This window comes from Mesorhizobium sp. WSM4819 (assembly GCF_055811215.1).
The window spans coordinates 1-56577 of record NZ_JBVVQO010000012.1 but is presented as its reverse complement, the minus strand read 5'-3'; the positions used below and the strand labels follow the sequence as shown (position 1 = coordinate 56577).

Annotated in this window: 52 protein-coding genes and 1 riboswitch (1 of these 53 only partly in view); of the genes, 19 read left to right on the top strand and 33 right to left on the bottom strand. The window is 63.6% G+C overall.

Features of this window, described 5'->3' with window-relative positions; translation table 11 throughout:
• The 4 genes in view from AC0L18_RS13465 to bcoG are tightly spaced (at most 28 nt apart) and all read right to left on the bottom strand, a layout consistent with a single transcriptional unit that may run on beyond the window.
• Window positions 1-981, bottom strand: the 5' portion of a protein-coding gene (locus tag AC0L18_RS13465; protein ID WP_473492697.1) for an acyl-CoA dehydrogenase family protein. The gene continues 183 nt to the left of window position 1, outside the view; only the first 981 of its 1164 coding nucleotides appear in the window; its start codon is at window positions 979-981; its stop codon lies off the left edge, out of view.
• Between the two features lie 4 nt (window positions 982-985).
• Complete coding sequence (locus tag AC0L18_RS13460) at window positions 986-2059, bottom strand: 3-hydroxyacyl-CoA dehydrogenase NAD-binding domain-containing protein (protein ID WP_473492695.1); 1074 nt, start codon at window positions 2057-2059, stop codon at window positions 986-988.
• Window positions 2056-2685: an HD domain-containing protein gene (locus AC0L18_RS13455; protein ID WP_473492694.1), complete on the bottom strand. Its 630-nt coding sequence runs from the start codon at window positions 2683-2685 to the stop codon at window positions 2056-2058. The genes AC0L18_RS13460 and AC0L18_RS13455 overlap by 4 nt, the downstream gene beginning before the upstream one ends.
• Window positions 2686-2713: 28 nt before the next feature.
• Window positions 2714-3625, bottom strand: a complete 912-nt coding sequence (gene bcoG / locus AC0L18_RS13450; RefSeq protein ID WP_473492693.1) for a 3-dehydrocarnitine:acetyl-CoA trimethylamine transferase BcoG — start codon at window positions 3623-3625, stop codon at window positions 2714-2716.
• A 111-nt stretch (window positions 3626-3736) separates the two neighbouring features.
• Here bcoG and AC0L18_RS13445 point away from each other — a divergent pair, with 111 nt between their 5' ends.
• A complete protein-coding gene (locus AC0L18_RS13445) occupies window positions 3737-4717 on the top strand; it encodes a GlxA family transcriptional regulator (protein WP_473492691.1) in 981 nt (326 codons plus the stop codon).
• Window positions 4718-4723: 6 nt separating this feature from the next.
• Here AC0L18_RS13445 and AC0L18_RS13440 read toward each other — a convergent pair whose 3' ends face one another.
• Together AC0L18_RS13440 and xylA are read right to left on the bottom strand one after the other, a co-directional pair.
• Window positions 4724-4930 (bottom strand): hypothetical protein, encoded by a 207-nt coding sequence (locus AC0L18_RS13440; RefSeq protein WP_023796867.1) that lies wholly within the window; start codon window positions 4928-4930, stop codon window positions 4724-4726.
• A gap of 186 nt (window positions 4931-5116) precedes the next feature.
• A complete protein-coding gene (xylA, locus tag AC0L18_RS13435; protein ID WP_128244556.1) occupies window positions 5117-6442 on the bottom strand; it encodes a xylose isomerase in 1326 nt (441 codons plus the stop codon).
• A gap of 113 nt (window positions 6443-6555) precedes the next feature.
• Here xylA and AC0L18_RS13430 point away from each other — a divergent pair, with 113 nt between their 5' ends.
• Window positions 6556-6918, top strand: a complete 363-nt coding sequence (locus tag AC0L18_RS13430) for a nuclear transport factor 2 family protein (RefSeq protein ID WP_473492689.1) — start codon at window positions 6556-6558, stop codon at window positions 6916-6918.
• A 35-nt stretch (window positions 6919-6953) separates the two neighbouring features.
• On the opposite strand, the gene xylB is transcribed toward AC0L18_RS13430, so the two are convergent.
• The 3 genes from xylB to AC0L18_RS13415 form a co-directional block, all read right to left on the bottom strand.
• A complete protein-coding gene (xylB, locus tag AC0L18_RS13425) occupies window positions 6954-8408 on the bottom strand; it encodes a xylulokinase (protein WP_473492688.1) in 1455 nt (484 codons plus the stop codon).
• 82 nt (window positions 8409-8490) lie between these two features.
• Complete coding sequence (locus AC0L18_RS13420) at window positions 8491-9813, bottom strand: tetratricopeptide repeat protein (protein WP_473492686.1); 1323 nt, start codon at window positions 9811-9813, stop codon at window positions 8491-8493.
• 9 nt (window positions 9814-9822) lie between these two features.
• Window positions 9823-10446 (bottom strand): LysE family translocator, encoded by a 624-nt coding sequence (locus AC0L18_RS13415; protein ID WP_023796862.1) that lies wholly within the window; start codon window positions 10444-10446, stop codon window positions 9823-9825.
• A 187-nt stretch (window positions 10447-10633) separates the two neighbouring features.
• Here AC0L18_RS13415 and AC0L18_RS13410 point away from each other — a divergent pair, with 187 nt between their 5' ends.
• The 5 genes from AC0L18_RS13410 (at window position 10634) to AC0L18_RS13390 (ending at window position 14889) form a co-directional block, all read left to right on the top strand.
• Window positions 10634-11401: a L,D-transpeptidase gene (locus AC0L18_RS13410; RefSeq protein WP_287051527.1), complete on the top strand. Its 768-nt coding sequence runs from the start codon at window positions 10634-10636 to the stop codon at window positions 11399-11401.
• Window positions 11402-11520: 119 nt separating this feature from the next.
• Complete coding sequence (locus tag AC0L18_RS13405; protein WP_473492685.1) at window positions 11521-12687, top strand: diphosphate--fructose-6-phosphate 1-phosphotransferase; 1167 nt, start codon at window positions 11521-11523, stop codon at window positions 12685-12687.
• 32 nt (window positions 12688-12719) lie between these two features.
• Complete coding sequence (locus AC0L18_RS13400) at window positions 12720-13439, top strand: MBL fold metallo-hydrolase (RefSeq protein WP_473492684.1); 720 nt, start codon at window positions 12720-12722, stop codon at window positions 13437-13439.
• Between the two features lie 95 nt (window positions 13440-13534).
• On the top strand, window positions 13535-14146 hold the full coding sequence (locus tag AC0L18_RS13395; protein ID WP_128170384.1) for a molybdopterin-dependent oxidoreductase: 612 nt from the start codon (window positions 13535-13537) through the stop codon (window positions 14144-14146).
• Window positions 14143-14889, top strand: coding sequence for an FAD-binding oxidoreductase (locus AC0L18_RS13390; RefSeq protein ID WP_473492682.1), 747 nt, complete (start codon window positions 14143-14145; stop codon window positions 14887-14889). Before AC0L18_RS13395 ends, AC0L18_RS13390 begins: the two co-directional genes overlap by 4 nt.
• A gap of 9 nt (window positions 14890-14898) precedes the next feature.
• Here the strand turns inward: AC0L18_RS13390 and AC0L18_RS13385 are convergent, their stop codons facing one another.
• Together AC0L18_RS13385 and AC0L18_RS13380 are read right to left on the bottom strand one after the other, a co-directional pair.
• A complete protein-coding gene (locus AC0L18_RS13385; RefSeq protein ID WP_473492681.1) occupies window positions 14899-16014 on the bottom strand; it encodes an FAD-binding oxidoreductase in 1116 nt (371 codons plus the stop codon).
• A gap of 23 nt (window positions 16015-16037) precedes the next feature.
• The gene (locus tag AC0L18_RS13380) at window positions 16038-17285 is read right to left on the bottom strand and encodes an aromatic ring-hydroxylating oxygenase subunit alpha (RefSeq protein ID WP_473492679.1); all 1248 of its coding nucleotides are present in this window, start codon (window positions 17283-17285) and stop codon (window positions 16038-16040) included.
• Between the two features lie 113 nt (window positions 17286-17398).
• A riboswitch (cobalamin riboswitch) is annotated at window positions 17399-17601 on the bottom strand.
• 507 nt (window positions 17602-18108) lie between these two features.
• Here AC0L18_RS13380 and AC0L18_RS13375 point away from each other — a divergent pair.
• The 3 genes from AC0L18_RS13375 (at window position 18109) to AC0L18_RS13365 (ending at window position 18918) form a co-directional block, all read left to right on the top strand.
• Window positions 18109-18315 carry a DUF680 domain-containing protein gene (locus AC0L18_RS13375; RefSeq protein ID WP_473492677.1) on the top strand — a complete coding sequence of 69 codons (207 nt, stop codon included), beginning with the start codon at window positions 18109-18111 and terminating at the stop codon, window positions 18313-18315.
• Window positions 18316-18382: 67 nt separating this feature from the next.
• On the top strand, window positions 18383-18607 hold the full coding sequence (locus AC0L18_RS13370; RefSeq protein WP_023796853.1) for a DUF680 domain-containing protein: 225 nt from the start codon (window positions 18383-18385) through the stop codon (window positions 18605-18607).
• A gap of 74 nt (window positions 18608-18681) precedes the next feature.
• A complete protein-coding gene (locus AC0L18_RS13365) occupies window positions 18682-18918 on the top strand; it encodes a DUF680 domain-containing protein (RefSeq protein ID WP_023796852.1) in 237 nt (78 codons plus the stop codon).
• A gap of 189 nt (window positions 18919-19107) precedes the next feature.
• Here the strand turns inward: AC0L18_RS13365 and AC0L18_RS13360 are convergent, their stop codons facing one another.
• From AC0L18_RS13360 to AC0L18_RS13340, 5 genes are all read right to left on the bottom strand, one after another.
• Window positions 19108-20220, bottom strand: a complete 1113-nt coding sequence (locus AC0L18_RS13360; protein ID WP_473492676.1) for an ABC transporter ATP-binding protein — start codon at window positions 20218-20220, stop codon at window positions 19108-19110.
• 25 nt (window positions 20221-20245) lie between these two features.
• Window positions 20246-21910 (bottom strand): beta-galactosidase BglA, encoded by a 1665-nt coding sequence (gene bglA, locus AC0L18_RS13355; RefSeq protein ID WP_473492675.1) that lies wholly within the window; start codon window positions 21908-21910, stop codon window positions 20246-20248.
• A 4-nt stretch (window positions 21911-21914) separates the two neighbouring features.
• Window positions 21915-23069, bottom strand: coding sequence for a carbohydrate ABC transporter permease (locus AC0L18_RS13350; protein ID WP_027151438.1), 1155 nt, complete (start codon window positions 23067-23069; stop codon window positions 21915-21917).
• Window position 23070: 1 nt separating this feature from the next.
• Window positions 23071-24084 carry a carbohydrate ABC transporter permease gene (locus AC0L18_RS13345; RefSeq protein WP_473492674.1) on the bottom strand — a complete coding sequence of 338 codons (1014 nt, stop codon included), beginning with the start codon at window positions 24082-24084 and terminating at the stop codon, window positions 23071-23073.
• Between the two features lie 230 nt (window positions 24085-24314).
• Window positions 24315-25670: an ABC transporter substrate-binding protein gene (locus AC0L18_RS13340; protein ID WP_473492672.1), complete on the bottom strand. Its 1356-nt coding sequence runs from the start codon at window positions 25668-25670 to the stop codon at window positions 24315-24317.
• A 361-nt stretch (window positions 25671-26031) separates the two neighbouring features.
• Here AC0L18_RS13340 and AC0L18_RS13335 point away from each other — a divergent pair, with 361 nt between their 5' ends.
• The gene (locus AC0L18_RS13335; RefSeq protein ID WP_473492671.1) at window positions 26032-27054 is read left to right on the top strand and encodes a substrate-binding domain-containing protein; all 1023 of its coding nucleotides are present in this window, start codon (window positions 26032-26034) and stop codon (window positions 27052-27054) included.
• Between the two features lie 116 nt (window positions 27055-27170).
• On the opposite strand, the gene AC0L18_RS13330 is transcribed toward AC0L18_RS13335, so the two are convergent.
• From AC0L18_RS13330 to puuE, 13 genes are all read right to left on the bottom strand, one after another.
• Window positions 27171-28649: a S8 family serine peptidase gene (locus tag AC0L18_RS13330; RefSeq protein WP_473492670.1), complete on the bottom strand. Its 1479-nt coding sequence runs from the start codon at window positions 28647-28649 to the stop codon at window positions 27171-27173.
• Entirely contained in the window at window positions 28639-29304 is a 666-nt protein-coding gene (locus tag AC0L18_RS13325) for an anti-sigma factor (protein ID WP_473492668.1), read from the bottom strand. Before AC0L18_RS13325 ends, AC0L18_RS13330 begins: the two co-directional genes overlap by 11 nt.
• Entirely contained in the window at window positions 29301-29867 is a 567-nt protein-coding gene (locus tag AC0L18_RS13320) for a sigma-70 family RNA polymerase sigma factor (RefSeq protein WP_027151444.1), read from the bottom strand. Before AC0L18_RS13320 ends, AC0L18_RS13325 begins: the two co-directional genes overlap by 4 nt.
• Before the next feature lie 325 nt (window positions 29868-30192).
• Complete coding sequence (locus AC0L18_RS13315; RefSeq protein WP_473492666.1) at window positions 30193-31032, bottom strand: alkaline phosphatase family protein; 840 nt, start codon at window positions 31030-31032, stop codon at window positions 30193-30195.
• An 8-nt stretch (window positions 31033-31040) separates the two neighbouring features.
• Window positions 31041-32693 carry an ABC transporter ATP-binding protein gene (locus AC0L18_RS13310; RefSeq protein ID WP_473492665.1) on the bottom strand — a complete coding sequence of 551 codons (1653 nt, stop codon included), beginning with the start codon at window positions 32691-32693 and terminating at the stop codon, window positions 31041-31043.
• Window positions 32693-33517 (bottom strand): ABC transporter permease, encoded by an 825-nt coding sequence (locus AC0L18_RS13305; protein WP_473492663.1) that lies wholly within the window; start codon window positions 33515-33517, stop codon window positions 32693-32695. Before AC0L18_RS13305 ends, AC0L18_RS13310 begins: the two co-directional genes overlap by 1 nt.
• A 10-nt stretch (window positions 33518-33527) precedes the next feature.
• The gene (locus AC0L18_RS13300) at window positions 33528-34487 is read right to left on the bottom strand and encodes an ABC transporter permease (protein WP_473492662.1); all 960 of its coding nucleotides are present in this window, start codon (window positions 34485-34487) and stop codon (window positions 33528-33530) included.
• A 16-nt stretch (window positions 34488-34503) separates the two neighbouring features.
• Entirely contained in the window at window positions 34504-36090 is a 1587-nt protein-coding gene (locus AC0L18_RS13295; protein WP_473492661.1) for an ABC transporter substrate-binding protein, read from the bottom strand.
• A 156-nt stretch (window positions 36091-36246) separates the two neighbouring features.
• Window positions 36247-38232, bottom strand: coding sequence for a CocE/NonD family hydrolase (locus AC0L18_RS13290; RefSeq protein WP_473492659.1), 1986 nt, complete (start codon window positions 38230-38232; stop codon window positions 36247-36249).
• A gap of 84 nt (window positions 38233-38316) precedes the next feature.
• Window positions 38317-38910 carry a nucleoside deaminase gene (locus tag AC0L18_RS13285; RefSeq protein WP_473492657.1) on the bottom strand — a complete coding sequence of 198 codons (594 nt, stop codon included), beginning with the start codon at window positions 38908-38910 and terminating at the stop codon, window positions 38317-38319.
• A complete protein-coding gene (locus AC0L18_RS13280; protein ID WP_473492655.1) occupies window positions 38910-39413 on the bottom strand; it encodes an ureidoglycolate lyase in 504 nt (167 codons plus the stop codon). Before AC0L18_RS13280 ends, AC0L18_RS13285 begins: the two co-directional genes overlap by 1 nt.
• Window positions 39410-40258 (bottom strand): bifunctional allantoicase/(S)-ureidoglycine aminohydrolase, encoded by an 849-nt coding sequence (locus AC0L18_RS13275; RefSeq protein WP_473492654.1) that lies wholly within the window; start codon window positions 40256-40258, stop codon window positions 39410-39412. The genes AC0L18_RS13280 and AC0L18_RS13275 overlap by 4 nt, the downstream gene beginning before the upstream one ends.
• A gap of 44 nt (window positions 40259-40302) precedes the next feature.
• A complete protein-coding gene (gene puuE / locus AC0L18_RS13270; RefSeq protein WP_473492653.1) occupies window positions 40303-41736 on the bottom strand; it encodes an allantoinase PuuE in 1434 nt (477 codons plus the stop codon).
• A 193-nt stretch (window positions 41737-41929) separates the two neighbouring features.
• Here puuE and uraH point away from each other — a divergent pair, with 193 nt between their 5' ends.
• From uraH to xdhC, 4 genes are all read left to right on the top strand, one after another.
• The gene (gene uraH, locus AC0L18_RS13265; protein WP_236377917.1) at window positions 41930-42304 is read left to right on the top strand and encodes a hydroxyisourate hydrolase; all 375 of its coding nucleotides are present in this window, start codon (window positions 41930-41932) and stop codon (window positions 42302-42304) included.
• A 3-nt stretch (window positions 42305-42307) separates the two neighbouring features.
• A complete protein-coding gene (gene xdhA / locus AC0L18_RS13260) occupies window positions 42308-43789 on the top strand; it encodes a xanthine dehydrogenase small subunit (protein WP_473492651.1) in 1482 nt (493 codons plus the stop codon).
• Window positions 43789-46137, top strand: a complete 2349-nt coding sequence (gene xdhB, locus AC0L18_RS13255; RefSeq protein WP_473492650.1) for a xanthine dehydrogenase molybdopterin binding subunit — start codon at window positions 43789-43791, stop codon at window positions 46135-46137. The genes xdhA and xdhB overlap by 1 nt, the downstream gene beginning before the upstream one ends.
• 77 nt (window positions 46138-46214) lie before the next feature.
• A complete protein-coding gene (gene xdhC, locus AC0L18_RS13250; RefSeq protein ID WP_473492649.1) occupies window positions 46215-47210 on the top strand; it encodes a xanthine dehydrogenase accessory protein XdhC in 996 nt (331 codons plus the stop codon).
• A 21-nt stretch (window positions 47211-47231) separates the two neighbouring features.
• On the opposite strand, the gene AC0L18_RS13245 is transcribed toward xdhC, so the two are convergent.
• On the bottom strand, window positions 47232-48152 hold the full coding sequence (locus tag AC0L18_RS13245; protein ID WP_023796825.1) for a LysR family transcriptional regulator: 921 nt from the start codon (window positions 48150-48152) through the stop codon (window positions 47232-47234).
• Window positions 48153-48394: 242 nt separating this feature from the next.
• Here AC0L18_RS13245 and AC0L18_RS13240 point away from each other — a divergent pair, with 242 nt between their 5' ends.
• From AC0L18_RS13240 to AC0L18_RS13225, 4 genes are all read left to right on the top strand, one after another.
• Window positions 48395-49612, top strand: a complete 1218-nt coding sequence (locus AC0L18_RS13240; RefSeq protein ID WP_473492648.1) for a urate hydroxylase PuuD — start codon at window positions 48395-48397, stop codon at window positions 49610-49612.
• Between the two features lie 2 nt (window positions 49613-49614).
• The gene (gene guaD, locus AC0L18_RS13235) at window positions 49615-50928 is read left to right on the top strand and encodes a guanine deaminase (RefSeq protein ID WP_473492647.1); all 1314 of its coding nucleotides are present in this window, start codon (window positions 49615-49617) and stop codon (window positions 50926-50928) included.
• A 74-nt stretch (window positions 50929-51002) separates the two neighbouring features.
• On the top strand, window positions 51003-51506 hold the full coding sequence (locus tag AC0L18_RS13230) for a heme-degrading domain-containing protein (RefSeq protein ID WP_077374984.1): 504 nt from the start codon (window positions 51003-51005) through the stop codon (window positions 51504-51506).
• Window positions 51503-52768 (top strand): glycerate kinase type-2 family protein, encoded by a 1266-nt coding sequence (locus AC0L18_RS13225; protein ID WP_473492646.1) that lies wholly within the window; start codon window positions 51503-51505, stop codon window positions 52766-52768. Before AC0L18_RS13230 ends, AC0L18_RS13225 begins: the two co-directional genes overlap by 4 nt.
• A 3-nt stretch (window positions 52769-52771) precedes the next feature.
• Here the strand turns inward: AC0L18_RS13225 and AC0L18_RS13220 are convergent, their stop codons facing one another.
• The 3 genes from AC0L18_RS13220 to AC0L18_RS13210 all read right to left on the bottom strand — a co-directional run bounded on the left by AC0L18_RS13220 (window position 52772) and on the right by AC0L18_RS13210 (window position 56398).
• Window positions 52772-53494 (bottom strand): UdgX family uracil-DNA binding protein, encoded by a 723-nt coding sequence (locus AC0L18_RS13220; RefSeq protein WP_473492783.1) that lies wholly within the window; start codon window positions 53492-53494, stop codon window positions 52772-52774.
• 86 nt (window positions 53495-53580) lie between these two features.
• Window positions 53581-55002 carry a glutamine synthetase family protein gene (locus tag AC0L18_RS13215; RefSeq protein WP_473492644.1) on the bottom strand — a complete coding sequence of 474 codons (1422 nt, stop codon included), beginning with the start codon at window positions 55000-55002 and terminating at the stop codon, window positions 53581-53583.
• A 13-nt stretch (window positions 55003-55015) separates the two neighbouring features.
• Window positions 55016-56398: an aspartate aminotransferase family protein gene (locus tag AC0L18_RS13210; protein ID WP_473492643.1), complete on the bottom strand. Its 1383-nt coding sequence runs from the start codon at window positions 56396-56398 to the stop codon at window positions 55016-55018.
• Between the last annotated feature and the right edge of the window lie 179 nt (window positions 56399-56577).

Here is a 56577-nt window from a genome sequence, read left to right as displayed (position 1 = left end):
GGCCTTCAGCTTGGCCATGGCCATGTCCTGATCGGTGACGGTGCCCTGATCGTACTTCCAGCCGGCTTCGAACACCATCAGGTCGGCCGCTTTCAGTTCTGTCGCCATATCGGCAAGCTTGAATGAAACGCCCTGGAACTTGCCGATCTGCTGGCCGAACTGCTGGCGCTGCGCGGCGTATTCGATCGCATGGCCAAGCGCCCGCTCGGCCCGGCCGAGACAGGTCGCGCCGACCTGCAGGCGGGTCGCGCCAAGCCATGAATTGGCGACGTCGAAACCCTTGTGGACTTCGCCCAGAACCTGGGCTCCGGGCAGCCGGCAATCGTCGAATTCGAGGATGGCGTTGGTGTAACCGCGATGCGAGACGTTGCGGTAGCCGTCACGCACCGTAAAACCCTTGGTGCCCTTGTCGACGAAGAAGGCCGTGATCTTCTTGCGTTTTCCACGCGGCGTCTCCTCTTCGCCCGAAGCCATGAAGACGATGGCGAAATCGGCGAGGTCGGCATGGCTGATGAAATGCTTTGTGCCGTTCAGCACCCAGCCGTCGCCGTCCTGAACCGCGGTCGCCTTCATGCCGCGCAGATCGGAGCCGGCACCCGGCTCGGTCATCGCCAGGCAATCCCACTTCTCGCCGCGAATGCAGGGATAGAGATATTTTTCGCGCTGCTCCGGCGTGCCGGCCAAGAGGATGTTGGATGGCCGCGCCACGCAGGTCCAGTGCAGTGCGTAATTGGCGCGGCCGAGCTCCTTCTCGTAAAGCAGCCAGGTCACCGTATCGAGGCCGGCGCCACCGACCTCCGCAGGCATGTTGGCGGCATAGAGCCCGGCTTCGATCGCCTTGGCCTTGATCTCATCGATCAGCTCGCGGCGCAGCACGCCGGTGCGTTCCACCTCGCGCTCATGCGGGTAAAGCTCGTTCTCGACGAAGGCGCGCGTCGTCTCGACGATCAGTTTCTGTTCCTCGGAGAAGCCAAAATCCATGGTCTCAGCCTTTCTTCTTTTTCTTCGGCTTTTCGGCCTTGGCCTTCTCGGCCGCCTTGGAGGCGGTGGGCTTCTTCGCCGCAAGCTTGGCGAGCTGCTTGGTATAGTCCTTGTGCAAGGCGCCGGCGCCCCAGCCCCTGCCTTTGTTCTGCTTCGAGAGCGCATCCATGATGGCGACCAGGTTGTCGTCGCGGATCTTTTCGAGCTCGCGGATCGACAGGCCATCCGCCTGATCGTCCGACTGCGTGGCGATCAGGTCGACCAGTTCGTCGTTGAAGTCCGGCACATCCATCAGCTTGGTCCACGGCCATTTCAGGCACGGCCCGAACTGCGCCATGAAATGGCGCATGCCGGCCTCGCCGCCGGCGACGCGGTAGACCTGGAACATGCCCATCTGCGCCCAGCGCAGGCCGAAGCCATAGCGCATGATGTCGTCGAGTTCCTCGACCGTGCAGATGCCGTCCTTGATCAGCCACAGCGCCTCGCGCCATGCCGCCTCCAGCAGGCGGTCGCCGACGAACGCCTCGATCTCCTTGCGGATCACCACCGGTTTCATGCCGATCGAGGCGTACATCTCCTTGGCGACCTCGATCGCCTCGGAAAAGGTCTGCTCGCCGCCGACGATCTCGACCAGCGGAAGCAAATAGACCGGGTTGAATGGATGGCCGACGACCAGCCGTTCCGGATGCTTCTTCATCGCCACCTGCATGTCGGTCGGCTTGATGCCGGAGGTCGAGGAGCCGACGATGGCATTGGCCGGCGCATAGAGGTCGATCTCGGCCAGCACGCGGTGTTTCAGGTCGAGCCGTTCCGGCACGCTTTCCTGGATGAAATCGGCATCGGCGACGGCGTCGGCAATGGTCTTGGCAAAGGTCAATTTGCCTTCTTTTGGCAGGCCGTCGGGCAGCATCTGCTTGTAGGCGCGGCGCGCGCCTTTCATCACTTCGCCGACCTTGCGCGCGGCTTCGGGGTCGGGATCGAAAATCGACACGTCGATACCGTTCAAGAGCAGCCGCGCCACCCAGCCGGCGCCGATGACGCCGCCGCCGATTGCAGCTGCCTTGGTGATGATGCTCATGCGGAAGCTCCGGTTCTTGTCCTGGCTTTTTCCAGGTCGATGAGAGGCACGCGCTCGCCGGCGCGGATCACGGTGGGGTCATAGGCCCTGCGCGCAAACACCTCGAGCACGAAGGGCCGGAAGAAGTCGATCGGCAACGTCTCGTAGTCGGGGTCGAAGCTCGACTGGTCCCAGCGCTCACAGAACTGGTCGCAATCGTCGAAATAAAGGTGGCCGGCGAAACGGTCGCGCGCATGCGGATTGCCGCCGAGATGGTGGGCGTAATAGAGGCGCTGGAAGTCGCCGTGCTTTTCCACAACCCAGGTGCACTGCTCGCGCACGAAAGGTTTTAGGACCGAAGCTGCATATTCGTCGTGATTGTACGGTGCGTAGACGTCGCCGATGTCGTGCAGCAGGGCGCAGACGATCCAGTCGGTGTCGGCGCCGTCGCGCCATGCGCGCGTCGCCGCCTGCAGCGAATGGCCGAGCCGGGTGATCTTGTAGCCGGACAGGCCTTCGTCGAGTTGGACAAGCGCGTCAAGCAGCCGTTCGCTGGTCTTCGCCGCATAGTCGATCTCGTGCTCGGTGAGGAACGCGTAATCGTCGCGGTCGCCATCCTTCATTGCGGTGAATTTCACGGTCTTCATCGGCGGCTCCTCCCTACCGATTGCTTGTTCAAAGCGGTGCGCGCTTCGTCAAATTGAGCTTCTTACGCACTTCATCGGGGCCGATGACCCTTGCGCCCATGTTCGACACGATGCTGACCGCCCGCTCGACCAGCTGCGCATTGGTTGCCAGCACGCCCTTGTCGAGCCAGAGATTGTCCTCGAGCCCGACGCGGATATTGCCGCCGGCCAGCACCGCGGCGGCGGCATAGGCCATCTGGTTGCGGCCGATGGAGAACGCCGACCAGGTCCAACCTGACGGCACATTGTTGACCATCGCCATAAACGTGTTGAGATCGTCCGGCGCGCCCCATGGCACGCCCATGCACAATTGCACGAGAGCATCCGGGTCCAGCACCTTTTCCTCGACCAATTGCTTGGCAAACCACAGATGGCCGGTGTCGAAGGCCTCGATCTCCGGCTTGACGCCAAGCGCCGTCATCATGCCGCCCATGGCGCGCAGCATGCCTGGCGTGTTGGTCATGACATAGTCGGCCTCGGCGAAATTCATGGTGCCGCAGTCGAGCGTGCATATCTCCGGCAGGCACTGGCGCACATGTTCCACGCGGTTGGTGGCGCCGCCCATATCGGTGGCTTTCTCATTCAGCGGCAGCGGGTTTTCCGGCGAGCCGAACACCATGTCGCCGCCCATGCCGGCGGTCAGGTTCAGCACCACGTCGACGTCTGCCGCACGGATGCGCTCGGTCATTTCGCGATAAAGCTGCACGTCACGGCGCGGCCTGCCGGTTTCGGGGTCGCGCACATGGCAGTGGACGATCGCCGCACCCGCCTTTGCCGCGTCGATGGCCGAATCGGCGATCTGCTTGGGCGAGCGCGGCACATGCGGGCTGCGGTCTTGCGAGCTGCCGGACCCGGTTATGGCACAGGTAATGAAGACCTCACGGTTCATCGCAAGCGGCATCGACTTTTCTCCCAATCAGCACAGATGGTCCCGATCAAACATGGACCCAATCGAACAGATGGCAACAATGCCTGACTTGCCGGAAACTGTTTTGCATTTTACGAAGTGCGTATGATGAAAAACGAAAAGTCGTCGATCTTTCGCGCCGAACGGTTGCCGCTCAAGGTGACGCTGCTGGTGTTTTCCGGGTCGTCGATCATGTGCGTGGCCTCGGCCGTCGATCCGCTGCGCGCCGCCAACCGTATTGCCGGCGAGACGCTGTTCGATTTCAGGCTGGTTTCGGTGACCGGCGAAGCGCCGGTCACCACATGCGGCCTGCCGGTTGCGGTCAGCGGCCGCTTCGATGCGGCGGATACGACGGATGTGCTTGTCGTCGTCGCCGGTTTCGGCACGCAGAACTATGCCACGTCGGCCCTGCTTGCCGGCCTGCGCCGAGCGGGGCGCGCCGCACGCGCCTGCGGCGGCATCGAAGCCGGTACCTGGCTGGTCGCCCGCGCCGGTCTGCTGGAAGGGCGCAGCGCCACCACCCATTGGGAGGACATGGAGGATTTCTCCTCGGCCTTTCCCGAGGTCGACGTCCGCCCCGACCGCTATGTCATCGACGGGCCGGTCTTCACCTCCGGTGGTGCTTCGCCGACCTTCGACCTGATGCTGCATCTGATCCGCACGCGGCTCGGCATGGCCGTCGCGCTCGATGTGGCAAGCGTCTTCATCTACGACCAGGCACGCGCCGCGACCGACGCGCAGCCTTTGGTCTCGCTCGGCCGCCTCGACGGCTACGATCCGCGGCTTGCGCAAGCCATCCGGCTGATGGAAACCCACGTCGACCAGCCCTTGACCATTGCCGCGGTGGCAAAGCGCGCCGGGGTGACGGCACGAACGCTGGAAAGCATCTTTCGCAAGTCGATCGGCGAGACGCCGGGCGCTTATTATCTCAGGCTGCGGCTGGGTGCCGCGCGCCGGCTGGTGGTCGACACGCGCGTGGCCATGGCCGATATTGCCGGGCGAACGGGCTTCTCGTCCGCCGCGGCATTTTCCAGGGCGTTCTCAAGAGCTTTCGGCGAAGCGCCGGTCAGGCTGCGCAGGAGATAGTCGGGATCAGGCAGCGTCCTGGCGGTCGCTTTTGCCGTCGATCTGCGAGCGCATCTGTCTCGCAAGGTGGGTCTCGAAGCGGCTGGCGACCGCGCGGTCCCATTCGTTTGCACCGCGCGCGCCATCCTTCGGGTGCGGCAGTGCCATCAGCCGGTCGATGATCGATCCCTCGCCAGATGAGAGCAGGGCGTCGATTTCGCGTTCGTGCTGCATATCGGTTCGCCTCCTTCTTTCTGTTCCCGCCACGAACCACATATACGAGATTCGTGACGGCTGTTTGAAGGCAAGAGCGAGGCGATAGAGGGGCGGTGCGAGGCAAAACCTTGTCGTCGGTTCCGCCCTCGCGGCAAAGCTGTTCCGGGCCGGCGGGTCGGTCAACAGACCCGCCGGTGCGGCACCTCAGACGTATCGGTTGACGATATTCTCGAGCAGTTCCTGGCGGCCGGATCTCGGCTGCGGCTCGATCTTCTTCTTGACGACGCGCTCGGTGATCTCCTCCAGCGTCCGCTTGCCGGCAAGCATCGCCTTGGCCTCGGCCGAGTTCCAGCCGGCATAGCGCTCGGCCAACGGTCCCGACAGCGCCTTGTCCCCGACCATGCGAGCGGCGGCCTTGAGGCCGCGTGCACAGCAATCCATGCCGCCGATATGGCCAATCAGCAGATCCTGCGGATCGAGCGACTGTCGCCGAAGCTTGGCGTCGAAATTGGTGCCGCCGGTCTTGAAGCCACCGGCCTGCAGGACCTGATAGTAGGCCAATGCCATCTCCGGCACGTTGTTGGGGAACTGGTCAGTGTCCCAGCCCGACTGGTAGTCGTTGCGGTTCATGTCGATCGAGCCGAAGATGCCGAGCGCATTGGCCAGCGCCAGTTCATGCTCGAAGGAATGGCCGGCCAGGATCGCGTGGCCCTGCTCGATGTTGAGCTTGACCTCCTTCTCCAGCCCGAAGCGTTTCAGGAAGCCGTAGACGGTGGCGACGTCATAGTCGTACTGGTGCTTGGTCGGTTCCTGCGGCTTCGGCTCGATCAGGATGGTGCCCTTGAAGCCGATCCGGTGTTTGTAGTCTACGACCAGGTTGAGGAAGCGGCCGGCCTGTTCCTGTTCGCGGGCAAGGTCGGTGTTGAGCAGCGTCTCATAGCCCTCGCGGCCGCCCCACAGCACATAATTGTCGCCCTTCAGCCGCTTGGTGACGTCGATGCAGTGTTTGACCGTCGCTGCCGCATAGGCAAAGACGTCCGGGTCGGGATTGGTGGCGGCTCCCGCCATGAAGCGGCGATTGGAGAACAGGTTGGCCGTGCCCCAAAGCAGCTTGACCCCGGTCTTCTTCATCTTCGCCGCAAAATAGTCTGATATCTCGTCGAGCCGCGCGGCACTTTCAGAAAAATCTTTTCCCTCCGGCCGCACATCGGCATCGTGGAAGCAGAAATAGGGAACACCCAGCAGCGAAAACATGTCGAAGGCGACATCGGCCTTGAGCTTGGCCAGTTCCATCGTGTCGGTGCCACCAGCCTCGGCGAACCACGGCCGCTCGAAGGTCTGGCCGCCGAACGGATCGCCGCCCGGCCAGGCGAAGGAATGCCAGTAGGCGACGGCAAAGCGCAAATGGTCTTCCAGCCGCTTGCCGGCGACAATTTCATCGGGATTGTAGAACCGGTAGGCCAGCGGATTGGTCGAATCCGGCCCCTCGTATTTGATCTTCTGGATGTCGCCGAAAAAGCCGCTGGTCATGTCTGTCTGTCCTCTCGCAGGGTTCGGTCCTGATTACCTCAGGCGTAATTGGTTTCGCGCTGGCGCTGGATGAAAAAGGTCATGTCAAAGCCAATCAACAACGGAGACAGACCATGACCGACCTCAATACGATCGCCGAAAACTACATCGCCGCCTGGAACGAGAGCGATGCCGCGCGCCGGCAAGCCTTGCTCAAGGCGGCCTTCACCGATGAAGTCAGCTACCGCGATCCGATCATGCAGGGAGACGGCCACAATGGCCTCGCCGCACTGATCGATGGTGTCCAAAAACGTTTTGCCGGCTTCCGGTTTTCGCTGAAGGGCAAGCCGGATGGGTTTGGCGACACGATCCGCTTCTCGTGGAATCTCGGGCCGGAAGGCACCGATTCCGTCATCGAAGGCACCGACATCGGCGTCATCGAGAATGGCCGCCTGAAAAGCGTCACCGGCTTTCTCGACAAGGTCCCGGCACAGTGAGGTGATCTCGGGCCGCGGCGGGGGTGGGAAACCACTCACGCCGTGGCCGCCTTGATAGCCGGGTAAAGCAAGCGGTAGCGCTGATAGGCATCCGCATAGGCGTTGCTTAGCGCGGCGACCGGCTCGATTGTGGCATCGGTGGCCGGCGCCGTGCACACTCTGAGCGGATCGGCGCCCGTCGCCGCGATCAGGCCAAGCCTCGCTGCACCGAAGGCGGCGCCGAAATCGCCGTCGGCGGGAATGTCGACGGGCAGGCCGAGCGCGGTGGCGATTGCCTTTAGCCAGTAGTGCGAGCGCGAGCCGCCGCCGATCGCCGTCACCCGCGTCAGCGTCGTGCCGGCTTTGGCCAGGGCTTCGAGACTGTCGCGGAAGGCGAAAGCCACGCCCTCCAGCACGGCCTGGGTCAACACGGCGCGGCTCGATTCATGCGCAAGCCCGGTAAACGAGCCGCGAATGGCCGCATCATTGTGCGGGGTGCGCTCGCCCGAGAGATAGGGCAGGAAGGACACGCCGGTCGGCGCCTTCAGTGTATCGCCGAGCTCGGCAGTCAGCTCGCCGGCGCCTTTGCCTGAAATCTCGGACAGCCAGTTGAGCGAATCGGTTGCCGACAGGATGACGCCCATTTGGTGCCAAGTGTCGGGCAGCGCGTGGCAGAACGTGTGCACCGCGCTTTCCGGGTTGGGCAGATAGGACGTATTGGCGGCAAACAGCACGCCTGACGTGCCAAGCGAGACAAAGGCCTGGCCGGCGGCGACCGTGCCCATGCCACAGGCCGACGCCGCATTGTCGCCGGCGCCGCCGGCGATCGGGATGCCCGCCTGCATCCCCCATTTCGAGGCCAGTGAGCTGCGCAGGGCGCCGGCCTTCTCAGTGCCTTCGACCAGTGACGGCATCTGCTTCTCATCGAGCGAAGTGGCGGAAAGCAAGTCGGATGACCAGCCTCGCTTGCCGACATCGAGCCAGGACGTGCCGGCCGAGTCCGACATCTCCGAAATATGCTCGCCGGTGAGCCAGAGCCGCAGGAAGTCCTTCGGCAGCAAGACCTTTGTCACCTTGGCGAAAATATCCGGCTCATTGTGTCTCACCCAGACCAGCTTTGGCGCGGTGAAACCGGGAAACACGATGTTGCCGGTCAGCTTGCGAAAGCGCGGGTCGGCGTCGAGCTTGGCGGCCTCGGCATGGCTGCGCGTGTCGTTCCACAGGATGCAGGGGCGCAGCACCTGGTCGCCGGCATCGAGCAATGTAGCGCCATGCATCTGGCCGGAGAGGCCGATGCCCTTCACGGCGGCGAGCTGTTCTGGATGAGAAACCTTGAGCTCGGCGATCGCTTCCTCGCAGGCGCGGATCCACTCGGCGGGGTTCTGCTCCGACCAGCCGGGGTGCGGCCGCGACACGTCGAGTGACGCGTGGCCGGAGCCGACGATGCTCTGCCCGGCATCGATCAACAGCGCCTTGACGCCCGACGTGCCCAGATCGAGGCCGAGATACATGGTGTCCTCCCATTGCCATTAATTTTTTCGGATCTCGAAAAAATCTGACTTGGCAGTTTTTTAAGACAAGATCCGCCTCCGGTCAATTCTCCGACAAATCGGCAGCGCGCCGCGAAAGCAGCGCCGAGAGCGGGCTGGCGGGCCGCGCCAGCGCGCGTTCCGCGGCAAGTGCCCTTGCCAATGCACGGTCGCCCGACCGCAGCGCTGCCTCGATCAGCGTCAGGTCGATGACGTCGCGCTGCGCATGACTGCCGCCGAAGCGGTGGGCGATCGCCCGGATGGGTCGGATCAAGCGGACCGTCTCGGCAAAATTGCCGTCGCCGAACGCCTTGATGGCGAGCGTCAGGGGATGGCCGACATCCCGGGTAAAGGCGGCGTTGTCGTCGTTGGCGTGCATGGCCTCGCGCTGTGTTTCGAGCAAGGTGCGAGCCGGCGCTTCCTGGCCGGCGCCGACGAGGGCCATCATTGCGTGGGCATCGTTGAAGGCATAGTTGCCGGCGCTGGCCTTGGCCCAGTTGGCGGCGAGCGCCGCCCAGCGGCCGCCGACATCGACGCCGCCGAGATGCAGCCGCCACAGGATCGCCGAAGCATCGACCATGTTGAGCGCCAGCGTCGAGCGCTCGCCGTAGATCGGGCCGTCATGGAGCGCCAACACCTCGTCGGTCTCGCCGAGATCATAGTGGAACAGCGCCAGATGCCACCAATTATGCACTTTCAGGAAGCTTTCACGGGTCCACGCGTCGGGGTTGGCGCGCATCCAAGCGATGCCGTCCCTTTGCCGGCTCTGCATTTCCATGACATGGGCGACGGCGTGCTGCGCCCAGCCGTCGCGCGGCTCGATGTCGACTGCCATGCGACCAAGCTTTTCGGCGCGCGCATAGTCGCCCATTTCCTCCAGTCCGAAGGCCTGCATGCCGAGTACGGCGTGGTAGCCCGGCAAGCCGCTTTGCCACGACGGCAGCGCGCGGCCGATGCGGTCGCGCAGCATGCGGGCATTGCCGGTGAAGAAATCGATCTGGTGCCCGGTCTGCAGCGCCAGCGCATCGAGTGGAAACTCGATGGCGATATCCTCGAGCAGACGGGCGGCTTCATGCCAGCGTCCTGCGGCAAGGTGGCCAAGTGCTGCGACATGCGCCTGCTCGCGCGGCGTGGCGGCAAGCGGCAGTGCCGCCTCGTGGCATGTCCTGGCCACGGCTGTCGCCTCGCGCTCGGTGGCGAGGCCGAAGAGATAGCCCTTGAACACATGCGCCATGACGAAGCCGGGATCCCCGGCGATGGCGCGATCGACCGAGCCGACCGGATCGCCGATGAAGCATTGCAGTTCGCGCACGGCCTGGCTGTAAGGCGAGAACCCGGCCTCAGTCGCGCCCGAAAACGTCAGCCCGAATGCGTCCCTGGCTGCCACGTCATGTCCTCAATTGCCCGAGCGCATCGCCACTGTGGCGATACCGGCGCCGACCAGCAGCGTGCCGCCGGTGCGGTTGAAGATGCGGATCGCCTTCGGGTTGCGAACGACGTTGCGTGCCCTTGCGGCGATCAGCGCGTAACCGAAGGCATTGGCGAAGGCGAGCGCCAGGAAAGTCGTCTCGAAGATCAGCATCTGCGTCCAGAAATCGGCATGCCGGTCGAGGAACTGCGGCAGGAAGGCGACGAAGAAGGTGATGCTTTTCGGATTGAGCGCGGTGACCAGCCAGGCATGCGCCGTCATCTTGGCCGAGGACACCGCATCCAGGCGCGGCTCGGCCTTGAGCGTGCCACCGGCGCGAAACAGCTTTATGCCGAGATAGATCAGATAGCCGGCGCCGACCACCTTCAGCACCGTGAACACGGTGGCCGACGCCGCCAGCAGCGCGCCGATGCCAAGCATCGACAGCGTCATCGCGGTAAAATCGCCAAACGCCACGCCAACCGCCATCGGCAGCGCGGTGCGCCAGCCCTGGCCGAGCGCATAGGACACGACCAGAAGGATAGTCGGGCCGGGAATCACAAGAAGGATCGTCGAGGCGGCGGCAAAGGCAGCCCAGTTTTCGAAGGACATGCTCGTCTCCTTGAGCTCAAAGAAGAGGATAAATCCTTGGGCTCGCGAAGATGTAAAGGGCAAAAATCGAAAATGCCCCTAGGTTAACATCGGCAACGGTTCTTCACGCTTTTTCAACCATGATTGGTGAAAATGCACTCTATCCGGCCGGACCGTGTTTCCCGCCGACAGCGTAGGGTTTGGGTAGATGCGTGAGTTGCCGCAAGGTCTGACGCCGCCGCACAATGGCGACGAAATCGAAATTTCCGAAATCCAGCTTTCCCGCCGCGCAGTGTTGTCCGGCGCCGGTGCGCTGGCGCTGCTCGGCGTCGCCGGCTGCAGCCAGACGCTCGACCTGTCGGCGCTGCAACTCGACGCCGTCACCACCGGCGCGATCACCCCTGTCCGCCCGAGCATCAGCGTCGACAAGAACATCACCAGCCCTGGTGTGATGTATGCCTCCGTCACCGACGGCGGCTTCACGCTGCCGGAAGTGCCCTACCTCAAGGTCAAGCCGGAGTTCCGCCGCCAGATCGTCGTCGACCCGACCGGCGAGCAGCCCGGCACCATCGTCGTCCATTCGCAGGAGCGGCTGCTCTACCTGGTGCAGCCCGGCGGTGACGCGATCCGTTACGGCGTCGGCATCGGCAAGGAAGGCTTTCGCTGGTCCGGCCGCGCCAACATCCAGTACGGCAAGGAATGGCCGACCTGGAGGCCGCCGGCCGAGATGATCGCCCGCAAGCCGGAACTGGTGAAATGGCAGGCCGGGCAGCCCGGCGGCCTCGACAACCCGCTCGGCGCGCGTGCGCTGTACATCTACCAGAACGGCCAGGACACCGGCTACCGCATCCACGGGTCGCCCGAATGGTGGAGCATCGGCCAGGCGATGTCGTCCGGCTGCGTTCGCCTGATCAACCAGGATATCATCGACCTCTACAGCCGCGTCTCGAGGAAGAACCCGGTCGTCGTCGTCTGACCCTCCCGGTCATCGTCTGGACTCGAGGCTGCTGGCGCGGCCGCTCGACTCTCCCGTTGCGCGATCTCGCAAGACAGGCGAATGTGCCCTGCAAAGCCACTGCTCGGGAGACGTGAAGCATGTCCGGAACTTTTGTCATCGCGCAAGGCGGCGGCCCGACCGCCGTCATCAACCAGACGGTGGTGGGCGCCACACTCGAGATCCGCAAGCGGCATCCCGGCGCCAAGGTCCTGGGCTCCATCCATGGCGTGCGCGGCATTCGTGACGGCAACTATGTCGATCTCTCGGCCATTCCGGAGGATCGGCTGCGGCTGATTGCGGCAACGCCGAGCGCCGCGCTTGGCTCGACCCGCGACAAGCCGGATGACGCCTATTGCGAGATCATCCTCAACGGCCTGAAGAAGGCCGGCGCCGACGCCTTCATCTATATCGGCGGCAACGACACGTCGGGCACGCAGCAGATCCTGACCGACGCCGCCGGCGGCAAGATGGCATTCGTCCATGCGCCGAAAACCATCGACAACGATCTCGAGGAGAACGACCACACGCCCGGCTTCATTTCGGCAGCCGAGTTCGTCGCCGGCGCCTTTCTCTCGGTCGACCTCGATTTCCGTGCTCTGCCCGGCATCTATGTCGGCATCGTAATGGGCCGGCATGCCGGTTTCCTCACCGCCGCCGCCGCCGCATGGCAGCTTGATCCCGACAGCGGCCCGCACCTCGTTTATGTGCCGGAGCGACCGTTCTCGGCTTCAGCATTTATCGACGACGTGCGCGCCACGCTCGATCGCCACAAGCGCTGCATCGTCGCAGTCTCCGAAGGCGTCAGCACAGCCGACGGCAAGGCGCTGGTCGAAAGTCTTGTCCCGCCGGACAAACTGGAGCGCGACGCGCATGGCAACGTCAAGCTGTCGGGCAGCGACCTGCCGGCCGCCCTCGAGCGCGCGCTGGCCGAAGGATTGCCGGGCAAGCGGGCACGCGTCGATGCGCTCGGCTACATGCCGCGCGGCTATGTCGGCGCCATCAACGCCGTGGATGCGCAGGAAGCCTTCGATGCCGGCGTCTTTGCGGTCGCTGTCGCCGAACAGGGCGGCGGCTCGGTGGCACTGCAATATGACGGCGAGAAAACCGTGCTGAACAAGGTGCCGCTGAAAAACGTTGCCGGCAAGACCCGTCACATGCCCGACGATTTCATGCTGCCGGATGCCAACCAGCTCTCCGACGCAGGAATGGCCTATCTGAAGCGGCTGGTTCCCGAAAAGTACAAGGTCGGAAAGCCGTTCGTCTGAGCCGGCTCGCTTCTGATGCCGGAATCTTCGTGATGCGTGACTGGTTCAGCAAGACCGTCATCGACGCCGATACGACGATGCTGACCGAGCCGTTCGTGCATGATTTCGTGCGCGCCAACATCTGGCATCTGCGCGGCCGCGACGTCGACCTGCTTGTCGACACCGGCATGGGGATTTGCCCGCTGGCGCCGGAGGTCGACACGCCTGATGGCAAGCCGCTGCTCGTCGTCGCCACCCATATCCACCTCGACCATGTCGGCTCGCTGCACGAATTCCCGCTGCGAGCCGGGCCGAGGATGAGTGCTGCGCAATTCGACAGCATGGATGACGCCGTCACCTACGCCCACATGTTTCATGATCTCGACGGCGCCGTCTCGAAGCTGCCGGCACCGGGCTGGAGAGCGGCCGAATACAGAATCCAGCCGGCCCCGCTGACGCGGACGCTTGACGAGGGCGATCTGGTCGACCTTGGCGACCGGGAATTCCGGGTGCTGCATCTGCCCGGCCATTCGCCGGATTCGATCGCGCTGTTCGATGAGGCCGACGGCCTGTTGTTCGCCGGCGACGTCATCTACGACGCCTTGCTGATCGACGACCTGCCGGATTCCGACCGATCAGCCTATCGCCGAACCATGCAGCGGCTGCTCGATCTGCCTGTCAGCATCGGCCATGGCGGCCATGGACCAAGCTTCGACGCCAAACGGATGCGCGAGATCGCCGCCGGTTATCTCAGGCGAACAGACGGCGCATAAGCCAAGAATCTGGTTGCCCGCCAGAGTATCTTTGACAACATTGGGTGAAGGCCGACAGGCGGCCTGATGCAAACGGATTGTAACGGATTGTCTCGATGGTCACCCGCGGCTTCTCTTCAGGACGAAAGCCCCCGACGGATGCGGATGCGCGTATCCCGCCGGGGCAGTATCTCGAGCAAGGGTTTCCGGTGCTGTCGGCCGGGCCGACGCCGCCTGTGCGCACCGAGGACTGGTCGTTCACGCTCAAGCACGGACCGCGGCCGATCAAGACGTGGAACTGGACAGAGTTCAACGCGCTGCCTTTGACCAAGATGACCCGCGACATCCATTGTGTCACCGCGTGGACCAAGTTCGACACGGCGTGGCAAGGCGTGCTGGTCGACGATATTCTGGCGGATGCCGGTATCGAGCCACCGACGGCCTTCACGCTGGCGCTGTCCTTCGACGGCTATACAACCAATGTGCCGACGCAGGATCTCACTGCCGGCAAGGCGATGGTTGCGCTGCTTTACGAAGGCAAGCCGATCACGCCGGACCATGGCGGCCCGGCGCGGCTGCTGGTTCCGCATCTCTATTTCTGGAAGTCGGCCAAATGGCTGAACGGCCTGCAGTTCACCGAGCGCGACGAGCCCGGCTTCTGGGAGCTGCGCGGCTATCACATCTATGGCGACCCGTGGCGCGAGCAGCGCTATACGGGCGATCCATGAGCGACGCGCCGGCGGCGCAGTCGCCCTGGCAGCCGGTGACCATCGCCCGCATCGAAAAGCGCACGCCGCGCGTCACCAGCTTTTTCCTCCAGCCGTCGCGGCCCTTCGCCTATCGTGCCGGGCAGCATGTCGATGTCAGGCTGACGGCGCCGGACGGCTATCAGGCGCGCCGCTCCTACTCAATCGCCTCGGCGCCGGAAGCCGGCGAGACGATCGAGCTGGCGATCGAAAGGCTCGATGATGGCGAGATCTCGCCCTTCTTCCACGATATCGCGGCGGTTGGCGACGAGGTCGAGTTGCGCGGACCGCTCGGTGGCCACTTCGTCTGGTCCGACAGCGACGGCGGCCCGCTTCTGCTGGTCGGCGGCGGGTCCGGCGTGGTACCGCTGATGGCGATGATCCGCCATCGCGCCGCGCGCAGATCGGCGGTGCCCGTGGCATTGGTATTTTCCGCACGGGTATGGGACGAGGTGATCTTTCGCGACGAGCTGATCGACTTCCACGATCGCCGGGACGGCTTCGACCTGGTGTTGGCGCTGACCCGCGAGGCCGCCCGGCGCCCGTCAGACTATTCGCGGCGGGTCGATGCCGCGATGATGGAGCAATCGATGCTGCGGCTGCCCGCGCCGCCAAGGTTCGCCTTTGTCTGCGGCTCGAATGCGTTCGTCTCGGCCGCCGCCCAGGCGCTGATCGATGCCGGTGTGCCGGCAAGCCTCATCCGCACCGAGCGCTACGGAGTTTAAGCTCCCCGGTCAGGCGTCGATCTCGAGCGCCGTCAGCGGCTTCGAACAGCAGGCAAGGATGAAGCCGTCGTCGATCTCGTGATCGAGGATGCCGCCATTGTGGCTCATCTCGACCGTGCCCGAGACCTTTTTCACCTTGCAGGTTCCGCACAGGCCGAACTCGCAGGCTGCGGGGATGCGTACGCCCGAAGCGCGCGCCGTCTGCAGCACGGTCTGGCCGGCAACGCATTCGGCATCAATATCCGAAAGCGAAAAGCGGATCGGCGTTGCGGCCTCGGCAGGTACCTCGATCCCGCCCTCTGCCGGCCCACCCTCTGCCGGCGAACCGAACGGAGCCGGTATTTCCTCCACCGCCGGGGCCGCAAAGCTCTCCTGATGGTAGTTGGCCATGTCGAAGCCGGCTGCCTCCAGCATCTGCCGCACGGCGCGCATGAAGGGGTCGGGGCCGCAGCAGAAAATTTCGCGCTCGCGAAAATCGGGCGCCAGCAGCGGCAGCCGTATCGCGTCGATCCGGCCCATATGGCCGAACCAGCCCTCACGGCTGGACCGTTCCTCGATCATGAAGCCGAGCGTCAGGCCCGGCATGCGGCTGCCGAGCAGCTCGAGCTCCTTGCGGAAGATGATCTCCTCGGGCTTTCGCGCGCAGTTGACGAAGCCGACATCTGTCCATGGCGCGCAGTCGTTCAGCCAGCGCAGCATCGACATCATCGGCGTCACGCCTGAGCCGGCCGAAATGAACAGATACTTGGCCGCTGGATGGCTGTGCAGCGAAAAGTCGCCCGCCGGCCCATAGGCCTTCACGTGAACGCCGGGCTTCAGATTGTCGAACATCCAGCGGGTGCCGAGGCTGCCGGCCTGCGCTTTCACCGTCACCGCGATCGAGAACGGCCTCGACGGCGAGGACGACAGCGTATAGGTCCGCATCATCGGGCCCTCGGTGGTCGGCAGTTCCAGCGTCACGAACTGCCCCGGTCTGTAGCGGAACCAGGTCTGGTTGTCAGAGCGGAAGGTGAAGGTCTTCACGTCAGGCGCCTCGTCGCTGACGCCGATGACTTCCAGCACCTGGAGCCTGTCGTTCCAGGGCGCCATCTCGTCGAGATGGCGGTAGAGGCCAAGGTCAGTCATCGCATTCATCCCCTTGACCTCGTTCAGGCGACGCTGCGCAGCGCCGGCCGCCCGGCCTCGGCAAGGCGCGGCCCGATGAAGGAGGCGTACCATTCGACGAACTGGATGACGCCGCCCTCATGCAGTTCCGAATAGGGGCCGGGCTCATAGGCCGGCGACAGGATGCCGAAGGCGTTTTCCTCGACAATGCGACGGTCCTGGTCGTTGGTCTCGGTCCAGACATGGGTGAGTTCGGCGAGGTCGTAATCGACGCCTTCGACCGCGTCCTTGTGGACAAGCCATTTGGTGGTGACGGCCGTTCCCGTGGCACTGATCGGCAGCACGCGGAAGGTGACGGCATGATCACCGAGGATATGGTTCCAACTCGTCGGATAGTGATAGAGCAGCAGCGAGCCGATACGGTCGGTCGAAACGCTGTCGGAAAGGTTCTTCTTCACCGCGCGTCGTCCCGTCATCGTGTAGCTGACGGCGTCGCGCAGCAGCGGCGCGCGGGTGGCGCGATACTGCCCGGCCGGATCGATGCGGAACTTGCTCGGCAAGCCCGCCGCCTCGCATTTCGCCCAGTGCGCGAGCATCTCTGGATCGCTGTCGGCGCCCTGCACGCCGGTCACGGTCGGCGCTTCCGGGAATGTCTTGCAGAGTTCCGGATGGTTGCCGGCGCAATGGTAGCACTCGCGGTTGTTCTCCCAGACGAGCTTCCAGTTGCCCTTCTCGACGATGGTCGATTCGAAGGCGATTTTTGCCTCGCGCAGCCGGTGCGGCAGCAGGTAAGGCTCGATCATGGCGCGCATCGGCGCGAAGTCGGCCGGCTCGTTGGCCAGGCAGATAAAGATGTAGCCGGCAACGCTTTCGCAAGCCACCGGCTTCAGGCTGAACTGGCTCTTGTCGAAGCCGTCTGCCATCTGGCGAGCAAACAACAGCCGGCCGTCCAGCTCGTAGGTCCACTGGTGATAGGGGCAGACCAGCTTCGCCGCAGTGCCCTTGTCGGCATTGCAGACACGGCTGCCGCGATGCCGGCAGGAATTGTGGAAGGCATTGATCTTGCCTTGCTGGTCGCGGACCAGCACGACCGGATAGTCGCCGATCTGGGCGGTGATATAGCTGCCAGCTTTCGGCAACTCGCAATCGTGGCCGATGAACAGCCAGTCGCGATACCAGATCAGCTCCATGTCGAGCTTGAAGAAATCTGGATCGGTGTAGAAGGGCTGCTCGAGCGAATAGCCTTGCCTGCGGCCGTGCAAGAGCCTCAGCATGTCGTTGCGCGCGTCCATGTCCTGTCCTCGTGTAAGGACTGAACTGGTGGTGATGGAGGGAGGACCGTTTGCACGCCGGCGACAGGGCCGGACGTGCATCATCCACCTCTTGACCGCCCACCGCGATCAGTCGAGTCTGAAAATCTCGGGCTGGTTTCCGGGCTCTGGAGTGTCCTTGCGGACTCGTCGCGACACCTTCCCAGGCTTGTGGCCCAGTGGTCTCCCGTTGCGACTTGAACTCCACCACCGTTGCGGGGGCAGCGCCGGGTTCTGACCGGCTTCCCAATTCTCCGCTTCGTCGTCACCAAGCGGCACCTGAGATGGCGTGATCTAATCATGCCGGCCGGCTGACTGCCGGCATGAAAGCGACATCGTATCCATGCGGCGCGACACCGCCGGCGAAACCTGCAGGTTTATATCTGCAGGGCTGAAACCCCACTTTGTCGGCGGCCATTGTCGGCTGCCGTGACATCGAATCCGACCCGCGGCGGAGACCAGGAAGGTTAACAGTTTACAAAAGTGACTATTAGCCGCTTCTAAAATCGAACCGAACGGTTCGTTTCTGTTGACAATGCGTACAGCATGCTGTGAACGCAGATCCGCCAATCCGTCAAATCATGAATGGCTAATTTTGAATAAGATATTGAAAACGAACCATAAAACCATGGTAGTAGATGCCTCTGGCACAATTTCAAGGTGTAGATTCTTGGTCCACACGGAACAACTTCGTGATTGGAATCCGCCGAATGGCCTTCCCACATCGGGGCTGTCCGAACGACGCGCGCATCCTCCCAAGACACGCCGCTAGACGGACTGAAGACCAAGATACTGGAGTACTAAAATGAAAAAGATCGCTCTTGCTGCCGTCGCCGTTCTGGCCATCACCGGCAGCGCCTTTGCCGGCAGCGACCATTATGGGTCCGACGCCGCCAACCAGCCGACTGCTTCGGTCGACAGCTCGTATACTGCCTCTGTCCAGACGCCGGCTCACGCTGAAAAGCAGCCCGTTGGCCAGGGCGCCGACCGCAACCTTTTCGGCAACAATTAGCAGCTGGTCCCAAACAGCAAAGTGGCGGTCCGCCACTCGGGATCTGAGGAACTCAGGAGTATTTGAAATGAAGAAGCTCATTCTTGCCACCGCCGCCATTGTGGCCATCTCCGGCAGCGCTTTTGCCGGCAGCGACAACTTTGGATCGAACGGCGCCAACCAGCCGGCCGCTGCGGTCGACAGCAACTCGTACACGGCTTCGATTCGGAATTCGGCTTCGGCGCAGAATCCGGTTCCGGCTGACGAGAAACCCGTCAACGGCAGCGACCGTAACCTGTTCGGCAACAACTAACAGTGCGTTCCAACAGCGGCGGCGGCATTTGCCCGCCGGGCTGGCGGAACCAAGAAAATCCAGGAGTTTTGAAAATGAAGAAGATCGTTCTTACCGCCGCCGCGCTTTTGATTGCTGCGGGCGGCGCTTTTGCCGGTAGCGACAACTTTGGCAGAACCGACATCAACAAGCAGGCGACCATCAACGTCGACAACACGCAGACTTCTTCGGTACGCAATACCGGCTCGCCGGTCTACAAGCTGCTCAACTCGTCGGGCGACGTACAGAAGTCCGCCCCGCAGGGCAGCGACCGGAACCTGTTCGGCCGCTAGCGCATCGGCCCGAAAATCGGTTCCGATTCTCGGAAAGCACGATGCGCAGGTTTAAAGTGTTGGAGCGTACCTTTGTGCGTCCACTTGGACGCACGTCTCACTAACAGCGACCGGAACGCACAAGAGTGGCGGCTTGCCCGCCGCTCTCGTTTTTGGGTCACCAAACATCCATCAGTTCGGCTGCTGCTCTCAGGCTGCCTTTGCTTCCGCTTTGTGGAGCGTGAATGAATGTCCGTCGGCATCGAAAATATGCAGGTCGCCGGCATCGGCATTCAAGCGCAGCGCAGCGCCGCGCTTGACCCCGACATTGCCTGGCAGCTTGGTGACCAGCGGCAGGTCGGCGCGGCCGATGTCGACATAGACGAGCTGGACCTCGCCGAGTTGCTCGACATAATCCACCGTTCCCTCGAAAAGATAATCCGCACCGGTGGCGATCGTCAGATCTTCCGGCCGCACGCCGAAGCTCACCGCAGCGCCCTTCACCGACGCCGGCGTGGCGATCGGCACCGTCGCCTTGCGCCCGCCGACATGACTGACGATGGTCGGGTCGCCTGATTTGTCGATCGTCGCCGGCAGGATGTTCATGGCCGGCGAGCCGATGAACTGGGCGACGAACAGATTGCCGGGTCTCTTGTAGAGCTCCATCGGCGTGCCGACCTGCTCGATATGGCCCTCCTTGAGCACCACGATGCGGTCGGCCAGCGTCATCGCCTCGACCTGGTCGTGGGTGACGTAGATCATCGTTGTAGCAGGCATCGATTCCTTGAGCTTGGCGATCTCGATGCGGGTGGCGACGCGCAGCGCCGCGTCGAGGTTCGACAGCGGCTCGTCGAACAGGAAGACCTTGGGGTTGCGCACGATGGCGCGGCCGATGGCGACGCGCTGGCGCTGGCCGCCCGACATCGCCTTGGGCAGGCGGTCGAGATATTTGGTCAGCTGCAGGATTTCCGCCGCCTGGCGCACCCGCTTGTCGATCTCGGCCTTGCTCTCCTTGCCGATCTTCATCGAGAACGCCATGTTGTCGTAGACAGTCATGTGCGGATAGAGCGCATAGGACTGGAACACCATGGCGATGCCGCGCTTCGACGGCGGCACGTCGTTCACCACCTCGCCGTCGATCTTGAGCTCGCCGGAGGTGATTTCCTCAAGCCCGGCGATCGACCGCAGCAAGGTCGACTTGCCACAGCCCGAAGGGCCGACGAAGACGATGAACTCGCCCGACTTTATGTCGAGGTCGATGCCATGGAGAATGTTGAGATTGCCGTATGATTTCTTCACTTGCCTTAGCGTGACATCGGCCATGGGTTCCCTCCAGTGAATTGCAAATTCAGTCGATACGCCCGAACCAGGCGCCGTAGCCGCCGAGGCGGATAAAGCCGGCGTCAGTCTGTCCCGAAAACCCGTGCCCCGGCAAGGGCTGCAGCGAGCGTCCGCCGAGATTGACTTCGGCCGGTCGGCTGCCGAGATTGAAGGCGCAGACGATCTGCTCATTGCCCTCGCGGCGCGTGAAGGCGACCGTATCGCCCTGGCTTTCGATGAACTCGATCTCGCCCTTGGCCAGCGCCGGATACAGGTGGCGGAAAGCGAGAAAGCGCCGGTAGTGTTCGAGCAGCGAGTTGTCGTCGCCCTGCTGCACATCGACCGCCTGCGAAAGGTGCTTGGCAGGCACGGGCAGCCAGGGCTTTGCCGTGGAGAAGCCGCCATTGCCGTCGGCGCCATTCCAGACCATCGGCGTGCGGCAGCCGTCGCGGCCCTTGAATTCCGGCCAGAACCGGATGCCGTAGGGGTCCTGCAGATCCTCGAATTGCAATTCCGCTTCGCCAAGACCGAGTTCCTCGCCCTGGTAGATGCAAACCGAGCCGCGCAGCGACATCAGCAGCGCCGAGATCACCTTGAGATAAGCGGTCTGGTCGGCCTCGCCGGCCGCCCAGCGCGAGGCAGTGCGCATCACGTCGTGGTTGGAGAAGGCCCAACACGACCAGCCGTCGCTGGCGACCTCGCCAAAGGCTTCCAGCACCGAACGCACCTTTGCCGCGCTGATCTTTTCGGGCGCCAGGAAGTCGAATGAATAGCACATGTGCACGCGCTTGCTGCCGGCGGTATAGGCCGCCACCACCTCCAGTCCGCGCTGCGAATCGCCAACTTCGCCAACCGCCGCCGTCGCCGGATATTCGTCGAGCAGGGCGCGGAAGCGTTCGAGGAAGCCAAGGTTTTCGGGGCGGCTCTTGTCGTAGAGATGGTCCTGGTAGTTGTAGGGGTTGACGGAAGGAGCGGTCTGGTCGTTGCGCTGTTCGGGGGGCAGCGGCGGATTGTCCTCGAGGCCCTGGCTGTGGAAGTAGAAATTGATGGTGTCGAGGCGGAAACCGTCGACGCCGCGCTCCAGCCAAAAGCGGGTGACATCGAGCAGCGCGTCCTGAACTGCGCGGCTGTGGAAGTTGAGATCGGGCTGCTCGGCCAGGAAATTATGCAGGTAATATTGCTGGCGGCTGGTGTCCCACTGCCAGGCCGAACCGCCGAAGATCGACAGCCAGTTGTTGGGTGGCGTGCCGTCGGGCCTGGCGTCGGCCCAGACATACCAGTCGGCCTTCGGGTTGGTGCGGCTCGAGCGGCTTTCCTTGAACCACGGATGGATGTCGGCGGTATGCGACAGCACCTCGTCGATCATCACCTTGAGCCCGAGCCTGTGCGCCTCGGCGGTCAGGGCGTCGAAATCGGCCAGCGTGCCGAACATCGGATCGACGTCGCAATAGTCTGATACGTCGTAGCCGAAATCCTTCATCGGCGACTTGAAGAACGGCGAGATCCAGATGGCATCGACGCGGAGCGCCGCGACATAGGGCAGCCTGCCGATGATGCCCCTGAGGTCGCCGATGCCGTCGCCGTTCGAGTCCTGATAGCTGCGCGGATAGATCTGGTAGATCACGGCACCTCGCCACCAGTCGCGGTCGACGGCGAAGTCGGGACTCAACGTCGCTTTCACAGCGGATTGCATGATCTCAGCCTCCCTTCACCGAGCCGGCGAGCAGCCCGCGGACGAAATAGCGCTGCAGCGAGAAGAACACGATCAGCGGCACGACAATGGTGATGAAGGCCGATGTCGTCAGGATCTCCCAGTCGCCGCCGCGCGAGCCGAGCAACGCGTTGAGCTTGGCGGTTAGCACGATCTGGTCGCCCTCGGTGCCGAGGAAAACCATCGCGACCAGCAGATCGTTCCACACCCACAGGAACTGGAAGATGGCGAAAGAGGCCAGCACCGGGAACGACAGCGGCAGCACGATCTTGACGAAGATCTCGAAATCGCTGGCGCCGTCGATGCGCGCCGATTCCATGATTTCTCGTGGCAGGCCGGCAATGTAGCTTCTCAAGAGATAGATGGCGAACGGCAGGCCGAAGCCGGTATGCGCCAGCCAGATGCCGAGATAGGTTTTCGACGGCACGCCGAAGAAGCTGCCGACGCCGTTGTAAAGCTTCAGCAGCGGGATCAGCGACATCTGCAGCGGCACGACCAGGAGCCCGATGATCACCGCTATGAGCAACGCCCGGCCGGGAAAGCGCATCCAGGCCAGCGCATAGGCGGCGAACGCCGCGATCAGGATCGGGATGACGGTCGCCGGAATGGTGACGGTCAGCGAATTCATGAAGGAGCGGCCGATACCTTCCGAAAACAGCACCGTATTGTAATTGTCGGTGGTGAATTTCGGCGGCGCCGACGAGGCGTAGTAGACGCGCTGGCCACGCTCGCCCTCGAACGGCTTGGTCGAGGTCATGACGAAACTGCCGTCGGGGTTGAGCTGCAAGGTCTCGCCGTCACCGAGATCGGCTGTGGTGCCGGCGGGATATTGCGTCGGCGCCGACGACTTGACGCCAAAGGCGCTGATGTCGCGGGCCGGATCATCGCCGAAGATGTTGCCCTCGAGGACGAACTTGCCGTCCTTCTCGACTTGCGCCGAGGCGGGTGGCAGCCGCCCCGCTTCCGTCTGCGTGGAACTGGCGAACGAGTTCCACCAGCCCGAGGCGATGATCTGGTCCTTGTCGCGCAGCGACGAGACGAGAATGCCGAGCGTCGGGATCGTCCAGATCGCGACGAAGAGGAAGACCGCGATATGGACGCCGAAACGGCTGGCAAAGGACTTTCCGGTCGAGACGGCCATCTCAATGTCCTCCCGTCTCTTTGTTGGCCTGGCGGATGTTCCAGATCATGATCGGAATGACCGCGATCATGATGATGATGGCGATGGTGGCGCCACGGCCGAAATCGCCGCCGCCGCGGAACATCCAGTCGAACATCAGATTGGCCAGCACCTGGCTGTTCCATTGGCCGTTGGTCATCGTCAGCACGATGTCGAAAACCTTCAGCACCAGGATGGTGATGGTGGTCCAGACGACGGCGATCGTTCCCCATATCTGCGGCACCATGATCTTCCAGAAGATCTGGAACGGATTGGCGCCGTCGATGACGGCCGCCTCCAGCGTCTCCTCGGGAATGCCCCGCAAGGCAGAGGACAGGATGACCATAGCAAAGCCGGTCTGGATCCAGATCAGGATGATCATCAGGAAGAAATTGTTCCAGAACGGCAGCGATATCCAGACCTGCGGCTGGCCGCCGAAATATTGAATGATGGCGTTGAGCAGGCCGATCTGCGTCTGGCCAGCACCGCGGTATTCGTAGATGAATTTCCAGATGACGCTGGCGCCGACGAACGAGATGGCCAGCGGCAGGAAGATGAGGCTCTTGGCGATTGTGCCCCACCAGATCTTGTCGGTGAGGACGGCGATGATCAGCCCGAGGAAGGTGCAGGCGGCAGGCACGACCGCCAGCCAGATGATGTTGTTGAGGATGGAGGTGCGGAATTCGCGGTCGCCGAACGCCCATCCATAGTTGGCGAAGCCGACGAAATTGGCGCCACCGCGATCGAGGAACGACAGCCTGAGCGTCTCCACGACCGGGTAGATCAGGTAGATGGTGAGGATGATCATGGCCGGGCCGACGAACAGCCACGGCCGGATCATCCCCTGCCGGCGCAGATTGTCGATGGCCGCCGCACCTGCAACGCCGCGCGACGGGAAGATGATGTCCACCAGTTTGTTGGCGCCCCAGAAATAGGCGACGCAGCCGCCGACGCCGACGACGATGACGAATATGGCCGAGAAAATCTGAGCCGCCACAGGTCCCTCCCTCTGCGCATGATCCGCCAGTCGGGAATGACTTTGGCGATGCGATCACAGGCCGATTCAGTTATTTGGAACGCGATCGGATGCAAGGCAGGGTTTTGCACTTGCTGGTCGCGCGTCATGCCGGAATGTGCTCATAAAAATTGCTGCTGTGCGGGCCGCCGGTCGGATCCAGGCCATCGAGGCCCGGATCGATGCAGGATCGGACGTTCAGCCGGGACCGCCTACTTGATCGCGTCCCAGCTCTTCTGGATGTCGGTGGCGACATCCTGGGCGGACTTGCCGCCGACGAGATCGATCATGCCGGTCCAGAAGGCGCCGGCGCCGATCTTGCCCGGCATCAGGTCGGACCCGTCGAAGCGGAAGGTCGAGGCCTCGGCGAGGATTTCGCCCTGCTTCTTCAGCGCGTCGCTGGCATAGGCGTCCTTGTTGACCGACTTGAACGGCGTCACAAAGCCGCCCTGGGCCATCCAGATCTCATGGGCGAGCGGCATCTTCAGGAATTCGATGAACGCGCGGGCACTCTTGCTATCCTTGGTGATCATGGCCAGCGTGCCGGCGCCGAGCACCGGGGTGCCGAGGTCGGGCTTGGCAGCGTAAGGTGGGAAGTAGAAGAAGTCGGCGTCCTGACCGATCTCGGTGCCTTCCGGGAAGAAGGTTGGGATGAATGACGCCTGGTGGTGCAGATAGCATTTCGGCGGCACCGAGAACAGGCCTTTCGGGCTGTCGCGAAAATCGGTCGCCGCCACCGCCTTGGCGCCGCCGTCGACCATCTTGTCGTCGGTCGCGATCTTGCCGAAAATGTCGATGGCGTTGACCACCGCGGGGTCGTTGAACGGAATCTCGTTCTTCACCCACTTGTCGTAGGTCTCGGGCGTCTGGGTGCGCAGCATGATGTCCTCGACCCAGTCGGTCGCCGGCCAGCCGGTGGCGCCGCCCGACCCGAGCCCGATGCACCATGGCGTGCCGCCGTCGGCGATGATCTGCTTTTCGAGCTCGGCGAGTTCTTCCTGCGTCTTCGGCACCTCGTAGTCGGCTTCCTCGAAATTGTCCGGCGAGTACCAGACCAGCGATTTCACGTCGGCCTTGTAGGGGAAGGCGAAAAAGCCCGGCTTGCCATCCTTGTCCTTGAAGGTGCCGAGATCGACCCATGACTGGCCGGCGCCGTAATTGTCCTTGATCCAGTTGGCGGTGTCGTCGCCGAGCGGCGTCAGCAGGCCCTTGGACGCCAGGTCCTGGATCAGGCCCGGCTGCGGCAGCACGGCGATGTTGGGCGGGCTGCCGGCCTGCGTGTCGATGACGATCTGCTGTTCGTAATTTTCCGACGAGGAGTATTTGACCTCGGCGCCGGTGGCTTCCGAAAAATAGTCGAGAACGGTGCGGATGAGGCCCTCGTCCTCGCCGCGCCATGGCCCGAAGATCGACAGCGTCTCGCCCTTGAGGTCGACTTTCTTGAGCTCTTCGTAATTCGCCCAGTTGAAGCGGGGGTCTTCGCCCGGCTTGAACTTCAGTTCGGCTTGCGCCGGTGCGCCCAGGGCGAGCGTCACAAAGGCGGCGCTCAGCAGAAGCATTTTCCTCATTGGTATTCCCTCCCAGTGGTGACAGACACCGGACGGAACCTCCATTCCGTCCGCCGACGCAGCAGGACTGTGACTCACTCGGAAGGGAACCGCAACCTTTCGAAGAGTCTTCCAAAGCGCTTTGGTCTTCGCAATCACGCCACTGAATTAATCAGAAGTCAAGAGGCTGGTAAACTAATCGATTTAATTTCACGGCCGCAAAAGCAAACAAAGTGCGCTGCAGCACCATTTTGGGCGCTGCAACAGCAAATTTTGCTTCAAACCGGTTAGAAAGGGTGCTTATGATCTTCGCATCGGTAGCGCTTGCCGCCGTGGCGCGAGCGACCCATAGTTAAAGCGCTTTGAGGCTTGGAGGCCTCCGGTGAACCTCAAACAGCTTTCCCACATGCTGGCGCTTTCGCAGACGACGGTAAGCCGCGCGCTGAACGGCTACCCGGAAGTTAACGAGGAAACGCGCCGGCGGGTGATCGACGCCGCCAAGCGCCACGGCTATCGCCCCAACCCGAGCGCGCGTCGGCTGGCTACCGGCAAGACCGGGATGATCGGTTATGTCTTGCCGACCGGGGCGGCCGTCGACATCGACCCGCATTTCGTCGAATTCCTCTCCGGTCTCGGCGACTACGCCCGTTCGCACGAACTCGACCTGGTGCTGTCCCCCGCCGGTGCCGACGATCAGGAGACGACCTATCGGCGCATCGTCGCCAACCGGCAGGTCGACGCCGTCTACATCTCCTCGCCGAGGCCGGCCGACCGGCGGGTGATGCTGGTCAGCACGCTCGGCATCCCCTTTATCGTCCATGGCCGCAGTGAAGGCCTCGATTTCGATTACCCTTTCACCGACATCGACAATGAGGGCGCCTTCCACGAGGCGGCACGGTTGCTCGTCCAGCTCGGTCACCGGCGGCTGGCGCTGATCAACGGCGACGGCCGCGAGACCTTCGCCATTCACCGCGAGCGTGGCGTGCGCCGGGCGCTGGCGGCAAGCGGTCTGGTGCTTGGCGAAGGCGATGTCTGTTCCCTCGCCATGACCGAGGAGAACGGCTACCGCGCCGCCAGACGGTTGCTCGAGCGCAGCGATGCGCCGACCGCGATCGCCTGCTCCAGCCTGATCATGGCGCTCGGCGTCGTGCGCGCGGTGCGCGATCTCGGCCTGACCATTCCGGGCGACCTGTCGCTGATCGCCCACGACGACGTCTTCCCCTGGCTGAAGCCGGAGAATTTTTCGGTGCCGTTGTCGACGACGCGTTCGTCGATCCGCCTGGCCGGCGCTCGTATCGCCGAGCGGCTGGCGGCGCGGATTTCCGGATCGGAGGAGGGCGCCCGCGGCGAAGTCTGGCCGGTCGACCTGGTCATCAGGGGATCGGTCGCCGGCGCACCGCCGTAAGGGGTCAAATGTTGGCGGGTACCGGGAAATACGACATCGCGGTTCGCCCCCTCTGTCCGGCAGGACAGAGGGGGGTGCTTCGCGCCGCCCCTCATCGCTTTACCTCCTACGCGGACTTACTGCTTCGCCGCCTCGGCCGCCCTGATATCCAACAGGCCATAGCCGAAATCATTGTCCCGCCCCTTGGGGCCGAGATCCCTTGCCGTGGCGGCCAGCGCTTTCTCGACCCAGTCGGCGGAACGGTCGGGTGCGGTATGCAGCAGATTGGCGATCGCGCCGGTGACGACCGCTGCGGCAAACGAGGTGCCGGTGACCACATCAGAACCGGCGCCGCTCGGCGCCACCATCTCGACGCCGGGAGCGGAGAGGAAGACGTAGGCGCCGCGATTGGCCTGCTGCATCAGCCCGTCTTTGGCATCGGTGGCGGTCACCGCGATGACGCCGTCGAAGGCGGCCGGGTAGCCGTAGGGCGCCTTCGGTCCGTTGTTGCCGGCGGCGGCGACCAGCACGATGCCCAAGGCGCGAGCATTGCGGCAGGCGACGCCGAGCAGGTCGTTCTTCGGGCCGACGAAGCTCATATTGATGATGCGGACGTCCTGCTCCGCCGCCCAGTCGAGCGCCGCAAGAATGACGTCCATCGTCGATTTGCCGCCCTCGAAGGCGCGGGCGTGGTAGATCCTGGCGCCCGGCGCCATGCCTTTGAGCGCGCCGACGCCGGCGATCAGGCCGTCGATCGAGGTGCCGTGATCGCGCGCCTTGACCGGCACGTCGGGCATGGCGTCGAACTGATCGGCGATGACGCCGGAGAGTGCTGGATTGGTGTCGTCGACGGCGGTATCGATGACGGCGACGCGAACATTCTCGCCGCTCGCCTCTTTCGCATCGAGCGCGATGCGCTCGAAGGCATAGTTGACGATGCTGGCTGCCTGCTGCAGCGAATAGATATGGTTGGGCTCGCGCCGCAAAGCGCGGCCGGCGGCGGCAAGCTGTGCCAGCACGACGCCGACCGGGCGGCCATCGCGAATGCCGAAGCGCACCAGCGTGGCGCCGAGCAACTGAGACTGGCGCTGCGAGCGCACCTCGAGGCCAAAGGAGGCGGCGATCTGCTGGACGGCGTCGCCCTCCACCGTCACCAGCACCTCGTCCGGCACGAAATCACCGACGACGGCGCGCGGCGGCTCGGCCGCGACCAGATCGCTGGGCGAAACGATCGGCCCGCCGGCAGCAGCGGCTTGTATCGCTGTCGCACCGGCAGGCGGGACCGGCGGCGGCAACGCACCGCTGGCCGGATCGCGGCGCGGATCGGGCGTCGGCAGCGGCGCCTGGCCGCCGCCGACAGGATTTGGGAACAGGTCGACGATCAGCGCGGGAAGAAACACTGCATTTGTCGCGGCGGAACCTGCACCGGGCCTTTCGCCGCTGCCATCCTCTGTGTCGCGTTTGATGCAGTCGGCCGCCGTCGCCCCTCGGTTGAGGCAGTCGATTTCAGTCTGCGTAAGGTTCGGATCATTGGTCTGCGCCAGGGCAGGTGCAGCGCCGATTATCATCGCCGCCACAAGCAGCGCCGCAAATCGGATGACCGCCCTAGCCGCCATCGACCGGTTTCCTTCCCTCGACCACAGCCTCTGCAAACGGCTGGGCGGCGATCAGGCCGAGCACTTTTTCATAGTCGGCTACGGTCGCGGCCGGGATGCCAAGACGGAAGACACCTTCGGCGGTCGGGCCGCCGGCAATCTTCAGCTGGTGCTCGCCAAGAAAAGCGACAATGTCGGCCATCTTCGCATCCGGCTTTAACGTGACCAGCGCGAACGGCATTTTCGCAAGATCGCCTTGCTGGCCGGCAATTTCGAAATCGCTGTCGATGCCGCCGAGCCGCTCAAACGACTGCACCAAAACAAGCGCCAGCAGAGCCGCGGCCGCAGCCCAGGCGACGCCGGCGGGAACTGCCGTGAAGCGGCACCACGCTTGCGCCAGCCAGGAGGCCGCCGGCGCGCGCGCTGGACCGGCCTCGGCGTCGAGCGCCCGGGCGAATCGGCTGAGCGCATCGGCCGGCGGACGGATCGCCTCATTGGATGCAGCGGTGCCGGAGAATTCGGCTTCGGCCTCGCCGAGTGCGGCAAGCGCTGCCGGGTCGGTCGCCAGCCATTCCTCGACGGCTTCGAGCTCTGCGCCTTCCAGCGAGCCATTCAGATAGAAGGGCAGCAGCGTTTCCATTTCATCGCGGCGCGACATCTTTTCAGCGGCGCTCATGGCCACCCCCTGTCGTAACCGGCGGCCTTGAGGGCCTCGCCGAGTTTCTTGCGGGCGTAGAACATTCTGGTCTTGACGGTGGCGACCGGGATACCGAGCACCTCGCCGATCTCGCTCACCGACTGTCCGTGGTAGTAGGCAAGGTCGATCACCGTGCGGTGTTCTTCCGGCAAGGCATCGATGAAGCGCCGCAACGCGGCGCCCTTGTCTTCCTTCATGGTGACGACTTCCGGAGAGTCGGCGCCGTCGGCGACCTGGGCCGCGTCATCGTCGTCTATCCAGTCTTCCTTTTTCTTGCGCAGCGACGACAGCGCCTTGAAGCGGGCGATGCCGAGCAGCCATGTCGAGACTTCCGAGCGCCCCTCGAAGCCGGGCGCCTGGCGCCAGAGTTCGAGAAACACCTCGTTGGCGATATCGTCGGCCATCATTTCCGATCCCGTCTGGCGCACCACGAAGCGGTAGACCCGCGCGTGGTGGCGCATGAACAGGAGCCGCACGGCGGCACGGTCGCCTTTGGCGACCCGGCCGACAAGCGCGCGATCGGTTTCCGCGGCTGCCGTCATGGCCGGTCGAGCCGCCTGGCTCCTTTCTGCTCTGTCGCTGATCGGCCCAAAAAGGTTCACCGCTATCGCCCGGATTATCCTGAAAGCTAGCCGAAGAGCGGCAGCGTTGCCAGAGGGAGCTTCTTCCCTTCTCCCCCCTGTGGGAGAAGCTGGCCGAGCGAAGCTCGGTCGGATGACGGGTGCTGAACGGATCGCTACACCGAAGAAATAAGCGCTTCAAATCCCTCAATATTTTCACGCCGAGTTTCTTACAACACCCCTCATCCGTCTTGTCGCTTCGCGCCAATCCGCCTTCTCCCACAGCGGGAGAAGGGAAGACGCGTGTTCAGTCCAGGAACGGCCTGGCCTTCATCGTCGCGGGCACCGGCACGCCGAGGCGCGCAAGCACCGTAGGCGCAAGCTGCAACTGGTCTAACAGAGCGTCGGCCTCCGGCCCCATGCCGGGCCCGAAGTAGTAAAGCGCAAAATCCTGCATCTCGTCGTCATGGCCGCCATGATGGCCGCGATCGGTCTGGCCGTGATCGGCGGTGACGATCACCTCGTAGCCGGCTTCCCGCCACCTCGGCAGGAAGGTGGCCAGCATGCCGTCCATCGCATAAACGGCGTGGTCCATCTCATGGCAGTCGTGGCCGAAGCGGTGGCCCATCGAGTCCAGCGTGCAGGTGTGCAGGATGCCGTAGTCGATGCCGTGGCGCCTGGTCAGCATCGTCAGCGTCGCGAACAGGTCGACGTCGCTCGGCGTCATCTGATTGCGGGCGTTGTAGCCGGTCATGGTGTGGAACCGGCCATGCGTGATCGGCCCGCCGGGCTCATCGAACTCCATGTCCTCGACCAGATCGAACGGATAGGCCCGGAAGAATTCGGACCAGTAGGAATGAGTGACCGCGCCGGTCTTGCCACCGGCTTTGCTGACCTCGGAGAATATGTCGGGTTGCTCAACTCGGAACCGGTTCTCGTTGGTCAGGATGCCGTGCACTTGCGGCGCCACGCCAGTATGGATCGACGCATAGCAGCAGGCCGAGGTCGACGGCAGCACGGAGCGCATCTTCCAGACGCGCGCTTCGCCCGATTGCACCCAGCCTTCGAGATTGCCCATCAGCCGGCGCCAATTGCGATAAGGCATGCCGTCGAGGATGATCAGCAGAAGTTTTGTCTCGAGCGCCACCGGGGTGTCTAATTGCCGGCGCTGGCCATGCGTCGTCCCTTGATCGCCTTCTCCAGCCAGCCGATCTCCATTTCGGGGACTGAGGACAAGAGAAGGTCGGTGTAGGCGTCGAAGGGCGGCGCCAACACCTGGCTCTTGGCACCGTAGCGCACCACCTCGCCGCGATACATCACCGCGATCGAATCGGCGATCGACTTCACCGTGGCGAGATCGTGGGTGATGAACAGATAGGCGACGTTTTCCTCTTTCTGCAGCTCGAGCAACAGTTTCAGGATGCCGTTGGCGACCAGCGGGTCGAGCGCCGAGGTCACCTCGTCGCAGATGATCAGCTTCGGCTTGGCGGCGAGCGAGCGGGCGATGCAGACGCGCTGCTTCTGGCCGCCGGAAAGCTCGGCCGGGTAGCGGTCGATGAAACCCTTGCCCATCTCGATCTTGTCGAGCAGTTCGGCGACGCGCTTGTCGCGCTCGCGGCCGCGCAGACCAAAATAGAATTCGAGCGGCCGGCCGATGATGGTGCCGACGGTCTGGCGCGGGTTCATCGCCACGTCGGCCATCTGGTAGATCATCTGCAACTGGCGCAGATCCTCTTTCGGCCGATCGGCAAGCCGGTTGGCGAGCGGCCGCGCGTCGAAGGTGACGGTGCCTTGTTCGGGCGGCAACAGGCCGGTGATGGCGCGCGCCAGCGTCGACTTGCCCGAGCCGGACTCGCCGACCACCGCCAGCGTCTGGCCCGGATAGATGTCGACCGAGACGTTCTTCAGCACCTTGATATGGCTGCGGCCATAGGCGGCGGTGATGTTCTTGACCGACAGGAACGGCGTCGTGCCGGGCTTTTGCTCCTGGTGCTCGATCTCATGCACCGAGACCAGCGCATTGGTGTATTCCTGGCGCGGTTCCTTGATGATCTGGCGGGTGCCGCCCCATTCGACCAGCCGGCCATGGCGCAGGACCATGATCTCGTCCGAGACCTGAGCGACGACGGCAAGGTCATGGGTGATGTACAGCGCCGCGACATGCGTGTCGCGGATGGCGTCCTTGATCGCCGCCAGCACGTCGATCTGCGTCGTCACGTCAAGCGCCGTGGTAGGCTCGTCGAAGACGATCAGGTCGGGCTCGGAACACAGCGCCATCGCCGTCATCACGCGCTGCAGCTGGCCGCCCGATACCTGGTGCGGAAAGCGCTCGCCGATGCTTTCGGGGTTCGGCAGGCTGAGCTTCTTGAACAGCGCAACGGCGCGTTTTTCGGCCGCAGCCCGGGTTGCCGTGCCATGCAGCAGTGTCGCCTCGACCACCTGGTCCATCAGCCTATGCGCTGGGTTGAAGGCGGCGGCAGCCGATTGCGCGACATAGCAGACCTCGCGGCCACGCAGCTTGCGAAAGCCTTCCTTGCCGCCCTTGAGGATGTCGCGGCCGTTGAGGGTGACCTCGCCGCCGGTGATGCGCACGCCGCCGCGGCCATAGCCCATCGACGCCAGGCCGATGGTCGACTTGCCGGCGCCGGACTCGCCGATCAGGCCGAGCACCTTGCCCTTCTCGAGCGTCAGCGAGACGTCGTGGACAAGCACGATGTTCTTCGGCGCCTCGCCCGGCGGGAACACCGTGGCCTCGATGCGCAGATTGCGGATGTCGAGCAGCATGGACTTTGCTCGCTGGTCAGCCATCACCCGCGTCCTCCCTTAAGGCTTGTCGTGCGGTTGAGCACCCAGTCGGCGACAAGGTTGACGGAAATCGCCAGCATGGCGATCGCCGCCGCAGGGATGAGCGCCGCCGCGATACCGAAGACGATGCCATCCTTGTTTTCCTTGACCATGCCGCCCCAGTCGGCGCTAGGCGGCTGCACGCCGAGCCCGAGGAAGGACAGCGTCGACAGGAACAGCACCGCATAGATGAAGCGCAGGCCGAGTTCCGAAACCAGCGGCGACAACGCGTTGGGCAGGATCTCGCGGAAGATGATCCACGCGCTGCCTTCGCCGCGCAGCTTGGCCGCCTCGACGTAATCCATGACGTTGATGTCGACGGCGACCGCCCGCGACAGGCGGTAGACGCGGGTCGAGTCGAGGATACCCATGACCAGGATCAGCGTTACCAGATTGGTTGGCAGCACCGACAGCACGACGAGGCCCATGATCAGCGTCGGGATCGACATCAGGAGATCGACGAGGCGCGACAGCAGCGTGTCGAACCAGCCGCCGAAAACCGCCGCCGAGAAGCCAAGGATCGCGCCAAGCGAGAAGGACAGCGCCGTGGCCAGCACCGCGATGAGCAGCGTGACGCGGGCGCCGTAGATCATGCGCGAAAGAAGGTCGCGGCCGAGATTGTCGGTGCCCAGCCAATGTGCCGCCGACATCGGTCCCCAGACGTCGCCGACAATCTCGCCATTGCCATAAGGAGCGATCCAGGGCGCGAAGATCGCCCCCAGCACGAACAGCGCCGTCAGCACCAGGCCGATCAGCGCAGGGATGGGGATGCGTTTTATGTCGAGCATGCCCGCTCCCCTATTTCGGATGTCTGAGACGCGGATTGGCGACGATCGCCGCTATGTCCGCAATGATGTTCAGGCTGATGTACACGGCGGCGAAGATCAGGCCCACCGCCTGCACCACCGGCACGTCGCGCTTGGTGACGTGGTCGACGAGATATTGGCCCATGCCCGGGTAGACGAAGATCACTTCGACCACGACGACGCCGACGATGAGATAGGCGAGGTTGAGCATGACGACGTTGATGATCGGCGCAATCGCATTGGGAAAGGCATGCCTGCGGATGACGGCGAATGCCGAAAGCCCCTTGAGCTCGGCGGTTTCCACATAGGCCGACTGCATGACATTGAGGATTGCGGCGCGCGTCATGCGCATCATGTGGGCGAGCACCACCAGCGTCAGCGCCGCCGCCGGCAGCATGATCGCCTGCATGCGCTCGCCGAAAGGCATTCCGTCATAGACCGTCGAGATGCCGGGGAAGATCTGGTATTTCACGGCAAAGAAATAGACCAGCACGTAGCCGATGAAGAATTCGGGAAACGAGGTCGAGGCAAGCGCCAGTCCGGAGATCAGCTTGTCGACCCAGCCATTGCGGTAACGCACTGCGATCAGGCCGAGTATGATCGCCAGCGGCACGGCCACGACCGCCGCCCAGAAGGCGAGGAACAGCGTGTTCCACAACCGCCCCTTGATCGACGTCGCAATATCCTGCCCGCTCGACATGGCGGTGCCGAGATCGCCGGTCACGACGCCGCCGAGCCAGCGGAAATAGCGGATAAAGGCCGGATCGTTGAGGCCGAGCTGCTCGCGCAGATTGGCGAGCGACTCCGGCGTCGCCGACTGTCCGAGAATGGCTTGCGCGACGTCGCCGGGCAGGATCTGGGTGCCGGCGAAGATCAGGACCGAGACGGCCAACAAGAGAAGGATGCCCAGCGCAACGCGCTGGGCCACCAGTTTCACAATGGGTGAGGACATATCCGCAAGGCCAGGCTCAAGCTTCGAGCCAGCACTTCGCCAGAGCGTAGCCGTTCATCAGTTCCTGATGCGGATCGTCGACCCAGCCGGCGACCTTGGCACCCGTCGCGTCGATGAACTGATTGAACATCGGCAAGATGAGGCCGCCCTCGTCGCGCACCATGACAGCCATGTCGTAATACATCTGCTTGCGCTTGGTCTCATCGAGCTCGGCGCGCGCCGCCAGCACCATCTTGTCGAAGTCCGGACGCTTGAAACGCGTATCGTTCCAATCGGCCGTCGACAGATAGGCGGTCGAATACATCTGGTCCTGGGTCGAGCGGCCGCCCCAATAGGAGGCGGAGAAGGGCTGCTTGTTCCAGACCTCGTTCCAGTAACCGTCGCCGGGCTCCCGCTTGAGCTCGATCTTGATGCCGGCCTTGGCCGCGCTCTGCTGGAAGAGCTGGGATGCGTCGACGGCGCCGGGGAAGGCGACATCCGAGGTCCTGAGCAGCACGGTGCCGTCGTGCCCCGACTTCTTGTAGTGGAACTTGGCCTTGTCGGGGTCGTAGTTGCGCTGCTCGATCTCGGTAAACAGCGGATAGGACGCGTTGATCGGGAAGTCGTTGCCGAGCGAGCCATAGCCTCTGAGGATCTTGTCGAGCATCTCCTCGCGGTCGATCGCCAGCTTCAGCGCCATGCGCAAATCGTTGTTGTCGAACGGCGCCGTGTTGCAATGCATGATGAAGACGTAGTGGCCAGGACCCGCATGGTTGCGGATGGTGACGCCGGGCAGCCGCTTGATCAGGTCGACGATCTTCGGCTCGACGCGGTTGATCATGTTGACCTGGCCGCCCTGCAAGGCCGAAGTGCGCGCCGTGGCGTCGTTGATGACGATGATCTCGATCTGGTCGGCATGGCCCATCTTGTCGGCCTGCCAGTAATTGGCGAACCGCTCGCCGCCATGGCGCACGCCGGGCTCGTTGGTGGTGATCTTGTAGGGTCCGGCCGAGATGCCGGCGTCGGCCTTGTCCTTGCCGCCATTGGGCTGGATGATCAAATGGTAATCGCTAAGCAGATAGGGCAGGTCGGCATTGGCTTCCTTCAGCGTCAGCACGACTTCCTTGCCGCTGGCCTTGATGCTCTCGATGCCTTTCATGTAGCCGAGCGCGCCCGACTTCGACTTCTCGTCCGAATGGCGTTCGAGTGTGGCGGCGACGTCCTCGGCGGTTACCGTCTTGCCGTTATGGAATTCGACGCCGTCGCGAATCTTCAGCGTCCAGACCTTGGCGTCGTCAGACGAGCCGATCTCCTCGGCGATGCGGTTCTCGAGCGTGCCTTCCGGGGAAAGCTCGACGATCAGTTCGCCCCACATCTTGCCGAAGGCGAACGGCACCTGCGTCATGAACAGGGCCGGATCGAGGCTGTTGGTGGACTCGCCGCCGACCAGGCCGGCCTTCAACGTGCCGCCCTTGACCGGACCCGCGGCGCGCGCCGCACTTGAAAGCAGCGAGTTGGCGAAGGTCGCGGTGACGCCGAGCGCTGCCGCCCGGCCGAGAAAATCACGACGGCTCAGTTTGCCGGATGCGACGCGCCGGCTAAGAAATTCCAGTTCGTTTGACATATTGAGTTCCTCACTCTGTTGGTTCGACCTTGTGGTCGTTTTTTATGGTTTCTTGTGAGGAGAATAATGACCGCAAGGGAACGCCGTAAGCAAGACCGAATGCGACATGCCGTGGCGTAAATCGTACGTCGCAATTGGACCAATCCGCATAAGCGCTCAAAGCAGATCGCGCGGGATTTTCTGTTCGAAATTACGCTCGAAAACCAGTTCCTCGCCTTCATAGGCTTCGATTCTGGCGCTAATAATGAAGTTTTGCGCATCGGACCGCATCTCGGCTGACGTTTCTGTGCGCACCGACCATCCATTTCGCGACAGCGTCTGCGTCCAGTGCGTCTTGCCCGACGCTGACAGCGGATTGTCAGGATGGATCGCCCATGTCTCGCGGGCGACGCTGCCATTGGCGAGGCCATGCTCCAGGTCGCGCACCTCGCCGAAATCGTCGACAATGGAAAGCGTGACGATTCCGGTCTTCTCGTCGCGATCAACATGACGCTCCGAATTGGCGGCACGGACCGTTTCGGTTGCCCAGGGCACGGCTGCCTCGGGCGTAGGGAACGTGACTTCGTCGCCTTGCGCCGGCGGACGCAGCGGCAGCTTCAGCGTAGCCGCCGACAGGTCGAGCCGAACCGGTTCCGGCGATGGCCAGATCATCGGCCAGTAGGCGGTCGAAACGGCAATACGCAGGCGATGGCCTGATGGCACGCGATAGGCGCAGTGGTCGAGCACCACCCGCGCCAAAACGGTCTCTTCCGGCACCAGCGCCTCGGGGAATTCATGCGAGTTGCGGTGCGTCAGGTTGAGCACGCCGTAGGAGATCAATTCGGATGCGCCGTCAGGATGCACGTCGCACAGCCGCACCGCGATATTCGCCTGCGGTCGATCCGAGGCGACCTGGATCAAAACCTCCGGCGCGCCGACAATGTCGATCGCCTCGCCGAGCGGGGGCTGGTCGAAACACACCGACAGCGCATCGTCGGGGCGCTGATCGCCGGGCAGTTCCGGCCCGAAGGTGAAGGGGAAATATTCGCCGCCGGCGAGGCCGCAGCCTTGTGGCGAAGCCACGATTGCAGGCCTGGCGCCTTCCGGGATCAGTTCGATCGCCTCAGCCTTGATGTTGGGCGATGGCCAGTCTGCTTCGGCAACCCAGCGGCCGGGCCGCTCGGGATGCCAACGCGCGGGGCGCACGCTGTCCATCACATAGGCGCGGTAGGCCGGGTCGGCCTCGACGCCGGTGTCGATGCCTTTCAACCAGCGGTCCCACCAGCGCAAGGCCTCCTGCAGGAAGCCGATCGCTGGTTTCGGTGCGGCGTAATGCGGGTACTTGTGGATCCACGGGCCGACGATGCCCTTGACCGGCGCCTCGATATTGGCCGCGAGGTAGGAAATTGTATTGCGATAGCCGTCATGCCAGCCGCCGATCGACAGCACGGCGGCTTGGATGGCGGAATAGTTCTCGCAGATCGAACCGCGCTTCCAATAGGCGTCGCGGTGCTGGTGTTTCAGCCACAGCGGCGCCAGGAAGGGCTGGTTCTCCAGCCGGGTCAGCCATAGGTCGCGCCATCTGTTGTCGCCGGCCAGCAGCGGGTCCGGTGGCCGCGACGAATAGGAGAGCATGGTCGAGGCCCAGCCGAAATTCTCGATCAGCAGGCAGCCGCCCTTGTAGTGGATGTCGTCGGCATAGCGGTCGACGGTCGAGCACAGGCTGATGACTGCCTTCAACGCCGGCGGCTGCTTGGCTGCAACCTGCAGGCAGTTGAAGCCGCCCCAGGAGATGCCCATCATGCCGACATTGCCGTTGCACCAGGGCTGGGCGGCCGCCCAGGCGATCACATCGCAGGCGTCCTGCAATTCCTGCTCGGAATATTCGTCGTCCATCAGCCCTTCGGAATCGCCATTGCCGCGCATGTCGACGCGGATCGATGCGTAGCCATAGCCGGCGAAATAGGGATGCGTCAGCTGATCGCGAAAGATCGTGCCGTCGCGCTTGCGGTAGGGCAGGTGCTCGAGGATCGCCGGCACCGGATCGTCGGCGGCATCGGCCGGCATCCACACCCGCGCCGACAGCCGGCAGCCATCCGGCATGACGATGCCCATGTCCGGAAACTCGACGACCTTGCGGGGAAATTCAGTGAGGGTTTTCATGCGGGCGACTCCAGGACCGCCAAATGATGGAGCCCGTGGGACGTCGTCGTGGGCCAGCCAACGAATTCGGCTGGTCAATCCGCGTCAACTCAACGGAATGTCGTTTTCGTCCTTGATCGCCTGGTAAGCGCTGGACAGTTCGTCGTAGCGCGCCGAGATCTTGCCGATCCGTGCTTCCAGCCGCTTGCGCTCGGCCTCGGGCAGCGACCGCACCAGTCTTCGGATCGAAAAGCTCTTCCAATAGGCGTTCTCGGCATTGTAGCCGCCGGGGTCGAGGGTGAAGACCTCTTTCAGGACCTTCAGATCGTGCGGGATGGCGAAGCTGTCGCGCGAATCCTCATGCGAAAACAAATAGTAGAAATTGTCGAAGCCGGTCCAGGTGATCGCTGACAGGCAGAGCGAGCAGGGTTCATGTGTGGCGAGAAAAATGGCATCCCTGGTGTCGACGCGCTCAGCCTTCGGCATTTCATAAAACCGCTTCAGGCAATGCACTTCACCATGCCAGAGCGGATTTTCCGTCTCGTTGTTGGTCTCTGCGAGCACCAACGAGTGGTCTTCCTTCCGCAGGATCGCTGCGCCGAACAGCTTGTTGCCGTGGGCGACGCCTTCGGCCGTCTTCGGCACGATGTCATGCTCGATGACGTCGAGCAGGCGGTCGATCAACGAGACGTCGGCCATCACTGGCTCCCATCGGGAAGATTGATCTCGTAAGCGTGCGAGAAATGGCACTCTTCGAGGTTGGCGCCGTCGCCACCGCGGTCGACTACGAGGAAATCCTGAGCCTCGCCGATCGGCGTCAGCACGCCGTGCCAGCGATTGCGAGGATAATTGACGCCCTGCCCGGGCGCGGTGAGGAAGGCGTGCGGCTCGCCCGGGCCGTCGTCGCCATCATGGCAGACGACGACCAGGAACGGCCGTGGCGACAGCGGCATGAAAGCCTGGCTTCCGAACGGATGACGCTCGACCATGGTGAGCTTCAGCGGAAAATCGTAAGGCGTGCCGCGCACCATGGAAATCAGCACGCGCCCATTCGGCCCCTGCGCTTCGAAGGTGGCGAGGTCGTGGTAGCGCTCGGCCTTCCCACCATTGATCGGGTAGTGATTGTCGCCGCCCATATCGATGACGTCGCCGAACTCGGCAAAATTTTCGCGGGTCAGCGGCCGCGCCACGATGCGGGTCATGGCGCGCGCCTCCCGACGCCGGCGCCACCAAGTTTGGCGTGCCGGTTGACGTCCTTGTAGAGCAAATAGCGGAATTTTCCGGGGCCGCCAGCATAGCAGGCCTGCGGACAGAAGGCGCGCAGCCACATATAGTCGCCGGCCTCGACCTCGACCCAGTCCTGGTTGAGGCGGTAGACCGCCTTGCCCTCCAGCACATAGAGGCCGTGTTCCATGACATGCGTCTCGGCGAAGGGAATGACCGCGCCCGGTTCGAGCGTGACGATGGTGACATGCATGTCGTGGCGCATGTCTTCAGAGTCAACGAAGCGCGTCGTCGCCCAACAGCCCTCGGTGCCGGGCATCGGCGTCGGTGCAATGTCCTGTTCGTTGGCAAAGAAGGCTTGCGGGACATCAATGCCTTCGACGGCTTCGTAAGCCTTGCGGATCCAGTGGAAGCGGACAGCAGCGCCGCTCTCGTTGCGAACTGTCCATCCGCTGGCCGGCGGCAGGAAAGCAAAGCCGCCCGGCTGCAGGACATGCTTCTCGCCAGCCAGCAAAACGCTCAGCTCGCCCTCGACCACAAACAGGGCGCCCTCGGCGCCGGCATCCGGTTCCGGCCGGTCGCTGCCGCCGCCGGGCGCGACCTCGACGATGTATTGCGAAAACGTCTCGGCAAACCCGGACAGCGGGCGCGACAGCACCCAGACGCGGGTCTTGTCCCAGAACGGCAGGGCGCTGGTGACGATGTCCTGCATCACCCCCCTTGGAATAACGGCGTAGGCCTCGGTGAAGACAGCGCGGCCGGTCAGCAGCTCGCTCTGGCCGGGGTGGCCGCCCTGCGGCGCGTAATAGGTTCGGTCGGCCATTTTCATCGTATCCATCAGTTCAGAGCCTATTGCGGAAGCAAGGCCTATTGCGGAAGCATGTCCTTGAGGCGGAGCAGTGCGATGCGCTCGACCTGTTTGCAGGCGGTTTCGAATTCAACGCCGCGGCTGTTGCCGATGCGCGCCTCGAACTCCGCCAGGATTTCTTCCTTGGTCTTGCCTTTCACCGCGATGATGAAGGGGAAGTCGAAATTGGCGACGTAGGCGGCATTGAGCTTTGAGAACAGCTCGCGCTCCTTGTCGGTCAACGCCTCGAGCCCTGCGGAAGCCTGTTCCCTGGCCGATTCCGCAGTCAGCCGCTTGGTTTGCGCCAGTTTGCCGGCAAGGTCGGGATGGGCGTTGAGCACGGAGAGCCGCTCGGCCCCGCTGGCGCCGCGAAAGACACGGCACAGCGCATTGTGCAGGCCGCCGGCACTGTCATGCGCCGGACCGAGCTCCAGCTCATAGGCGCGCTCGGCGATCCACGGCGAATGCTCGAATACGCCGCCGAATGCCTGGACGAAAGCCTCGAATTCCATCTTCGACGGGCGCAGCGTCGGCGGCCGGAACAGATGGTTCTCTTGCCAGTGCCTTGCAATGTCGATGCGTCGCGCCAGCCAGACCCTGTCGTGTGATTTGACGTAGTCGACGAAGCGCTTCAGCGCCGCGACCCGGCCCGGCCGGCCGACGAGGCGGCAGTGCAGGCCGATATTCATCATGCGCGGCCGTCCTGCCTTGCCCTCGGCATAGAGCGTATCGAAACTATCCCTAAGATAGGCGAAGAACTGGTCGCCCGAGTTGAAGCCCTGCGGCGTGGCGAAACGCATATCGTTGGCGTCGAGCGTATAGGGGATGATGAGCTGCGGCTTTGCCGACCCGTCCGGCCCAGCATGCTCGAACCAGTAGGGCAGCTCGTCGTCATAGGTGTCCGACACATAGTCGAAGCCGCCCTCTTCCGCCGCCAGCCGCACGGTGTTGATCGACGTGCGGCCGGTGTACCAGCCGGTCGGCCGTGCGCCTGTCACCTCGTAGTGCAGCCGGATTGCCTCGTCCATGTCGCGGCGCTCGTCCTCCGGCGCATGGTCGCGATAGTCGATCCATCTCAGCCCGTGCGAGGCGATCTCCCAGCCGGCCTCCTGCATCGCCACGACCTGGTCGGGCGAACGCGCCAGTGCTGTGGCGACGCCGTAGCAGGTGATCGGCACCTCAGCCTCGGTGAACAGGCGCAGCAATCGCCAGAAGCCGGCGCGGGCGCCATATTCGTAGATCGATTCCATGTTCCGGTGGCGCTGCCCGGGCCAGGGTGCAGCGCCGACGATCTCGGACAGGAAGGCTTCCGAAGCCTTGTCGCCGTGCAGGACGCAATTTTCGCCGCCTTCCTCGTAATTGATGACGAACTGCACCGCGACATGCGCCCTGCCGGGCCATTTCGGATCCGGCGGATTAGCGCCGTAGCCGCGCATGTCTCGTTCGTAACGCATTGTCGCTCCTGCCGGATAGTGTGATCAGGATAGTCGAAAGGATTGCTTGCGCATTCCCCCGAAAATTTTTGAAAGTGTTTTTGCAGCACTTCACTCGACCGGGACTTATGCATCGCCTTTAATGGGCGCACAATTCGCCAAACATGTTCGACTGTACCGGACATGTTCGAGTGTACCGGAATGGGAGCAGCCAGTGGCGGAAACGTCGAAAGCCGAAGGCGGACGTCTGACGACCCATGTCCTCGACACCGCGACCGGCAGGCCGGCGGCAGGCCTGTCGATCGAGCTTTACCGCATCAACGACGACATGCGGACGCATCTGAAGACAGCGGTCACCAATGCCGACGGCCGGTGTGACGCGCCGCTGCTTGCCGACGCGGAATTCCGCACCGGCGAATACGAGCTGGTCTTCGCCGCCGGCGACTATCTGCGCCGGCAGGGGTTGAGACTGCCGGAACCGGCCTTCCTCGACAGCGTGCCGATCCGCTTCGGCATGGCCGAGCCGATGCACTATCACGTGCCGCTGCTCATATCGCCCTACGGCTATTCGACCTATCGGGGGAGCTGAGACATGACGAGGCTCAAGATACGCAATGAGATACGCTTCATCCTCAATGGCGAGGATGTTGCGCTGACTACGGTCGCGCCCGACGAGACCTTGCTCGACTGGCTGCGGCTCGAGCGCTCGCTGCGCGGCACCAAGGAAGGCTGCGCCGAGGGCGACTGCGGCGCTTGCACCGTGCTGGTCGGAAGGCTGTCAGGCGGCCGGCTCGTCTATGAAAGCGTCAATGCCTGCATCCGCTTCCTTGGCTCGCTCGATCGCACGCATGTCGTAACCGTCGAGCATCTGCGCGGCGACGGCGAAAAACTGCATCCGGTGCAGCAGGCGATGGTCGATTTCCACGGCTCGCAATGCGGCTTCTGCACGCCGGGCTTCGTCATGTCGCTTTATGCCCTGTGGATGCGGTCACCGGAGCCGTCGGATGCAGCCATCGAAAAGGCGCTTCAGGGCAATCTCTGCCGCTGCACCGGCTACGAGGCGATCATGCGGGCGGCACGTGCCATCTCCAGCTACGGCAAGGCGGCAAAGGATCCGCTGGCAGCGGAGCGCAAGGCGATCACGAGCAAGCTCGAAGCGATGAAAGACGGTTCGCGCATCGAGATCGGCGCCGGCAAGCAGCGCCTGGTCGTCCCGGCCGATGCCGACGACCTCGCCGCCGTGCTCGACAAGGAGCCGGGCGCCACCATCGTTGCCGGTTCGACCGATGTCGGCCTGTGGGTGACCAAGCACATGCGCGAGATTGCGCCGGCGATCTTCATCGGCAATCTCGACGGGCTGTGCCGGATTTCCGAAGACAAGGGCATCATCTCGATCGGCGCTGGTGTCACCTACACCGAGGCTTTCTCAATGCTGGCGAAACGCATCCCGGCGCTAGGCCCGCTGTTCGATCGCATCGGGGGCGACCAAGTGCGCAACATGGGCACGATCGGCGGCAACATCGCCAATGGCTCGCCGATCGGCGACACGCCGCCGCCGCTGATCGCACTCGGCGCGCGGCTGACGCTGCGCCGCGGCAACAAGCGGCGGACGATCTCGCTTGAAGACTTCTTCATCGCCTATGGCAAGCAGGACCGACAGCCGGGCGAATTCGTCGAGGCCGTGCATGTCCCAGTGCCGGGCAGGGATACCAAATTCGCTGTCTACAAGATCACCAAGCGCCGTGACGAGGACATCACTGCCGCACTTGGCGCATTCCTGCTGGTCCTGGCCAAGGACGGCACGGTGGCGGAGGTGCGCATCGCCTATGGCGGCATGGCGGCAACGCCGAAGCGGGCTTTCGGCGTGGAAAAGGCGCTGCTCGGCAGGCCCTGGACGGAACCGACGGTCGAGACCGCCATGGCCGAGTACGCCAAAGACTTTACCCCGCTGACCGACATGCGGGCGAGCGCCCAATACCGGGCGCTGGCGGCGCGCAACCTGCTGTTGCGGTTCTTCGCCGAGACCAGCGGCACCAAAGCACCGATCCAGATATCGCGCAACGAGGCGGCGTGATGACCAAGCACGCTCCAAACCTCAAGGCGCGGAAAATCGCTGGTGGCGTTGCCACCGACCAGCGTCATGATTCCGCGCACAAGCATGTCCGCGGCACGGCCGTCTATATCGATGACATGCCGGAATCATCCGGCATGCTGCATGGCTGCCTCGGGCTTTCGACGGCCACGCATGCCACCATCAGCAGCATGGACCTGGCGGCGGTGCGCGCAGCACCCGGCGTCGTCGACGTGCTGACGGCGAGCGACGTGCCGGGCGAAAACGACATTTCGCCGACCGGCCGCCACGACGAACCGGTGCTGGCCGACGGCAAGGTGCAGTTCTTCGGCCAACCGATCTTTTGCGTCATCGCCGAAACCCGCGAGCAGGCGCGCCGCGCCACAAGGCTGGCCAAGGTCGAATACAAGGAATTGCCTTTCGTCACCGACATCGGCGTCCTCGATCCCAGCAAGGACAAGCTGGTCACGCCGCCGCTGACCCTGAGGCGCGGCGATGCCGCGGCTGCGATCAGGGCGGCGCCGCGCCGGCTGAAAGGAAAAATGCGCATCGGCGGCCAGGACCATTTTTATCTCGAAGGCCAGATCGCCATGGCCATTCCCGGCGAGGATCAGGACGTCACGATTTATTCGTCGACACAGCATCCGAGCGAAATCCAGCACATGGTCAGCCATGCGCTCGGCGTGCCGAGCCATGCCGTCACGGTCGAGATCCGCCGCATGGGCGGCGGCTTTGGCGGCAAGGAAACGCAAGGCAACCAGTTTGCCGCGCTCGCGGCGATTGCTGCGAAAAAACACCATCGCGCGGTGAAAATCCGGCCCGACCGTGACGAAGACATGATCGCCACCGGCAAGCGCCATGACTTCCTCGTCGATTACGAGGTCGGCTTCGACGACGAGGGCAATATCCTCGGCGTCGATTTCATGTTTGCGGCGCGCTGCGGCTTCTCGGCGGACCTGTCGGGCCCGGTCACCGATCGCGCGCTGTTCCACTGCGACAACACCTATTTCTGGCCGGCGGTTCATGCGCAATCGGCGCCGCTCTACACCAACACCGTGTCGAACACCGCCTTCCGCGGCTTCGGCGGGCCGCAAGGCATGGTCGGCGCCGAGCGCGTCATCGAGGAGGTCGCCTTTGCCGTCGGCAAGGATCCGCTCGAAATCCGCAAGAAGAACTTTTATGGCACCAGCGACCGCAACATCACGCCCTATCACCAGACGGTCGAAGACAACATCATCCACCGCATCGTCGCCGAACTGGAGGCGAGTTGCGACTATGCGAGGCGCCGCCGCACGGTTCGTGCCTTCAACGCCAACAGTCGCTTCATCAAGCGCGGATTGGCGCTGACGCCGGTCAAGTTCGGCATCTCGTTCACCGCCACCCACTACAATCAGGCCGGTGCGCTGGTGCATGTCTATACCGACGGTTCGGTGCATCTGAACCATGGCGGCACCGAAATGGGGCAGGGCCTCTACGTCAAGGTGGCGCAGGTGGTGGCGGAAGAATTCCAGATCGACCTCGACCAGGTAAAGATCACCGCGACCACGACCGGCAAGGTCCCGAACACCTCGGCGACCGCCGCATCGTCCGGTTCCGACCTCAACGGCATGGCGGCGCAGAACGCGGCCCGGCAGATCAAGGAGCGGTTGACCAACTTCGCAGCCGAAAAATACCAGGTGCCGCGCGACCAGGTGCTGTTCCTGCCCAACCGGGTGCGCATCGGCAACCAGGAGATCGCCTTCGCCGATCTCATCAGGCAGGCCTATATGGCGCGCATCCAGCTTTCGGCGGCGGGCTTCTACAAGACGCCGAAAATCCACTGGGATCGCGACAAGGGCGAGGGTCGTCCCTTCTATTATTTCGCCTATGGCGCCGCGTGCTCGGAAGTCTCGATCGACACGCTGACCGGCGAATATGTCGTCGAGCGCACCGACATCCTGCACGAGACCGGACGCTCGCTGAACCGCGCCATGGACCTTGGCCAGGTCGAAGGCGGCTTCATCCAGGGCATGGGATGGCTGACGACGGAGGAGCTTTGGTGGGACGAAAAGGGCCGGCTGCGCACCCATGCGCCGTCGACCTACAAGATTCCGCTCGCCTCGGACCGACCGAAGATCTTCAATGTGACGCTGGCCGATTGGCCGGAAGCGAGCGAGCCGACGGTGCACCGCTCCAAGGCGGTCGGCGAGCCGCCGCTGCCGCTCGGCATCTCGGTGCTGCATGCGCTGTCGGATGCGGTGGCAAGCGTTGCCGGCCATCGGATCTGCCCGCGCCTCGACTCACCGGCGACGCCGGAGCGGGTGCTGATGGCGATCGAACGGCTGAAGAGGGAAGCCAAGGCTGGTGCTTGAACTCGGTCCCGGGGTTCGTACAAGGCGTGCAATCCGGGCCGAAAAACCCTATGTTTCCCGATAGGGAAAGCAAAAACATGACCTCGAAAGTGCAAAGCCTGAAAGCATTTCTTGGCCGCGCCGGCCGGGTTGCCCTGGTCGAGGTGGCCGGGACCAAAGGCTCGACGCCCCGCGAGAAGGGCGCCTTCATGCTCGTCTCGGGCCCGGCGATTTTTGGCACGATCGGCGGCGGCCAGCTCGAATTCATCGCGATCGACAAGGCGCGGCAGCTGCTCTTCTCCCCCCTTGAGGGGGAGATGGCCGCGGAGCGGCCAGAGGGGGTCGGTAGAGGAAGCACGCGACCTAAGAAAATGTCGAGCACTGGCGCGGCGACCCCACCCGACGGCTTCGCCGCCACCCTCCCCTCAAGGGGGAGGGATACGCGCACGACGCTCGATGTCCCGCTCGGGCCCGAGATCGGGCAGTGCTGCGGCGGCAGGGTCGAGGTGCTGATCCGGCTGGTCGATAGAGCCCTCGAAGCCGAGCTGGTCGCGGCGGCAGAGGCCGAGCAGGCGCAGCTGCCGCATGTCTACATCTTCGGCGGCGGCCATGTCGGCCAGGCGCTGGCCTCGGCGGTGGCCTTGCTGCCGGTCCGTGTCGTCGTTGTCGAGACGCGGGCCGAGGTGCTGGAGGGCATGCCGGACACGGTCGAAACCAGCCTGACGCCAATGCCCGAGGCGATGGTGCGCAAGGCTTCGGCTGGCGCCGCATTCGTCGTCCTCACTCACGACCACGCACTGGATTTCCTGATCGTCGCCGAGGCACTGAAACGCCGGGACGCCGCCTATGTCGGCATGATCGGCTCGAAGAGCAAGAAGGCGACATTCAGGAACTGGTTCCTGAAGGCGGCGGACGGCAGCGAGGCGCAATTTGCCGGCCTCGTCTCGCCGATCGGCGGCGATGCGGTCAAGGACAAGCGTCCGCAAGTCATTGCGGCCTTGGCGGCGGCCGAGATCATGACGGCACTGGCCGCCCATGCTGGCGCGCGAGCCGCGCCGCACCCCGTCTCTCGTGGCAAGGCAATGGCCGGCTGACGGCCAGAATTCGAGCAACGCTCATTTGCCGGCCAGAATTTCCTTGATCAGCCGTTGGCAGCGCTCGGCCATGAAATCGAGCAGCAGCCGCACCTTCGGGTCCTGCAGCTTCTTGTGCGGGTAGACGGCGGCGAACTGCACCGGCGTCGGTGGCGTGTCGGGCAGGATCACCTTCAGACGCCGGTCGCGGATGAACGGCTCGACCTCGAAGCGCGGCTTGTTGATGATGCCGCGGCCCGACAGCGCCCAGCCGGTCAGCACGTCGCCATCGTCGGTGTCATAGGGTCCGTGCACCTCGAATTTCCGCGGACCGTCGGCCGTCTGCAGCGTCCACACATATTCGCGCGCGCCGGCGTAGCGCAGCATCAGGCAGTCGTGTTTGCTGGCGATCAGTTCCTGCGGCTCGGTCGGTTCGCCGCGCGTCTCCAGATATTTCGGCGCCGCCACCAGCACCCGCTCGCACTCCATGATGCCGCGCATTCTCAGGCTGGAATCCTCGATGATACCCAGTCTGAACGCGACGTCGATGCCTTCCTTCATGATGTCGACATTGTGGTCCGAAAGCCTCAGCCGAACCTCGATGTCAGGATATTTGTCGTGGAAATCGGGGATCCCCGACGCCACCAGCCGCCGGCCGAGGCCAAGCGGCGCTGTCACCTTGATGGTGCCACGCGGCTGGCCGGACAAAGCGCTGACAGCGGCTTCCGCCTCGGTGACCGCCTCAAGCACCTGCTTGGCGCCGGAGTAGAACACCGTGCCGTGCTCGGTCGGCATCAATTGCCGCGTCGTGCGATTGAACAGCCTGACACCGAGATGTTTTTCGAGTTCCTTGATGCGGTTGGAGGCGACCGCTGGCGAAATGCGCATGTCGCGCCCCGCCGCCGACAGATTGCCGAGCTCGACGACGCGAACGAAGACGGAGATGTTGTCGAGATAGGCCATGCGGCTTTGGGGCTCTCATGCGGCTGCGCAGGGATAACCCTAGTGCATGACCCCGAAAAATCGGAATCGATTTTCGGAAAGGATCATGCACCAGATAAAGTTCTACAGCGTCCTTTGCGCGTCCAAGGGACGCGCGGCGCTGTAGTATTTTCCATTTTTTTTTGAAAGTCATCGTGCCGCTCGGCCCTTTCCGTTTGCGCTCCAGTCCGTAAAGTCACCCGATCGGCAGGGACGACTTTTCAATGATCGATTTTGCGATTTTCTGGGACTGGCTGAGTTTCGCCGTGCGCTGGCTGCATGTCGTCACCAGCATAGCCTGGATCGGCTCGTCCTTCTATTTCGTCGCGCTCGATCTCGGCTTGCGCCAGCGTCCGGGCATGCCTGTCGGCGCCTTCGGCGAAGAATGGCAGGTGCATGGCGGCGGCTTCTACCATATCCAGAAATATCTCGTGGCGCCGACCGAAATGCCTGAGCACCTGACCTGGTTCAAATGGGAATCCTACGCTACCTGGCTGTCGGGCTTTGCCATGCTGTGCGTCGTCTACTATGCCGGCGCGGACCTCTTCCTGATCGATCTCAACGTGCTTGCCATGTCGGTGCCTACAGGCATCTTGCTATCGCTGGCGACGATCGGCGTCGGCTGGGTGGTCTACGATCTCTTATGCCGTTCGCCGCTTGGCAGGAGCGACACCGGCCTGATGCTGGTGCTCTATGGCGTGCTGGTGTTCATCGCCTGGGGTCTTACCCATCTGTTCACCGGCCGCGCCGCTTTCCTGCATCTTGGCGCCATCACCGCGACGATCATGTCGGCCAATGTCTTCATGGTCATCATTCCGAACCAGAAGATCGTCGTCGCCGACCTGATCGCCGGCAGGAAGCCAGATCCGAAATACGGCAAGATCGCCAAGCAGCGCTCGCTGCACAACAATTACCTGACGCTGCCCGTTCTCTTCCTGATGCTGTCGAACCACTATCCGCTGGCGTTTGCTACCCAGTTCAACTGGGTGATCGCCTCGTTGGTTTTCATCATCGGCGTGCTGATCCGGCACTATTTCAACACCATGCATGCGCGCAAGGGCAACCCGACCTGGATCTGGCTGGCGGCCGCCGTCCTGTTCGTCGTCATTATCTGGCTGTCAACCGCGCCGAAAGTGCTGACCGGCGAAGTCAAGGCGTCCTCGACGGCACAGGTCTATATCGCCTCGGCGCATTTTCCCGCAGTGCGCGATACGGTGCTTGGCCGTTGCTCGATGTGCCATGCGCAGGAGCCGTCCTACGAGGGCATCTATCACGCGCCGAAAGGTGTGATGCTCGACACGGACGCCGGTATCGCCGGGCAAGCCCGCGAGATCTACCTGCAGGCCGGCCGCAGCCACGCGATGCCGCCCGCCAACGTCACCCATATCACCGACAAGGAGCGGGCGCTGCTGGTGGCATGGTTCGAGGAGGCGGGGAAATAGGCATGACCAGCACACTCCTGCGCGGCCGCACGCTGTCCTTCCTGCGCTGGCCTGAGACCGTCGACGACTATTCCGCCTGGCGCTACGAGGATGACGGCGGCCTGCTGCTCCGCGACGGCAGGATCGTTGCCGCAGGCGCCTATGCCGACGTCGAGAAAAAGGCTGATGAAGGCGTAAAAAAGATCGACCACCGCCCGCATTTGCTGCTGCCCGGTTTCATCGACCCGCATGCGCATTTTCCGCAGATGCAGGTTATCGCCTCCTACGGCGCCGAGCTGCTCGACTGGCTGAACACTTACACCTTTCCCGAGGAAACCAAATTCCAGAACGCCCAGCACGGCCGCCGCATCGCCAGGCTGTTCCTCGACGAGATGCTGCGCCACGGCACGACGACAGTCGCCGCCTATTGCTCGGTGCACAGGGAATCGGCCGAAGCGTTCTTCGCCGAGTCGCATGACCGCAACATGCTCAACATCGCCGGCAAGGTGATGATGGATCGCAACGCGCCGGAGGGCGTGCTCGACACGCCGCAATCGGCCTATGACGACAGCAAGGCGCTGATTAAGGAGTGGCATGGCAAGGGGCGCCAGCACTATGCCATCACGCCGCGCTTCGCCATCACCTCCTCGCCCGAACAGTTGGAAATGGCGGGCGCGCTCTGCCGCGAATATCCTGATCTGCACATGCAGACGCATCTGTCGGAAAACCACGCCGAGATCGCCTTTACGCTGCAACTCTATCCGCAGGCACGCGACTATACCGATGTTTACGAGCGCTATGGGCTGCTCGGGCGCAAAAGCCTGTTCGGCCACTGCATCCATCTTTCGGAACGCGAGGCGGATGCGCTTTCGGACACGGGCTCGGTCGCCGTGTTCTGCCCGACCTCGAACCTGTTCCTCGGTTCGGGCCTGTTCGATTATCAGCGCTACCGCACGCGTGGCAAAGCTCTTCGGATCGCGGCCGCCACCGATGTCGGCGGCGGCACCAATTACTCGATGCTGCGCACCATGGATGAGGGCTACAAGGTGATCGCGCTGAGCGGTGAGAAGCTCAATCCGTTCCAGTCGTTCTGGCAGCTCACCCGCGGCAATGCCGAGGCACTGTCGGTCGTGGAAAGGATCGGCACGCTCGACCAAGGCAGCGATGCCGACATCGTCGTCCTCGACGCGCGCGCCACGCCGGCGATGCGGCTGCGGATGGAGACGGCGGACACGCTGGCGGAGGAGCTGTTTCTGCTGCAAACGCTGGGCGACGACCGCGCCGTGCGCGATGTCTATGTCGCCGGGCGGGCGGCCAAGACGGATATGGCGGTTTAGCTATCCCACAAGTCCCGCTTGACCCAGCGGCAGCCATCGGTCAAAGCGTGCCGCGACGTTGATAGGGGAATGACATGGCCGTTGCGGACGATATCGCTCTGATCCAGAAACAGGAAGCCGAGCTTGTCTTCTCGGTCTTCGATGAAGCTGTCGCCTTCAAGATCGGCTCGACGATCCGCGACCGGGCACTGGCCCAGGGCTTGCCGATCATCGTCGACATCAGGACCTTCGACCGGCCGCTGTTTTACGCGGCAATGCCGGGCTCGAACGCCTCCAATCCGGATTGGGCGCGGCGCAAGATCAACGTGGTGCAGCGGTTCCTGAAAAGCACCTACCGCATGGTGCTGGAGCAGCAGCGTCCCGACCGCAGCTTCAAGCCGGGCGAGGGGCTCGACATATCGGACTATGTGCTGGCCGGTGGTGGCTTTCCCATAACGGTCAAAGGTGCCGGCGTCATCGGTGTGATCGCGGTCTCGGGCCTGCCGGAGCGTGAGGATCACGGCGTCGTCGTCGATGCACTGTGCAGCCACCTCGGCGTCGACGGGCGCGAGCTGGCACTGCCGCCGGAAGCAAAATGACCGCGCTCGATCCCAAATCCTTCCTCGCCGCCATCTTCAATGCCGCCGTTGCCGCCGCCGATCCGCAGAGGACGATCAGGGATCATCTGCCGGCAATGCCGAAGGGGCGCACCATCGTCATTGGTGCAGGAAAAGGCTCGGCGCAGATGGCGGCGGCGTTCGAAAAAGTGTGGGACGGGCCGATCGAAGGGCTGGTCGTCACCCGCTACGGCTATGGCGCGACCTGCCAGCGCATCGAAATCATCGAGGCGGCGCATCCGGTGCCGGATGCCGCCGGACTCGAAGCGTCGCGCCGGCTGCTCGAAAAGGTGCAGGGGCTGACCGCGGACGATCTGGTCGTGGCGCTCATCTCAGGCGGCGGCTCGGCGCTGCTGCCGGCGCCCGCCGAAGGTCTAACGCTGGCTGACGAGATCGCCGTCAACGAGGCGCTGCTCGCCTCCGGCGCTCCGATCGCCGCCATGAACACCATCCGCAAGCATGTTTCCACCATCAAGGGCGGCAGGCTGGCGGCAGCTGCCTATCCGGCAAAGCTGGTGTCGCTGGTCGTCTCCGACATTCCCGGCGACAATCCGGCGCTGGTCGCTTCCGGCCCGACCGTTCCCGATTCCGGCAGCCGCCAAGAGGCACTGGCATCGATCGCCGGCTATGGCATGAGGGTGCCGGCTGCCGTGATGGCGCATATCAATTCGCCGGCCGCCGATGCGCCGCGCGTCGATGATCCGCGTTTTTCGCGCAACGAAGTGCATCTGATCGCCTCGGCCGGCGTCTCGCTGGAAGCGGCTGCGGCCGAAGCCAGGCGCCATGGCATCGAGGCGGCCGTCCTCTCGGATTCCATCGAGGGCGAAGCGCGCGAAGTTGGGGGTGTCCATGCGGCAATCGCCCGTGAAGTCGCGACGCGCAACCGGCCTTTCCCGAAGCCCGTGCTGATTCTATCAGGCGGCGAGACGACGGTGACGGTGCGGGCGAAGGGCAAGGGCGGTCGTAACACCGAGTTTCTGCTTGCCTTCGCCATCGGCATCAGCGGCATGGAGGGCGCCCATGCACTGGCCGCTGACACCGATGGCATCGACGGTTCGCAGGACAATGCCGGCGCCTTTGCCGACGGCTCGACGGTGTCACGGATGCGGGCGGCAGGCGTCGATGCCAAGGCGATGCTTGCCGGCAACAACGCCTGGACGGCATTCAACGCCGTCGGCGATCTCTTCGTGCCCGGCCCGACCGGGACGAACGTCAATGATTTGAGGGCAATCCTGATCAGATAGGGGTCAGGCGGCCATCAGCTTTTTCACTGCCTTCATGTCCTGCAGGAACCGCTCTCGTTCGGCCTGCTTGTCCGCCGGCTCGCGAATACGCAGGATGAAGGACGGGTGGATGGTGACGAACACAGGCAAGCCATCGTCCCGCTCCACGACCGCGCCGCGCATCTTCATGATTGGCACGACCTTGCCGAGCAGCGACTGCGCCGCCGTTGCGCCGAGCGCCACCGCCAGATTGGGCTTGATCAGATCGAGCTCCCTGTCGAGCCACCAGCGGCAGGCCTGCACCTCGCCGGCATTCGGCTTCGAGTGGATGCGCCGCTTGCCGCGCGGCTCGAACTTGAAATGCTTGACCGCATTGGTGACATAGACTTTCAGCCGGTCGACGCCGGCATCGTCCAGGATGGCGTTGAAGACTTTTCCCGCCGGCCCGACGAAAGGTTTGCCGGCCAGATCCTCCTGGTCGCCTGGCTGTTCACCGACGAAAACCACCTTGGCCCCGTCAGGCCCCTCGCCGAACACGGTCTGCGTTGCGTTGCGCCACAGCGGGCAGCGGCGACAGGCCTTCGCCACTTCGCTGAGTTCGGGAATGGTGCTTGCGCCATCGTCTTCTGCCGTCTCAGGCAATTCAGGCTTGGGCCAGCGTCTTGCCTGCACCTTGGCGTGGTGTGGAGAATTTGTCTGCATCCTGGCGATCATGGCTGATGCGGCCTTGCCCGCTGCTGCGATCAGATGCGGAATGAGCGAAGCCCCAGAAAGGTTCCTTCAAATAGCCGGGGCCCGGCTTTCGCTGGGCGAATGACCGGCGATGCGATGCCTCACACCTCGTGCAGATAGAGATGATAATCCAGTTCGCTGACCGTGCGCGCCACCCGCAGATATTCGGATTGTTTGATCGCCACGAATGTTCGGTGCAGGTCTTCCCCCAGCGCCACTTTGAGGAATGTCGAGGCCCTTGCCGCCTCGATCGCGGCGCGCCAGTCCACCGGCATGGTGGTGCGCGTGATTGCTGATTCGTAGCCATTGCCGGTGGTTTCGGGGCCTGGATCGAGGCCCTCATCGAGACCCTTGACGATGCCGGCCAGCACGGTTGCCGCCACCAGATAGGGGTTGGCGTCGACGCCCGACGGCCGGTGCTCGATGCGCCGGTTTTTCGCGTCGCCAGCCGGCACGCGCAATGCCACCGAGCGGTTGTTGACGCCCCAGGTCGGCGCCACCGGCGCATAGGATTGCGAAACGAAACGCCGCCATGAATTGGCGTGCGGTGCAAACACCAGCATCGATTCGGCCATGGTCTGGATGAGGCCGCCCAGTCCGCGCAGCAGCGGCAAGGACCAGGTCTCGCCGCTGGCTTCGGCAAAGACGTTGTCGCCGGCCTTGTCCTGCAGCGAGACATGGAAATGCATGCCGGAGCCGGCGTATTTCTCGATCGGCTTGGCCATGAAGCAGGCAGTGACGCCGTGGCGGCGCGCCTGCGCCCGCACCAGCCGCTTCAGCATGACGAGGTCGTCGGCGGCCCGCATCACGTCCTTGCGATAGTTAAGCGTCAGTTCGTACTGGCCGGGCGCATATTCGGAAATGACCGTCTCGGCCGGGATGCCTTGCACCCTGGCCGCGGCATAGATATCGGAAAACAGCGGCTCCATGCCGTGCAGATGGTCGACGGAATAGACCTCTGTCTTGGCCGAGCGGCGGCCGTCGAGCACCGCGTGCGCCGGCTGCACCTTGCCGTCGGCGTCGCGCTCGTTGGCAAGCAGGAAGAATTCGAGCTCGAAGGCGCCGGCCGGATGCAGGCCCTTGGCCGCCAGTATCTCCACCTGACGGCCCAGCGCCAGGCGCGGGTCGGAGGACATCGGCTGACCATCGAGATGGTACATCGCCATCAGCACCTGGCCGCGCGGCGGCTGTGTGCCGAACAGCGGCACCAGCGTGCCGGGGATCGGCCATGCCCGCAGGTCGCCGTCGCCCGTCGTCCAGATCAGTCCGGTCTCGTGCACGTCCTCGCCGGTGATGTCGAGGCCGAGGATCGAGATCGGCATATGCCTGCCGCCCTCGAAAATGCTCATCAACTCGTGCCGGCGCACGATCTTGCCACGCCCGACGCCATTGGCATCGGTCAGCACGATGTCGAACGCTTCGATCTCGGGATGGGCGTCGAGAAAGGCTTGCGCCTCGGCGGGCGTCGAGCCCGAAGGGGAGGCGATGATGGCGTTCAAAGTTTGCTTGTGCGCTTCTCTCATGTGCAAGCTTGTCTCATGCCGCGAGCCTTGCCGCAACCGCGCCGAAGGCGGTGATCAGGCGGTTCACCTGGGCAGCGCTGGTCGCCGGCGAGATCAGCATCATGTTGTGGAACGGCGCGATCAGCACGCCGCGATTGACCAGCGCGACATGGACAGCCGCTTCGAGCGCCGGTGCGTGCGCTGCTTCCGCCTCGCCGCCATTCCTCAGCGGGCCGGGTGCGCAGATGAACTCGACGCGGGCGCCGACTCGGGCAGCATGCCAAGGCAGGCGATAACGGTCGATGACGGCGGTCAGCCCGGCGTCGAGCCGCCGCGCCAGATGGTCCATATGGCTATAGTTCTCGTCGGTCATCACCTCTTCGAGCGTGGCGCGCATCGCTGCGAACTGCAGCGGATTGGCCGAGAGCGTCGTGCCCATGCCGGAATAGCCTGGTTCCTTGGTCCTGAGATAGTCGGCATAGCGGGTGGCGATGCCATCGCTCATGCCCCAGACGCTGGCTGGCACGCCGCCGGCGATTGGCTTGCCGAGCACGAACAGGTCCGGCTCCAGGCCGTGTTTCCTGGTGTAGCCGCCGGGACCGGTCGAGATCGTGTGCGTCTCGTCGATCAGAAGCAGGGTGCCAGCGGCGCGGGTGAGGCGCCGCAGCGCGTTGTGGAAGCCGGGATCGGGCAGCACCATGCAGGAATTGGTCAGCACCGGCTCGGTGACGACACAGGCGATTTGCTGGTCCCGGAGTGCTGTCTCAAGCGCCGGCACATCGTTGAACTCGACGACATCGGTCGCCCGGGTCAGGTCGCGGAATTCGCCGGCCAGTCCTGGCCGGTTGGCCGGTCTGCCGTCGACCAGGCGCACCATCGTCTCGTCGACCGAGCCGTGATAGCAGCCGTTGAAGACCAGGATCTTGCCCCGGCCGGTGATGGCGCGGGCGACGCGCAGCGCGAAGCGGTTGGCATCGGTCGCCGTTGTCGCAATCTGCCAGAACGGCAGGCCGAAGTGCTGTTGCAGCAGCGGGCCGATGGCGAGTGCATCTTCCGAAGGCAGCATGTAGGTCAGGCCGCGTCCGGCCTGCCTACGGATGGCGTGGGCGACCGGCGGCGGCGAGTGGCCGAACATCGAGCCGGTGTCGCCGAGGCAGAAATCATCGAGCCGATTGCCGTCGATGTCAGTGATAGTGGCGCCTCTGGCGCTGTCGACCATTATCGGGAACGGCGTCGGCCAGTCGTTCATCCAGTGCATCGGCACGCCGCCGAAGAAACCCGGCAGGCCGTTGCCGACCTTGGCTGCCGATTTCGGCCTTGCCTTGCGGAAGGCTTCGGCCTCGGTCTCGCGCAGATCGGCGATGCGAGCAGTGCTGATGCCACCGATAGAAGTCTTTGAATGGTCGCTCGTAGGCAATGAATGCCCCTCTCATAGGGGAATAGGGGAATAGGGGAATAGGGGAGTAGGGCAGTAGGGCAGTAGGGCAGGGAGATGGTGTCAGTAGGGTTTGCGCTGGCGCGCCGCTTCCTTTTTGTTTTCCTACTCCCCTACTCCCCGACACCCCATCACCCCCAGCACCCGAGGGAGAACCCAAA

Bases quoted from the DNA above. Each gene is read 5' to 3' on its own strand.
- AC0L18_RS13280 (WP_473492655.1), bottom strand. From the start codon at position 39,413: ATGACCCGCATCGTGGCGCGGCCGCTGACCCGCGAAAATTTTGCCGAG.
- AC0L18_RS13400 (WP_473492684.1), top strand. From the start codon at position 12,720: ATGCGTGACTGGTTCAGCAAGACCGTCATCGACGCCGATACGACGATG.
- xdhB (WP_473492650.1), top strand. From the start codon at position 43,789: ATGACCAAGCACGCTCCAAACCTCAAGGCGCGGAAAATCGCTGGTGGC.
- AC0L18_RS13385 (WP_473492681.1), bottom strand. From the start codon at position 16,014: ATGACTGACCTTGGCCTCTACCGCCATCTCGACGAGATGGCGCCCTGG.
- AC0L18_RS13245 (WP_023796825.1), bottom strand. From the start codon at position 48,152: ATGGCCTATCTCGACAACATCTCCGTCTTCGTTCGCGTCGTCGAGCTC.
- AC0L18_RS13330 (WP_473492670.1), bottom strand. From the start codon at position 28,649: ATGGCGGCTAGGGCGGTCATCCGATTTGCGGCGCTGCTTGTGGCGGCG.
- xdhC (WP_473492649.1), top strand. From the start codon at position 46,215: ATGACCTCGAAAGTGCAAAGCCTGAAAGCATTTCTTGGCCGCGCCGGC.
- AC0L18_RS13300 (WP_473492662.1), bottom strand. From the start codon at position 34,487: ATGTCCTCACCCATTGTGAAACTGGTGGCCCAGCGCGTTGCGCTGGGC.
- AC0L18_RS13390 (WP_473492682.1), top strand. From the start codon at position 14,143: ATGAGCGACGCGCCGGCGGCGCAGTCGCCCTGGCAGCCGGTGACCATC.
- AC0L18_RS13375 (WP_473492677.1), top strand. From the start codon at position 18,109: ATGAAAAAGATCGCTCTTGCTGCCGTCGCCGTTCTGGCCATCACCGGC.
- AC0L18_RS13395 (WP_128170384.1), top strand. From the start codon at position 13,535: ATGGTCACCCGCGGCTTCTCTTCAGGACGAAAGCCCCCGACGGATGCG.
- AC0L18_RS13415 (WP_023796862.1), bottom strand. From the start codon at position 10,446: ATGTCCTTCGAAAACTGGGCTGCCTTTGCCGCCGCCTCGACGATCCTT.
- AC0L18_RS13340 (WP_473492672.1), bottom strand. From the start codon at position 25,670: ATGAGGAAAATGCTTCTGCTGAGCGCCGCCTTTGTGACGCTCGCCCTG.
- AC0L18_RS13215 (WP_473492644.1), bottom strand. From the start codon at position 55,002: ATGAGAGAAGCGCACAAGCAAACTTTGAACGCCATCATCGCCTCCCCT.
- AC0L18_RS13440 (WP_023796867.1), bottom strand. From the start codon at position 4,930: ATGCAGCACGAACGCGAAATCGACGCCCTGCTCTCATCTGGCGAGGGA.
- AC0L18_RS13360 (WP_473492676.1), bottom strand. From the start codon at position 20,220: ATGGCCGATGTCACGCTAAGGCAAGTGAAGAAATCATACGGCAATCTC.
- AC0L18_RS13290 (WP_473492659.1), bottom strand. From the start codon at position 38,232: ATGAAAACCCTCACTGAATTTCCCCGCAAGGTCGTCGAGTTTCCGGAC.
- AC0L18_RS13380 (WP_473492679.1), bottom strand. From the start codon at position 17,285: ATGGACGCGCGCAACGACATGCTGAGGCTCTTGCACGGCCGCAGGCAA.
- bcoG (WP_473492693.1), bottom strand. From the start codon at position 3,625: ATGCCGCTTGCGATGAACCGTGAGGTCTTCATTACCTGTGCCATAACC.
- AC0L18_RS13285 (WP_473492657.1), bottom strand. From the start codon at position 38,910: ATGGCCGACGTCTCGTTGATCGACCGCCTGCTCGACGTCATCGAGCAT.
- AC0L18_RS13365 (WP_023796852.1), top strand. From the start codon at position 18,682: ATGAAGAAGATCGTTCTTACCGCCGCCGCGCTTTTGATTGCTGCGGGC.
- AC0L18_RS13455 (WP_473492694.1), bottom strand. From the start codon at position 2,685: ATGAAGACCGTGAAATTCACCGCAATGAAGGATGGCGACCGCGACGAT.
- AC0L18_RS13295 (WP_473492661.1), bottom strand. From the start codon at position 36,090: ATGTCAAACGAACTGGAATTTCTTAGCCGGCGCGTCGCATCCGGCAAA.
- puuE (WP_473492653.1), bottom strand. From the start codon at position 41,736: ATGCGTTACGAACGAGACATGCGCGGCTACGGCGCTAATCCGCCGGAT.
- AC0L18_RS13350 (WP_027151438.1), bottom strand. From the start codon at position 23,069: ATGGCCGTCTCGACCGGAAAGTCCTTTGCCAGCCGTTTCGGCGTCCAT.
- AC0L18_RS13310 (WP_473492665.1), bottom strand. From the start codon at position 32,693: ATGGCTGACCAGCGAGCAAAGTCCATGCTGCTCGACATCCGCAATCTG.
- AC0L18_RS13275 (WP_473492654.1), bottom strand. From the start codon at position 40,258: ATGGCCGACCGAACCTATTACGCGCCGCAGGGCGGCCACCCCGGCCAG.
- xdhA (WP_473492651.1), top strand. From the start codon at position 42,308: ATGACGAGGCTCAAGATACGCAATGAGATACGCTTCATCCTCAATGGC.
- AC0L18_RS13225 (WP_473492646.1), top strand. From the start codon at position 51,503: ATGACCGCGCTCGATCCCAAATCCTTCCTCGCCGCCATCTTCAATGCC.
- AC0L18_RS13230 (WP_077374984.1), top strand. From the start codon at position 51,003: ATGGCCGTTGCGGACGATATCGCTCTGATCCAGAAACAGGAAGCCGAG.
- AC0L18_RS13410 (WP_287051527.1), top strand. From the start codon at position 10,634: ATGCGTGAGTTGCCGCAAGGTCTGACGCCGCCGCACAATGGCGACGAA.
- AC0L18_RS13305 (WP_473492663.1), bottom strand. From the start codon at position 33,517: ATGCTCGACATAAAACGCATCCCCATCCCTGCGCTGATCGGCCTGGTG.
- AC0L18_RS13240 (WP_473492648.1), top strand. From the start codon at position 48,395: ATGATCGATTTTGCGATTTTCTGGGACTGGCTGAGTTTCGCCGTGCGC.
- xylA (WP_128244556.1), bottom strand. From the start codon at position 6,442: ATGACCAGCGGCTTTTTCGGCGACATCCAGAAGATCAAATACGAGGGG.
- xylB (WP_473492688.1), bottom strand. From the start codon at position 8,408: ATGTATCTCGGCCTCGATCTGGGCACGTCGGGCGTCAAGGCGCTGTTG.
- AC0L18_RS13325 (WP_473492668.1), bottom strand. From the start codon at position 29,304: ATGAGCGCCGCTGAAAAGATGTCGCGCCGCGATGAAATGGAAACGCTG.
- bglA (WP_473492675.1), bottom strand. From the start codon at position 21,910: ATGCAATCCGCTGTGAAAGCGACGTTGAGTCCCGACTTCGCCGTCGAC.
- AC0L18_RS13430 (WP_473492689.1), top strand. From the start codon at position 6,556: ATGACCGACCTCAATACGATCGCCGAAAACTACATCGCCGCCTGGAAC.
- AC0L18_RS13370 (WP_023796853.1), top strand. From the start codon at position 18,383: ATGAAGAAGCTCATTCTTGCCACCGCCGCCATTGTGGCCATCTCCGGC.
- guaD (WP_473492647.1), top strand. From the start codon at position 49,615: ATGACCAGCACACTCCTGCGCGGCCGCACGCTGTCCTTCCTGCGCTGG.
- AC0L18_RS13445 (WP_473492691.1), top strand. From the start codon at position 3,737: ATGATGAAAAACGAAAAGTCGTCGATCTTTCGCGCCGAACGGTTGCCG.
- AC0L18_RS13320 (WP_027151444.1), bottom strand. From the start codon at position 29,867: ATGACGGCAGCCGCGGAAACCGATCGCGCGCTTGTCGGCCGGGTCGCC.
- AC0L18_RS13405 (WP_473492685.1), top strand. From the start codon at position 11,521: ATGTCCGGAACTTTTGTCATCGCGCAAGGCGGCGGCCCGACCGCCGTC.
- AC0L18_RS13460 (WP_473492695.1), bottom strand. From the start codon at position 2,059: ATGAGCATCATCACCAAGGCAGCTGCAATCGGCGGCGGCGTCATCGGC.